The sequence below is a fragment of the Acetanaerobacterium sp. MSJ-12 genome (assembly GCF_018917875.1).
In the GTDB taxonomy this organism is placed as follows: Bacteria; Bacillota; Clostridia; order Oscillospirales; family Ruminococcaceae; genus Bittarella; species Bittarella massiliensis.
In genome coordinates this window covers 56,630-113,897 of sequence record NZ_JAHLPK010000003.1, presented here as the reverse complement: position 1 = coordinate 113,897, position 57,268 = coordinate 56,630, and the positions used below count along the sequence as shown (strand labels likewise).

The 57,268-nt window shown below is 63.8% G+C and carries 51 protein-coding genes and 4 tRNA genes (2 of these 55 cut by a window edge); 23 read left to right on the top strand and 32 right to left on the bottom strand.

The genetic code is table 11. The annotated features are described in order from the left end of the window. The 3 genes from KQI11_RS04235 to KQI11_RS04225 all read right to left on the bottom strand — a co-directional run. Positions 1–310, bottom strand: the start of a protein-coding gene (locus tag KQI11_RS04235; protein WP_286172537.1) for an FtsK/SpoIIIE family DNA translocase. Its footprint begins 2,156 nt before the window's first position; the window shows 310 of its 2,466 coding nt (coding positions 1–310); it begins with the start codon at positions 308–310; its stop codon lies beyond the left edge, outside the window. A gap of 189 nt (positions 311–499) precedes the next feature. Next, a complete protein-coding gene (locus KQI11_RS04230) occupies positions 500–697 on the bottom strand; it encodes a YlzJ-like family protein (RefSeq protein ID WP_073260959.1) in 198 nt (65 codons plus the stop codon). Further along, a complete protein-coding gene (locus KQI11_RS04225) occupies positions 694–1,425 on the bottom strand; it encodes an ATP-dependent Clp protease proteolytic subunit (RefSeq protein WP_216401331.1) in 732 nt (243 codons plus the stop codon). The genes KQI11_RS04230 and KQI11_RS04225 overlap by 4 nt, the downstream gene beginning before the upstream one ends. A 386-nt stretch (positions 1,426–1,811) precedes the next feature. Here KQI11_RS04225 and KQI11_RS04220 point away from each other — a divergent pair, with 386 nt between their 5' ends. The 3 genes from KQI11_RS04220 to KQI11_RS04210 are packed head-to-tail and all read left to right on the top strand — an operon-like array spanning position 1,812 to position 5,593. Beyond that, positions 1,812–3,761, top strand: a complete 1,950-nt coding sequence (locus KQI11_RS04220; protein ID WP_185915223.1) for an aconitate hydratase — start codon at positions 1,812–1,814, stop codon at positions 3,759–3,761. After that, complete coding sequence (locus tag KQI11_RS04215; RefSeq protein ID WP_502757127.1) at positions 3,761–4,921, top strand: isocitrate/isopropylmalate family dehydrogenase; 1,161 nt, start codon at positions 3,761–3,763, stop codon at positions 4,919–4,921. The genes KQI11_RS04220 and KQI11_RS04215 overlap by 1 nt, the downstream gene beginning before the upstream one ends. A gap of 15 nt (positions 4,922–4,936) precedes the next feature. Then, positions 4,937–5,593 carry a redox-sensing transcriptional repressor Rex gene (locus KQI11_RS04210; RefSeq protein WP_185915225.1) on the top strand — a complete coding sequence of 219 codons (657 nt, stop codon included), beginning with the start codon at positions 4,937–4,939 and terminating at the stop codon, positions 5,591–5,593. Between the two features lie 74 nt (positions 5,594–5,667). On the opposite strand, the gene deoD is transcribed toward KQI11_RS04210, so the two are convergent. Beyond that, on the bottom strand, positions 5,668–6,378 hold the full coding sequence (deoD, locus tag KQI11_RS04205; protein WP_216401192.1) for a purine-nucleoside phosphorylase: 711 nt from the start codon (positions 6,376–6,378) through the stop codon (positions 5,668–5,670). Between the two features lie 271 nt (positions 6,379–6,649). Between deoD and pap the strand changes: the two genes are divergently transcribed. Beyond that, positions 6,650–8,143 carry a polyphosphate:AMP phosphotransferase gene (pap, locus tag KQI11_RS04200; protein WP_216401191.1) on the top strand — a complete coding sequence of 498 codons (1,494 nt, stop codon included), beginning with the start codon at positions 6,650–6,652 and terminating at the stop codon, positions 8,141–8,143. 60 nt (positions 8,144–8,203) lie between these two features. On the opposite strand, the gene KQI11_RS04195 is transcribed toward pap, so the two are convergent. Continuing rightward, positions 8,204–8,752, bottom strand: coding sequence for a flavodoxin family protein (locus tag KQI11_RS04195; RefSeq protein ID WP_185915229.1), 549 nt, complete (start codon positions 8,750–8,752; stop codon positions 8,204–8,206). A gap of 157 nt (positions 8,753–8,909) precedes the next feature. Here KQI11_RS04195 and KQI11_RS04190 point away from each other — a divergent pair, with 157 nt between their 5' ends. Then, positions 8,910–10,358, top strand: a complete 1,449-nt coding sequence (locus KQI11_RS04190) for a M20 family metallopeptidase (protein WP_185915230.1) — start codon at positions 8,910–8,912, stop codon at positions 10,356–10,358. 77 nt (positions 10,359–10,435) lie between these two features. Here the strand turns inward: KQI11_RS04190 and KQI11_RS04185 are convergent, their stop codons facing one another. From KQI11_RS04185 to KQI11_RS04170, 4 genes are all read right to left on the bottom strand, one after another. Further along, complete coding sequence (locus KQI11_RS04185) at positions 10,436–11,101, bottom strand: ATP-binding cassette domain-containing protein (protein ID WP_216401190.1); 666 nt, start codon at positions 11,099–11,101, stop codon at positions 10,436–10,438. Next, a complete protein-coding gene (locus KQI11_RS04180; RefSeq protein ID WP_216401189.1) occupies positions 11,102–11,785 on the bottom strand; it encodes an ABC transporter permease in 684 nt (227 codons plus the stop codon). It lies immediately after the preceding gene. 85 nt (positions 11,786–11,870) lie between these two features. Then, on the bottom strand, positions 11,871–12,884 hold the full coding sequence (locus KQI11_RS04175; RefSeq protein ID WP_216401188.1) for an ABC transporter substrate-binding protein: 1,014 nt from the start codon (positions 12,882–12,884) through the stop codon (positions 11,871–11,873). Between the two features lie 111 nt (positions 12,885–12,995). After that, positions 12,996–13,634: a Crp/Fnr family transcriptional regulator gene (locus tag KQI11_RS04170; RefSeq protein WP_216401187.1), complete on the bottom strand. Its 639-nt coding sequence runs from the start codon at positions 13,632–13,634 to the stop codon at positions 12,996–12,998. Positions 13,635–13,826: 192 nt separating this feature from the next. Between KQI11_RS04170 and KQI11_RS04165 the strand changes: the two genes are divergently transcribed. From KQI11_RS04165 to KQI11_RS04145, 5 genes are all read left to right on the top strand, one after another. Next, a complete protein-coding gene (locus KQI11_RS04165; RefSeq protein ID WP_216401186.1) occupies positions 13,827–14,981 on the top strand; it encodes a CapA family protein in 1,155 nt (384 codons plus the stop codon). A 17-nt stretch (positions 14,982–14,998) separates the two neighbouring features. Then, positions 14,999–15,622 (top strand): trimeric intracellular cation channel family protein, encoded by a 624-nt coding sequence (locus tag KQI11_RS04160; protein WP_216401185.1) that lies wholly within the window; start codon positions 14,999–15,001, stop codon positions 15,620–15,622. A 6-nt stretch (positions 15,623–15,628) separates the two neighbouring features. Next, entirely contained in the window at positions 15,629–16,534 is a 906-nt protein-coding gene (locus tag KQI11_RS04155) for a DMT family transporter (protein ID WP_216401184.1), read from the top strand. Between the two features lie 427 nt (positions 16,535–16,961). Beyond that, positions 16,962–18,281, top strand: coding sequence for a magnesium transporter (gene mgtE, locus KQI11_RS04150; protein ID WP_243164316.1), 1,320 nt, complete (start codon positions 16,962–16,964; stop codon positions 18,279–18,281). A gap of 155 nt (positions 18,282–18,436) precedes the next feature. Next, a complete protein-coding gene (locus KQI11_RS04145) occupies positions 18,437–19,144 on the top strand; it encodes a putative ABC transporter permease (RefSeq protein WP_185915239.1) in 708 nt (235 codons plus the stop codon). Positions 19,145–19,214: 70 nt separating this feature from the next. Here the strand turns inward: KQI11_RS04145 and KQI11_RS04140 are convergent, their stop codons facing one another. From KQI11_RS04140 to KQI11_RS04085, 12 genes are all read right to left on the bottom strand, one after another. Then, entirely contained in the window at positions 19,215–19,538 is a 324-nt protein-coding gene (locus KQI11_RS04140; RefSeq protein WP_185915240.1) for a hypothetical protein, read from the bottom strand. A gap of 224 nt (positions 19,539–19,762) precedes the next feature. Next, positions 19,763–20,428 (bottom strand): DUF6320 domain-containing protein, encoded by a 666-nt coding sequence (locus KQI11_RS04135; protein ID WP_216401183.1) that lies wholly within the window; start codon positions 20,426–20,428, stop codon positions 19,763–19,765. After that, complete coding sequence (locus KQI11_RS04130; RefSeq protein ID WP_185915242.1) at positions 20,425–21,702, bottom strand: hypothetical protein; 1,278 nt, start codon at positions 21,700–21,702, stop codon at positions 20,425–20,427. Before KQI11_RS04130 ends, KQI11_RS04135 begins: the two co-directional genes overlap by 4 nt. Further along, complete coding sequence (locus KQI11_RS04125; protein WP_216401182.1) at positions 21,702–22,634, bottom strand: alpha/beta hydrolase; 933 nt, start codon at positions 22,632–22,634, stop codon at positions 21,702–21,704. Before KQI11_RS04125 ends, KQI11_RS04130 begins: the two co-directional genes overlap by 1 nt. A 353-nt stretch (positions 22,635–22,987) precedes the next feature. Continuing rightward, positions 22,988–23,998, bottom strand: a complete 1,011-nt coding sequence (locus tag KQI11_RS04120) for a prephenate dehydratase (protein ID WP_216401181.1) — start codon at positions 23,996–23,998, stop codon at positions 22,988–22,990. Continuing rightward, complete coding sequence (aroF, locus tag KQI11_RS04115) at positions 23,995–25,011, bottom strand: 3-deoxy-7-phosphoheptulonate synthase (protein ID WP_216401180.1); 1,017 nt, start codon at positions 25,009–25,011, stop codon at positions 23,995–23,997. Before aroF ends, KQI11_RS04120 begins: the two co-directional genes overlap by 4 nt. A gap of 333 nt (positions 25,012–25,344) precedes the next feature. Further along, positions 25,345–27,384 carry a YhgE/Pip domain-containing protein gene (locus tag KQI11_RS04110; protein WP_216401179.1) on the bottom strand — a complete coding sequence of 680 codons (2,040 nt, stop codon included), beginning with the start codon at positions 27,382–27,384 and terminating at the stop codon, positions 25,345–25,347. A gap of 16 nt (positions 27,385–27,400) precedes the next feature. After that, complete coding sequence (locus tag KQI11_RS04105; RefSeq protein ID WP_185915247.1) at positions 27,401–29,515, bottom strand: efflux RND transporter permease subunit; 2,115 nt, start codon at positions 29,513–29,515, stop codon at positions 27,401–27,403. A gap of 23 nt (positions 29,516–29,538) precedes the next feature. Further along, positions 29,539–30,147 (bottom strand): TetR/AcrR family transcriptional regulator, encoded by a 609-nt coding sequence (locus tag KQI11_RS04100; protein WP_185915248.1) that lies wholly within the window; start codon positions 30,145–30,147, stop codon positions 29,539–29,541. A gap of 614 nt (positions 30,148–30,761) precedes the next feature. After that, a tRNA-Val gene (locus tag KQI11_RS04095) sits at positions 30,762–30,838 on the bottom strand. Between the two features lie 47 nt (positions 30,839–30,885). Continuing rightward, positions 30,886–30,961: transfer RNA gene (locus tag KQI11_RS04090), tRNA-Ala, on the bottom strand. Between the two features lie 125 nt (positions 30,962–31,086). Continuing rightward, positions 31,087–31,524, bottom strand: coding sequence for an Lrp/AsnC family transcriptional regulator (locus KQI11_RS04085; RefSeq protein ID WP_185915249.1), 438 nt, complete (start codon positions 31,522–31,524; stop codon positions 31,087–31,089). Positions 31,525–31,865: 341 nt separating this feature from the next. On the opposite strand from KQI11_RS04085, the gene KQI11_RS04080 reads away from it, so the two are divergent. The 4 genes from KQI11_RS04080 to KQI11_RS04065 all read left to right on the top strand — a co-directional run bounded on the left by KQI11_RS04080 (position 31,866) and on the right by KQI11_RS04065 (position 36,439). Further along, complete coding sequence (locus KQI11_RS04080; RefSeq protein ID WP_216401178.1) at positions 31,866–33,254, top strand: aspartate ammonia-lyase; 1,389 nt, start codon at positions 31,866–31,868, stop codon at positions 33,252–33,254. A gap of 100 nt (positions 33,255–33,354) precedes the next feature. Further along, positions 33,355–34,521, top strand: coding sequence for an NAD(P)-dependent malic enzyme (locus KQI11_RS04075; protein ID WP_185915251.1), 1,167 nt, complete (start codon positions 33,355–33,357; stop codon positions 34,519–34,521). A 543-nt stretch (positions 34,522–35,064) separates the two neighbouring features. After that, entirely contained in the window at positions 35,065–35,478 is a 414-nt protein-coding gene (locus tag KQI11_RS04070; protein WP_216401177.1) for a hypothetical protein, read from the top strand. An 88-nt stretch (positions 35,479–35,566) separates the two neighbouring features. Beyond that, positions 35,567–36,439, top strand: coding sequence for an MBL fold metallo-hydrolase (locus KQI11_RS04065; protein WP_216401176.1), 873 nt, complete (start codon positions 35,567–35,569; stop codon positions 36,437–36,439). Between the two features lie 103 nt (positions 36,440–36,542). Here the strand turns inward: KQI11_RS04065 and KQI11_RS04060 are convergent. The 8 genes from KQI11_RS04060 to KQI11_RS04025 form a co-directional block, all read right to left on the bottom strand. Then, positions 36,543–36,618, bottom strand: a tRNA-Ala gene (locus tag KQI11_RS04060). Between the two features lie 282 nt (positions 36,619–36,900). Beyond that, positions 36,901–36,976: transfer RNA gene (locus tag KQI11_RS04055), tRNA-Ala, on the bottom strand. A gap of 85 nt (positions 36,977–37,061) precedes the next feature. Next, the gene (locus KQI11_RS04050) at positions 37,062–38,288 is read right to left on the bottom strand and encodes an MFS transporter (RefSeq protein WP_216401175.1); all 1,227 of its coding nucleotides are present in this window, start codon (positions 38,286–38,288) and stop codon (positions 37,062–37,064) included. A gap of 137 nt (positions 38,289–38,425) precedes the next feature. Next, entirely contained in the window at positions 38,426–39,841 is a 1,416-nt protein-coding gene (locus KQI11_RS04045; RefSeq protein ID WP_353653909.1) for an aminopeptidase, read from the bottom strand. Further along, the gene (gene coaE, locus KQI11_RS04040) at positions 39,823–40,422 is read right to left on the bottom strand and encodes a dephospho-CoA kinase (protein WP_216401174.1); all 600 of its coding nucleotides are present in this window, start codon (positions 40,420–40,422) and stop codon (positions 39,823–39,825) included. The genes KQI11_RS04045 and coaE overlap by 19 nt, the downstream gene beginning before the upstream one ends. Continuing rightward, positions 40,415–41,458 (bottom strand): L-threonylcarbamoyladenylate synthase, encoded by a 1,044-nt coding sequence (locus tag KQI11_RS04035; RefSeq protein WP_353653908.1) that lies wholly within the window; start codon positions 41,456–41,458, stop codon positions 40,415–40,417. The genes coaE and KQI11_RS04035 overlap by 8 nt, the downstream gene beginning before the upstream one ends. Positions 41,459–41,460: 2 nt before the next feature. Beyond that, positions 41,461–42,531 (bottom strand): peptide chain release factor 1, encoded by a 1,071-nt coding sequence (gene prfA / locus KQI11_RS04030; RefSeq protein WP_216401328.1) that lies wholly within the window; start codon positions 42,529–42,531, stop codon positions 41,461–41,463. 80 nt (positions 42,532–42,611) lie between these two features. Further along, positions 42,612–42,821, bottom strand: coding sequence for a DUF951 domain-containing protein (locus tag KQI11_RS04025; protein WP_216401173.1), 210 nt, complete (start codon positions 42,819–42,821; stop codon positions 42,612–42,614). Between the two features lie 230 nt (positions 42,822–43,051). On the opposite strand from KQI11_RS04025, the gene KQI11_RS04020 reads away from it, so the two are divergent. Further along, complete coding sequence (locus KQI11_RS04020; RefSeq protein WP_286172528.1) at positions 43,052–43,996, top strand: S1 RNA-binding domain-containing protein; 945 nt, start codon at positions 43,052–43,054, stop codon at positions 43,994–43,996. A gap of 56 nt (positions 43,997–44,052) precedes the next feature. Here KQI11_RS04020 and KQI11_RS04015 read toward each other — a convergent pair whose 3' ends face one another. Further along, positions 44,053–45,042 carry a Gfo/Idh/MocA family protein gene (locus KQI11_RS04015; protein WP_216401172.1) on the bottom strand — a complete coding sequence of 330 codons (990 nt, stop codon included), beginning with the start codon at positions 45,040–45,042 and terminating at the stop codon, positions 44,053–44,055. Positions 45,043–45,480: 438 nt separating this feature from the next. Here KQI11_RS04015 and KQI11_RS04010 point away from each other — a divergent pair, with 438 nt between their 5' ends. Beyond that, positions 45,481–46,038, top strand: coding sequence for a DUF4364 family protein (locus tag KQI11_RS04010; protein WP_021659745.1), 558 nt, complete (start codon positions 45,481–45,483; stop codon positions 46,036–46,038). Between the two features lie 70 nt (positions 46,039–46,108). Here KQI11_RS04010 and KQI11_RS04005 read toward each other — a convergent pair whose 3' ends face one another. Then, on the bottom strand, positions 46,109–46,549 hold the full coding sequence (locus KQI11_RS04005; protein ID WP_185915256.1) for a metal-dependent transcriptional regulator: 441 nt from the start codon (positions 46,547–46,549) through the stop codon (positions 46,109–46,111). 143 nt (positions 46,550–46,692) lie between these two features. Here KQI11_RS04005 and KQI11_RS04000 point away from each other — a divergent pair, with 143 nt between their 5' ends. From KQI11_RS04000 to KQI11_RS03970, 7 genes are all read left to right on the top strand, one after another. Then, positions 46,693–46,971 (top strand): FeoA family protein, encoded by a 279-nt coding sequence (locus tag KQI11_RS04000; RefSeq protein WP_185915257.1) that lies wholly within the window; start codon positions 46,693–46,695, stop codon positions 46,969–46,971. 110 nt (positions 46,972–47,081) lie between these two features. After that, positions 47,082–49,232 carry a ferrous iron transport protein B gene (gene feoB / locus KQI11_RS03995; RefSeq protein WP_216401171.1) on the top strand — a complete coding sequence of 717 codons (2,151 nt, stop codon included), beginning with the start codon at positions 47,082–47,084 and terminating at the stop codon, positions 49,230–49,232. 545 nt (positions 49,233–49,777) lie between these two features. Beyond that, positions 49,778–51,742 (top strand): alpha-amylase family glycosyl hydrolase, encoded by a 1,965-nt coding sequence (locus tag KQI11_RS03990; protein WP_216401170.1) that lies wholly within the window; start codon positions 49,778–49,780, stop codon positions 51,740–51,742. A 54-nt stretch (positions 51,743–51,796) separates the two neighbouring features. Then, a complete protein-coding gene (locus KQI11_RS03985) occupies positions 51,797–52,054 on the top strand; it encodes a hypothetical protein (RefSeq protein WP_216401169.1) in 258 nt (85 codons plus the stop codon). A gap of 388 nt (positions 52,055–52,442) precedes the next feature. Then, positions 52,443–53,414: an AAA family ATPase gene (locus tag KQI11_RS03980; RefSeq protein ID WP_185915261.1), complete on the top strand. Its 972-nt coding sequence runs from the start codon at positions 52,443–52,445 to the stop codon at positions 53,412–53,414. Between the two features lie 12 nt (positions 53,415–53,426). Further along, the gene (locus tag KQI11_RS03975) at positions 53,427–54,596 is read left to right on the top strand and encodes a DUF58 domain-containing protein (protein ID WP_185915262.1); all 1,170 of its coding nucleotides are present in this window, start codon (positions 53,427–53,429) and stop codon (positions 54,594–54,596) included. A 13-nt stretch (positions 54,597–54,609) separates the two neighbouring features. Then, on the top strand, positions 54,610–57,156 hold the full coding sequence (locus KQI11_RS03970) for a transglutaminase-like domain-containing protein (protein WP_216401168.1): 2,547 nt from the start codon (positions 54,610–54,612) through the stop codon (positions 57,154–57,156). Positions 57,157–57,235: 79 nt separating this feature from the next. Here the strand turns inward: KQI11_RS03970 and KQI11_RS03965 are convergent, their stop codons facing one another. Further along, positions 57,236–57,268, bottom strand: partial view of a GNAT family N-acetyltransferase gene (locus tag KQI11_RS03965; RefSeq protein ID WP_216401167.1) — the 3' portion only. 720 nt of this gene lie beyond the right edge of the window; the window shows 33 of its 753 coding nt (coding positions 721–753); the start codon falls outside the window, past its right edge; it ends in the stop codon at positions 57,236–57,238.

Sequence of the window (57,268 nt, the reverse complement as noted above, 5' to 3'; positions counted from 1 at the left end):
CGCAGAGAAAGGCCAGAAAGAGGGCCCCCAGCAGCATGGGTTTGACGATCGAGCGCTTTTTGAGCGCCGAGGAGCCGGATATGTAGACCACCAAAGGCCCCACCAGGTAGGCCGCCAGCCCAAAGAGGCCAAAGAGGAACTTGTGCAGGGCGTTCCAGACATTCAGCCCGCTCACCAGGGCCAAAAAGGTCAGCAGCAGCCCCACCGCAAAGGCGATGACCGCCGCCATCTGCTGGCGAAAGAGTTTGTTTTTCTGGGCGGCGCCCGACTTGGGGGCCGCCCGCTTTCCGGTTGTGCGCTTCGTTGCCATGAAAACTCCTCAAATCAAGCCCCTGCCCTGCGCTGGCGCAGAGGGGGCAAATCGTTTGCTATTCGGGCCCCGCACAAAAAAGCGGGGGCCTGTCCCACCCAGCCGGCCAAAAAGGGGGCCGGCAGCCCTTCAAAAAGCCGTTTTTATGTAGGCCGCTCCCGGCGGGCGGGGGCGGCAGAAAAGGCCGGATCAGCGGTCCGGCGCCAAGGGGGCGCCGGGCTGAAACCCAGGCTCTAAAAAGGCGTTGGGGTCGGTGGAGATCAGCCGCTCCACCCGGCCGCCCGACACCTGGCAGAGCTGGCCGCCCGACCGGCAGTACTCCGGCGGCGGGGCGGCGGCCAAAGTCTCCATTATCATACCACAAGGGACCGGGGTGTGTAAAATCATTTGTTCGCCTTCTTCCCTGTTTTTGCGGGGGCGCTCTCCTCTTTTTTCCCCTTTTTGCGGGTGGCCGACTCTTTTTTGCGCTCCTCCCCGCCCTCGGGCGCGTCTTTGCGGCGGGATTCGATCTCCCGGTAGAGGTAGTTCATGGCCTCTTTGAGGCCGCCCAGCTCGTCGATGAGCCCTTCCTGGGTGGCCCGCTCCCCGTCCAGGACCGTCCCCACGTCCATCACCAGTTCGCCGGTGGTCATCATCAACTCCTTGAACCGCTCCTTGCCGATGCGGGAGTTGCCGGCCACAAAATTCAGGATGCGGTCCTGCATCTGCTCGAAGTAGGAAAAGGTCTGGGGCACCCCCAGCACCAGCCCGTTCATCCGCACCGGGTGGATGGTCATGGTGGCGCTGGGGGCGATGAAGGAGCGCCCGGCGGCCACCGCCAGGGGCACCCCGATGGAGTGGCCGCCGCCGAGCACCAGGGAGGCGGTGGGCTTTTCCATCCCGGCAATCAATTCGGCGATGGCGAGGCCCGCCTCCACATCGCCCCCCACGGTGTTGAGGATGACGATGAGCCCATCGATGTCGTCGCGCTCCTCAATGGCCACCAGCTGGGGGATGACGTGCTCGTATTTGGTGGTCTTGTTCTGGGGCGGCAGGATGAAGTGCCCCTCGATCTGGCCGATGATGGTCAGGCAGTGGATGGTGTAGCTGCCCTTTTGCACCGTCACCGAACCCATGTTCAGGATCTGCGCCTGTTCCTGTTGTGCCTGGGCCGCGTCCTGCGTCTCCTGCGCCTCCTCCGCCGGCTCCTCCCCGCTCACCAAAGATTGCTGTTTTTTGTTTTTCTCGCTCAAAAATGCCTCCGCCTTTCTGACTTTATGCAAATTTTTCACCCGCCAGCTGGGCGGTCCTATCCGTAAAGTCGGTATTCTCACTTGTTTTTATCTATTTTCTCCCGCTTTGCTGGGGATATGTGTTTTTCGATATTTTTGCAGGATTTCATTTTCATAAATTCATTTTGTAATCGTTAACCAATTGACAATACAGGGGGTGAGGGATTATACTTGTACATGATTTCTTATTTATAGAGCACATAGGGGAACAGACAGAAAGGACGATGCTTGTGGGACAGAATCTCGCGGAAAAGATCATCTCCGCCCATCTGCTGTCAGGCGACATGGCGCCCGGCAGCGAGATCGGCCTGAAAATCGACCAGACCCTCACCCAAGACGCCACCGGGACCATGGCCTATTTGGAATTCGAGGCCATCGGCATCCCCCGGGTCAAGACCGAAAAATCGGTCGCCTACATCGACCACAACACCCTGCAGTCAGGCTTTGAAAACGCCGACGACCACAAATACACCCAGACCGTGGCCAAGAAGATCGGGGTGGACTTCTCCCGCCCCGGCAACGGCATCTGCCACCAGGTGCACCTGGAGCGCTACGGCGTTCCGGGCAAGACCCTCATCGGCTCGGACAGCCACACCCCCACCGGCGGCGGCATCGGCATGCTGGCCATCGGCGCCGGCGGGCTGGACGTGGCGGTGGCCATGGGCGGCGGGGCCTACTACATCCCCATGCCCCGGGTCATCAAGGTGGAACTCACCGGGGCCCTGCGGCCCTGCGTCTCCGCCAAGGACATCATCCTCGCCGTTTTGCGGGAGCTGTCGGTCAAGGGCGGCGTCGGCGCGGTGATCGAGTACGCCGGCGAGGGGGTCGCCACCCTCAGCGTGCCCGAGCGGGCCACCATCACCAACATGGGCGCCGAGCTGGGGGCCACCACCTCCATCTTCCCCTCCGACGAGATCACCCGCCAGTTTTTGGCCGCCCAGGGTCGCGAGGGGGATTTCACCCCCCTCGCCCCCGACGCCGACGCCCGTTACGACCGGGTGCTCACCATCGACCTGGGGGCGCTGGAGCCCCTGGCCGCCTGCCCCCACAGCCCCGACAACGTCAAGCCGGTCGGGGCGCTGGGCGGCATCCCGGTGGACCAGGTCTGCATCGGCTCCTGCACCAACTCCTCCCTCTACGACATGCTCAAGGTGGCCCGCATCCTCAAGGGGAAGACGGTGCACCCCAACGTCAGCCTCACCATCTCCCCGGGGTCCAAGCAGGTCTTCACCATGCTGGCGGAAAACGGCGCCCTGGCCGACATGATCGCCGCCGGCGCCCGGGTGCTGGAATGCGCCTGCGGCCCCTGCATCGGGATGGGCCAATCCCCCAAGTCGGGCGGGGTCTCCCTGCGCACCTTCAACCGCAACTTTGAGGGGCGCAGCGGCACCGCTGACGCCCAGGTCTACCTGGTCAGCCCCGAGACGGCCGCCTGGTCGGCCCTGCAGGGGGTCATCAGCGACCCCACCGAAATCGGCGACCTGGGGGGGATCGAGATGCCCGCCCGCTTTTTGGTCAATGACAACCTGTTGGTCGCCCCCGCCGCCCCCGAAGAGGCCGGCGCAGTGGAGGTGGTGCGCGGCCCCAACATCAAGCCCTACCCCAAGACCGAACCCCTCTGCGACCACCTGAAAAAAGAGGTGGTGCTGAAGGTGGGGGACAACATCACCACCGACCACATCATGCCCGCCGGGGCCAAGGTCCTCCCCTACCGCTCCAACGTCCCCAAAATCAGCGAGTTCTGCTTCACCGCCTGCGACCCCGACTTCCCCGCCCGCTGCAAGGAAAAGCAGGGCGGCATCATCGTCGGCGGCCAGAACTACGGTCAGGGCTCCTCCCGCGAGCACGCCGCCCTCGCCCCCCTCTACCTGGGCGTCAAGGCGGTCATCGCCCAGAGCTTTGCCCGCATCCACAAGGCAAACCTGGTCAACGCCGGCATCCTCCCCCTGGAGTTTGCCGACGCGGCGGACTACGAGGCCCTCTCCCTCGGCGACGAGCTGGAGATCGTCGGGCTGATCGACGCCCTGAAAGAGGGCGGCCGGCTCACCGTCAAAAACAACACCCGCGGCACCCAGTTTGCGGTGCGGGCGGAGCTGTCCGAGCGGCAGGTGGAGATGCTCCTCTGCGGCGGGCTGCTGGACTACACCAAAAAAATGAGCGAAAGGCAGGCAATGAGATGATGGAAGAAAAAATGGTCTCCGCAACCGAACAGTTTGCCAAGGTTTTACAGGGCCAGTTGGAGCGCATCCAGCGGGTGAAGGAGCAGGGCGACTTTGTCGATTACAGCGGTCTCGACCAGATCGTGATCGGCGTCTGCGGCGGCGACGGCATCGGCCCCCGCATCACCCACGAGGCCCAGCGGGTCATCTCCTACCTGCTGCAAGACCAGGTGAAGGCCGGCCGGGTGGTCTTTAAAGAGATCGACGGGCTGACCATCGAGAACCGGGTGGCCCAGAACAAGGCCATCCCCGACGACGTGCTGGCCGAACTCAAGGCCTGCCACGTCATCCTCAAGGGGCCCACCACCACCCCCCGCAAGGGCGACCCCTGGCCCAACATCGAAAGCGCCAACGTGGCCATGCGCAAAGAGCTCGACCTCTTTGCCAACGTCCGCCCGGTGAAGGTGCCCGAACAGGGCATCGACTGGACCTTCTTCCGCGAAAACACCGAGGGCGCCTACACCCTGGGCTCGCTGGGGGTCAATGTGGACGAGGACCTGGCGGTGGACTTCACCGTCACCACCACCCAGGGCACCGAGCGCATCGCCCGGCTGGCTTACGACTACGCCCGCAAAAACGGCAAGGGCCGGGTCTCTATCGTCACCAAGGCAAATGTCATCAAGACCACCGACGGCAAGTTTTTGGAGATCTGCCAGAAGGTGGCCCAGGAGTACCCTGAGATCGCCACCGACGACTGGTACATCGACATCATGACCGCCAAGCTGGTGGACGAAAAGCGCCGCCGCGACTTCCGTGTCTTCGTCCTCCCCAACCTCTACGGCGACATCATCACCGACGAGGCGGCCGAGTTCCAGGGTGGCGTCGGCACCGCCGGCAGCGCCAACCTGGGCAAGCGTTACGCCATGTTCGAGGCCATTCACGGCTCCGCCCCCCGGATGGTGAAGGAGGGGCGGGACATCTACGCCGACCCCTGTTCCATGCTGCGGGCCGCCGTCCTGCTGCTCTCCCACATCGGCTACCAGGCCGAGGCGGACAAGTTGGAGCGGGCGCTGGACATCTGCATGTTTGAAGAGAAGAAGATGCACTGCACCGGCCGCGATACCGGCTGCACCTGCGAAGAATTCGGCAACTACGTGATGGACACCATCCAGTCGCTGTAAAAACGGGGTGTTTTTGTGAAAAAGAACGGCGTTTCCCTGTCTGTCATCCGGCGGCTCCCCCGCTACTACCGCTTTTTGGGGGACCTGCTGCAAAACGGGGTGGGGCGCATCTCCTCCAAGGAGCTGTCCCAGAAGATGAACCTCACCGCCTCGCAGATCCGCCAGGACCTCAACTGTTTTGGGGGCTTCGGCCAGCAGGGCTACGGCTACAACATCGAACAGCTCCACCGGGAAATCGGGCGGATCATCGGCGTGGACACCATGCACGACACCATCCTCATCGGCGCGGGCAACCTGGGCAGCGCCATCGCCGCCCACATGAACTTTGAGAAGCGGGGCTTTCGCCTGGCGGGGATCTTCGACTCCGACCCCCAAAAGACCGGCGAGATCATCGCCGGCCTGCCGGTGCGCTCCACCGGCGAGCTGGAAACCTTCTGCCGGGAAAACCACCCCACCATCGCTATCCTCTGTATCCCCAAGACGGCGGCCCCCAAGGTGGCCCCCCAACTGGTGGATCTGGGCATCACCGGGTTTTGGAACTTCAGCCACTACGACCTGCGGGTCGACCACAGCGACGTGGTGGTGGAAAACGTCCATCTGGGGGACAGCCTGCTGACCCTCTGCTACCAGGTGACCCACAACAGGCCGGAGGAGGACGAGGGGGAAAAATAAGCCCCTTCCCTCCCCCGCCGGCAGGGCGCAAAAAAACAGGTGCGGATCCGTTCGCACCTGTTTTTTCTTTGCCGTCAGTCGATGGCGGTGTCCAGCGCCAGCAAGATCATGTCCTTGAGGTTTTTCTCCTTGTCCTCTGCCGAAACGCCCTTGGCCCCCGGCTTGAAGGAGGTCTCGACGATGGACATGACGGTGAGGGCCTTGGCCCCGTAGCGGGCGGCCACGGTGTAAAGGCCCGCCCCCTCCATCTCCGAGGCGATGACCCCGTAGTCGGCCCAGACCTTCTTGTACTCCTCCTTGTTGTCGATGTAGAGGTGGTCGTTGCAGATGGTGTTGCCCACGTAAACCGGCAGTCCCCTCTCCCGGGCGATGTGGTAGCACTTGTCCAGCAGCTCAAAGTCGGCGCAGGGGGCGTAGTGGCCGGGGAAGATGTGGTCGTTGAGGGCGGAGGTGGTGCTGGTCGCCTGGGAGAGGACCAGATCCAGGGCCTTCAGCTTCTCGGAATAGGCGCCGGCGGTCCCCAGGCGGATCATCTTTTTGCAGCCGTAGTCCCGGGCCAGCTCGGTCGCGTAGATGAGGATGGAGGGGATCCCCATGCCGGTCCCCATGACTGACACCCGCTGCCCCTTGTAGGTGCCGGTGTAGCCGTACATCCCCCGGATCTCGTTGAAGCAGACGGCGTCCTCCAAATAGGTCTCGGCAATGTGCTTGGCCCGCATCGGGTCCCCGGGGAGGAGGATGTTGGGGGCGATCTCCCCCGCCTTTGCGGCAATGTGCATGCTCATGTCAACAGACAACCCCTTTCGACTGCGCCTCACGGCGCTTTTTTCCATGATACCGTTCTTTTTTGCCGGTGGCAATCCGCCTTGCCGCGATTTGGCGTTCCCGTGCATTTTCGCCGGGAAATTTGTGTATATTCCCCTCTCCCTCTGCCGTCGCGGCAGAAAAGGGGCCACCCTCTCCTTTCCCCTTGTATCCAAGGGGCAAAAGTGCTAAAATATAGCAAATATACAAAAAAATATTATTCGCTTTTTCAAACGACCAGGAGGTGCCGTCATGCTGGAAAAGGTCAACCTAAAAAAGATCATGATGAAGGAGGAGTACAAGGCCATTGCGGGGCAGCTCAAGCCCCGCCTCTCCGCCCTGCAACAGCAGATGAAGGAGGCCAAGGTGCCGGTCATCATCCTCTTTGAGGGGTGGAGCGCCGCCGGCAAGGGCAGCAAGATTTCCGACGTCATCCTCAACCTGGACCCCCGGGGCTTCAAGGTCTACTCCACCGTCGACCCGGACGAGACCGAGGCCCGCCACCCCTTCCTCTGGCGGTTCTGGCAGAAAATCCCCATCGCCGGGGAGTTCTCCATCTTCGACCGCAGCTGGTACCAAGAGGTGTCCACTGCCCAGCTGGAAAACGCCCTCCCCAAAAAAGAGCTGACCCGCCGCATCGAGGAGATCAACCACTTCGAGCGCACCCTCACCGACAACGGCTACCTGATCATCAAGTTTTTCCTGCACATCAGCCAGAAGGAGCAGAAAAAGCGGCTCTCCGCCCTAGAGGAGAGCAAGGCCACCCGCTGGCGTGTCACCAAGACCGACTGGAAGAGGAACCGCCGCTACGACGACCTCTACCAAATCTACGACCAGATGTTGGAGCAGACCGACACCTCCTGCGCCCCCTGGCATGTGATCGCCAGCGAGGACCGCGACGTGGCCATGGCGGACATCTACCAGACCCTGGTCAAGGAGATCGGTCGGGCCATCGCCCAGCGGCCGGAGCGGGACGCACAGGCCGCCGCCTACCAGGGCGGCATCCCCGCCAGTCGCTTTCCATTGGTGGAGACCCCAAAACTCTGCGACATCGACCTCAACCGCACCCTGGAGCCCACCACCTATAAAGAAGAATTGAAGAAGTGCCAAGCCAAGCTGAAAAAGCTGCACGGGCTCCTCTACAAGGAGCAGATCCCGGTCATCGTCGCCTACGAGGGGTGGGACGCGGCCGGCAAGGGGGGCAACATCAAGCGGGTTGCCGCCGCCCTCGACCCCCGCGGGTACGAGGTGGTCCCCATCGCCGCCCCCTCCAAGGAGGAGCTGGGCCGCCACTTCCTCTGGCGGTTCTGGACCCGGCTGCCCAAGCGGGGGCACATCACCATCTTTGACCGCACCTGGTACGGGCGGGTGATGGTGGAGCGGGTCGAGGGCTTCTGCACCCCCGCCGACTGGGCCCGGGCCTACGACGAAATCAGCGAGTTTGAAAAGGAGCTCACCGACTGGGGCGCCGTCATCGTCAAGTTCTGGCTGCAAATCGACAAGGACGAGCAGCTGCGCCGGTTCGAGGACCGGCAGAACACCCCCGAAAAGCGCTGGAAGATCACCGACGAGGACTGGCGCAACCGGGAGAAGTGGGACCAGCACGAGGCGGCGGTCAACGACATGTTGCAGTTCACCTCCACCGATTTTGCCCCCTGGACGGTGGTGGAGTCAAACGACAAGAAGTTCGCCCGCATCAAGGCCCTGCAGACCCTCATCACCGCCATTGAAAACCGGCTGAAATAGCGCAAAAAAAGCGCGCCGTCCCCGGCAGAACAGCCGGTGCGGCGCGCTCTCTTTTTTCTCTTACCGCTCCCCCAGGGGGCGTCGGCCCATCTCCTCCGCCTGCGACAGGTAGGGGGTGCCCGCCAAATCCTCAGGGGTGTACATCCCCCGGGCGAGCAGCATGCCGCAGTCCTCCCAGTGCAGGTAGCCAAGCACCGCCTGGTAGTGCAGCACCAGCGCCTCCATCACCCCGGGCTCGTCGTCCCCGCTGGCGGCCAACAGCAGCGCCTTTTTGGGGCTCTGCCGCAAGGCGGCGTTGACGGCGTAAAACCGGTCGACGACCGCCTTCAGCTGGGCGCTCATCCCAAAGTAGTAGAGGGGGGTCACAAAGACGACCAGGTCGGCCTCCAGAAGGGCGGGCAGGATCTCCTCCATCCCGTCCCCGTGGACACAGCGACCCCCGTTTTTGCGGCAGTGGTCGCAGCCCAGACAGGGGGCGATCTTCATAAAAGCGGTGTCAAAGCGGGTCAGCTGGTGGCCCGCCTCGGCAGCGCCCCGGTCAAAGGCAGACGCCAGGGCGGCGGTGGTCCCCTTCCTGTGGGGACTGCCGGTCAAAAGCAAAATCTTCACAGACAATACACCTCCTGCCCTCTATCTTACTCCCGCCGGGGGGCCTTGGCAAGTTCGCCATATCTCCCCGGCCATTTTTGGCGGCCTCTCCTCCCCCCGGGGCCCGCCGTTGGTGCTATAATGGAGGTGATCGAAAGAGAGAAGGAGGAACACCACCATGGACAAATCCGCACTCTGTTCCCATATCGACGGGATGGCCCAGCGCCTGGCCGCCTGGAGCGACGCCGTCTGGGACTGCCCCGAAACCGCCTTTCAGGAGCGCCGGTCCGCCGAGGTCCTCTGCCGGGCGCTGGAGGAGGAGGGGTTCGCCGTCGAGCGAGGGGTCGCCGGCATCGAGACCGCCTTTCTCGGCCGCTGGGGCGAGGGAAAGCCGGTCATCGGCTTTCTGGGGGAATTCGACGCCCTCTCCGGCCTCAGCCAGCAGCCCGACACCTTTGCAAAGACCCCCCTGTGCGAGGGCGCGCCCGGGCACGGCTGCGGGCACAACCTGCTGGGGGTCGGCTCCCTGGCCGCCGCCTCGGCCGTCAAGGCCTACCTGGCCGAAAACCACCTCCCCGGCACCGTCGTCTACTACGGCTGCCCAGGGGAGGAGGGCGGCTCCGGCAAGGCCTTCATGGCCCGGGACGGGGTCTTTGACGAGTTGGACTGCGCCCTGACCTGGCACCCCGGCGACACCAACGCCGCCAACAGCGCAAGCTCCCTGGCAAATTACCAGATCTGCTACCGCTACTACGGGGTCAGCGCCCACGCCGCCGCCTGCCCCCACCTGGGCCGCAGCGCCCTGGACGCGGTGGAGCTGATGAACATCGGGGTGCAGTTTTTGCGCGAGCACATCATCCCCGAGGCCCGCATCCACTACGCCATCACCAACACCGGCGGCTACTCCCCCAACGTGGTGCAGCCCTACTCCGAGGTGCTCTACCTCATCCGCGCCCCCAAGACCGGGCAGGTGCAGGAGATCTACGAGCGGGTGGGCGACATCGCCAAGGGGGCGGCCCTGATGACCGGCACCCGGCTGGAGACCCAGTTCATCAAGGCCTGTTCCAACCTGGTCCCCAACACCCTGCTCACCGAAAAGCTGGACGACAACCTGCGGGAGATCCCCCTCCCCTCCTACACCGAGGAGGAGCGCGCCTATGCCGCCGCCGTGCAGAAGAGCTTTGAGAGCACGTCCGACACCCTGATGGCCATGGCCCAGGCGGCGGGCGCCAAGGGGATCGCCTTTGCCAAGGAGCACGGCGGCCGCCCCATCAACGACTTTGTGGTCCCCAACTTTCACGTCGAGGCGGCCATGCCCGGCTCCACCGACGTGGGGGACGTGAGCTGGGTCTGCCCCACCGCCCAGATTTCGGCAGTCACCATGGCCGCGGGCACGCCGGGCCACTCCTGGCAGCTGGTCGCCCAGGGCAAGAGCTCGATCGCCCACAAGGGGACCCTCTACGCCGGCAAGGTGCTGGCCGGAACGGCCGTCGACCTCATACACCACCCCGAGTGGATCGAGGCGGCCAAGGAGGAGCTGCGCGACCGGCTGGACGGCGGGCACTACATCCCCCCCATCCCCGCCGGGGTCAAGCCCTCTGTCATCGACCCCAGCGCCAAGCGCTAAAACCGAGATTCGCAACAAAAGAACCCGGGCCAGACGGCCCGGGCTCTTTTTTGTCTGGGGATGCCGGGGCGCAGGGCTCACTCGGCCAGCATCAGCCGGCGCAGCTCCTCGGCCGAGCGGCCCCGGCTCTGGGGGTCGATGCGCAGGGTTTGGCGCAGCCGCAGTGGGCTCCCCCCCACCAGGATAGCGGTGTCGCAGAGGGCGGCCGCCTCGCCAGGGTCGTGGGTGACCAGCAGGGTCAGTCGGCCGCCGCTGAGGGCCTGCAGGGTCTTTTCACACTGGCGCTTGCAGGCCATGTCCACCCCCTTGAAGGGTTCGTCCAGCAGGAGGATGTCACTTTCGGAGAGGAGGGCCCGCGCCAGGGCGACTCGGCGGGCCATCCCCCCGCTGAGGGAGCCGGGCAGGCTGTCCAGTTCCCCCGGCATGCAGAGGCGGCGAAGAAGGGCCTCCACCTCCTCCCGGCCCACCGGGCGGCGGGCGGCCAGGGCGACGTTTTGGTAGACGGTGTACCAGGGCAGCAGCCGGTTTTCCTGGAAGACGGCGCTGATGCGGTCAGAAAAGAGGGCAATCTCCCCCCCGTCGGGCTGCAAAAACCCCTGTATCAGGTTGAGAAGGGTGGTCTTGCCGCAGCCCGAGGGGCCGATGACGCCGTAGATGCCCTTGTTCTGCAAATCCAGCGAGAAGTCCCGCAGGACCTCCTTCTCCCCCAGCCGCAGGGAGACCTTTTGAAAGGATACCAACATCTATCTGCCCTCCCTCTTCCGCCAGTGCGAACCCAACCGCTCCACCAGCCAGGAGAACAGCCGCTCCATCCCCACGCTCAGGAGGATGACCACCGCCGTCCAGGCAAAGAGCTTGGGGGTCTCCAGGTAGATTTTGGTGTCGTAGAGCTGCCGGCCGATGGTGCCGCTGACCATCCCCAGCACCTCCGCCGCCACCCCCGCCTTCCAGGCCATCCCCAGGCCGGTCTTGCAGGCGGCCAGAAAATAGGGCATGGCGGAGGGCAGGTAGATGTGCCGCCAGAGGCCCACCTGGCCAAAGCCAAAGGTCCGCCCCATCTCCAGCAGCTTGCCGTCGGTCTCCACCAGCCCCTGGTAGACGTTGCCCGCCACCAGGGGGAGGACCATCAGAAAGGAGATGAAGAGGGAGAGGTGGCTGCTCTTGAGCCACACCAGCGCCAGGATGATGAAGGAGGCCACCGGCGTGGCCTTGACGATCCCCAGGGGGACGGCGAAAAAGGCCCGCAGAAAGGTGGATTTCAGCGAGAGGCAGGCCACCAGACAGCCGGCGGCCACCGCCGAGAAAAAGCCCCCCAGGATGCTCGCCAGCGAGCGCAGCACCGTCCGGTAAAAGTCGGGGTCCCCCGCCAGGGAGAGCAGTTCCCGCAGCGTCTCCCCGGGGGAGGCCACCAGCAGCGGCTTGTTCACGGCGCGGGCGGCCAAAAACCAGAGTAAGGCCCACGCCAGTACGGCGCTGACCTTGCTCGCGATGGCCCTTCTCTTTTGGTGTGGGCTAGTTGCCCGCTTTCTCGTAGTAGAGCGCGTCATCGGGAAGTTTTCCCCCTATGGATTTGGCGTCGGCTTTCAAGAGGATGTCGAAGAAACTCTTGACCGACTCCTTCATGGCGGCGCCGTCCAGGTAGACGATGTTGCAGTTGGGGATGGCCTTCTGGGCGATGTCGGCTTTCATGATGTCGTACTTTTCGGTCAGAGCGGCGGTCTCCGCCAGGTTGGTGGCGGTGTACTCGGTCGAGGCCTTGTACTCCTCCAGGAACTTCTCGACCGCCGCTGGGTTTTTCTCCAAAAATTCGGTGCGGACGATGATGCCGCCCATGGGCAGCTCCTTGTCGCCGGTGGTCTTCTTCCACTGCTCGGTGATGTCCAGGGCCACCCGCACGTCAGCGTTTTTCGAGGTGACGGTGGTGACAAAGGGCTCGGGCAGCAGGGCGATGTCGGCCTCGCCGGAGGCGATGAGGGCGGCCAGCTCGGAGTGGTCGGCCTTGTACTCGACCTTCACGTCCTCACCGACGGTCATCCCCGCCTGCTCCAGCAGGTAGTTGAGGACGTACTCGGTGGTGGAGCCCTGGCCGGAGGCGTAGATGGTCTTGCCCTTCAAGTCGGCCACGGAGTGGATGCTGTCGCCCTTTTCCAGCAGGTAGAGGACCCCCAGGGTGTTGACCGCCAGCAGCTTGACCCCGCCGTTTGTCTTCTGGTAGAGGGTGGCCGCCAGGTTGGTGGGGACGGCGGCGATGTCCACCTCGCCCGAGGAGATCTTGCCGACGATCTCGGTGGGGGCGCTGGCCAGACTGAAGGTGTACTTGTTCGCCGCCTCTCCGGCGTCGCTTTGCTCCATCAGCCGCACCATGCCAATGCCAGTGGGCCCCTTCAGCCCGGCCACGTTGATGTCCACCGACTGGTAGGTCTCCTTCGGCTCGCTGGTGCCGGCCTCTCCCTTTTCTTTGCCGCAGCCGGCGAACATGCTCAGGGTGAGCAGGGACGCCAGCGCGAGTGCCAACAGTTTCTTCATACTCGCACCTCTTCACACAAATATTTTTCTTTGCCCGGGGGCAAATGCTCTATTTTGCCGGTCGCCCCGCCCGGGGCGGGGGCCGGTAAAAATCACCGTTCGCCGCGGCGCTCACAGCACCTCTTCGGCGTGGAGGACGGTCACCGTCTTCCCCTCCTTGCGGATGAGGCCGCGGGCCTGCAGCGCCTCAAAGGCGCGGTAGAGGGAGGCGCGCCCCACCCCCAGCAGCCTTCCCAGCTCGCTGGAGTTGACCTTCTGCGGGCACCCCGCAGCCGCCTGCTGCTTAAAATAGGCATAGACCTTCCCCTCTACGCTCTGGCAGGAGTAGAGGGCGACTTTCTGGTTGAGAAAGACGATGCGGTCGGAGAGAAAAGCCAGGTAGTTTTGCAGCGTCTGGGGGCAGCGGGAGAAAAGGGCGGTCAGGTCCGCCCGGCTGAAGGTGTAGAGCAGGCTCTCTTTCTGGGCGCACACGGTGGAGACGTACTCCTCCGCCCCGCTCCAGAGCCCCGCCACCCCAAAGCAGCGGCCGGGCTCCAACACCGTCAGCAGGACGTGGTCGTTGCGGGCCTCCAGTCGGCCCTGCAGCACCACCCCCAGCATGGGGGTGAACTGCTGGGGCGAGAGGATGACCTCCCCCCGCTCACACCGCCTGATGGAGCCGCAGCCGGAGAGGGCGGCCATCGCCTCCCCCTCCGGCACGCCGGCAAAGAGAAAGCAGCCCGGCAAGACCGCGCGGATGCTCTCCTCCATTGGCTCCCCTCCTGCTCTCTACAAATTGTCTCATTTGAAACAGTTTTGATTGTACCCTTCTGGGTGAAAAAAGTCAAGCCGCAAATGGCGGGCATTGTTGAATTTTGGCGCAAAAAGACCTATACTGGGGAGGAAATATCGGAGGGCGGCCGCGCGGGCAAAAACCGCCCTCCCCTTTTTGGGAGGAGCACTATGAAACACGGCAGGATTTGGGCGGCGGTCTTGGCCTGCGCCCTTTTGTTCACCGGCTGCGCCGGGGGCGGCGGCACCAGCGCCAACGCCCCCTCCACCCCGATGGAGGAGGCCTTTGCCGGCCGGGACATGACCCTCTCGGTGCGGCTGATGGCGGTGGGGGACAACCTGATCCACGACGTCATCTACCAGCAGGCAGCCGCCCGGGGCAGCGGCGGCTACCACGACTTCGGGCCGGTCTACCGGCAGATCGCCCCCATCGTGGCCAAGGCGGACATCGCCGTCATCAACCAGGAGGTGCCGGTGGCCAGCGACCTCTACCCCCTCTCCAGCTACCCGGCCTTCAACTCCCCCAAAGAGCTGGCCGGGCAGGTGGAGGGGCTGGGCTTCAACGTGGTCAGCTACGCCAACAACCACATGTACGACAAGGGCAGCGCCGGGCTGGCCGAGTCGAAAAGGGTCTTTGACGCCCTGCCCTCGGTGACGGTGGCGGGCATCTACGAGCGGGGGTCCTACGACGACATCCCCATCCGAGAGGAAAACGGCATCCGCTTCGCCTTTTTGAGCTATATGGAGATGACCAACGTGGGCTCCAGCGGCGACACCTGCGGCATCTACCTCAAGGACGAGGAGACCATCCGCCGCCAGATGGAGCTGGCCCGCCAGCAGGCGGACTTCATCGTGGTCAACGTCCACTGGGGGGCCGAGGGGTCGGACACCCCCAACGCCTACCAGAAAGAGGAGGCCCAGAAGCTGGCCGACTGGGGGGCCGACCTGATCCTGGGCCACCACCCCCACGTCCTGCAGCCCATCGCCGAGCTGACGGCCGCCGACGGGCGGCAGGTGCCGGTGATCTACTCCCTGGGCAACTTCGTCTCAGCACAAAAGGGCAACTACAACATGGCCGGCGGCTTTTTGGACTGCACCGTGGTCCTGGACATGAAGACCGGCGAGACCCGGGTGGAGGGGCTCTCCTTCATCCCCACGGTGACCCAGTTCGGCAGCCGCTTTTCCAACCTGCACATCGTCCCCTTTGCCGACTGGAGCGAGAGTCAGGCCGCCGCCCACGGGCTGGCCGGGAACGGCTTTAGCTACCAATTCGTCAAGCGACAGCTGGAAAACACCTTCGGCAATTACTTGAAGACGGGCGCTTAAGCGCCGGGGAGGCTGCCATGGGGATCATCGACTACCTGGACTACATCGGCGTTGTGGCCTTTGCCGTCTCCGGCGCCGTCACCGCCATCAAAAAGCGGATGGACTACTTCGGCATCCTGGTGCTGGCCATGGTCACGGCCATCGGCGGCGGGGTCATCCGGGACATCATCATCAAAGACGGGCTGCCCACCTTCTTTCTGCGCTACGAGTACACCCTGCTCATCTGCGCCACCACCGCCCTGGTCATCCTCACCAAAGGGCAGTTGAAGTGGGCCTTTGCCCTGGACATCTTCGATGCCTTGGGGCTGGCCACCTTCACCGTCGAGGCCGGGCTGACCGCCCTGAACATGGGGCTCAACTTCATCACCTTCAGCTTTGTCTCCCTCATCACCGCCGTGGGGGGCGGGGTGGTCCGCGACGTCTTTTCCCGGGAAATCCCCCGCATCCTCCGCCAGGACGTCTACGCGGTGGCCTCCATCGCCGGCAGCACCTTCTTCTGGTTTTTGCGGCAGTGGATCCCCCTGGAGGTGGCCGCCTACATAAGCATCGGCTTCATCTTTGTGCTGCGGTTGATTTCCATCCGCTTTCAGATGCGCATCCCCACCGTGCAGCGGGAGCGCAGAACACCGGTATCGAGGTGATTTTCTATGATCGGTTGGCTGCGGCGGACAGAGGCCACCGGCGAGCTGGTTTTGCTGGCCGTTCTCTGGGGGTACGGCTATGTGGCCGGCGCCCAGGCGCTGGAGGGCGGCCTCACCCCCTTTTTGGTGGTGTTCGCCCGCTTCCTCATCGCCTCGGTGGCCATGGCGCTTCTGGCCTGGCGGCAGCTGCTGCAGATCACCGCCCTCCAACTGCGGCTGGGGGTGATCTCGGGGCTGCTCCTCTTTGTCGGCTTTGTGCTGCAGACCTTTGGCATGGCCCACACCACCCCCTCCAACAACGCCTTTCTCACCAGCACCAATGTGGCGTTCGTCCCCTTTTTCGTCTGGCTGGCAGAGCGGCATCCCCCCAAAAAGCAGGCGCTGCTGGGGGCGGCTGCCTGCATGGTGGGGGTCTGGGTCCTCACCGGGGGCGGCGCCCTCCACCTGGGGGCGGGGGACATCTTCTCCCTGGCGGGCGCGGTGGTCTTTGCCGTGCAGATCGCCTACATCGGCCACATCTCCACCCGCATCGAAGTAAAGGTCTTTAACTTTATACAGATGCTCACCGTCACCCTGGTGTCGGGGCTCTCCTTCCTCCTCTTCGAGGCGGGCTCCCTCCCCCCCATCCAGCCCAAGCTGGCGCTGGTGGGGGTCCTCTACCTGGGGGTGTTCAGCACCTGCGTCTGCTACCTGTTGCAGCTGCACGCCCAGCAGCGGGCAAGCGCCTCCAAGGCGGCCCTCATCATGTCCACCGAGGCGCTCTTCGGCACCATTTTTTCGGTGCTGCGGGGGTATGACCGGTTCAGCTGGAACTTGGTGGGGGGCGGGCTGATCATCCTCCTCTCGGTGCTGGTGGTGGAGCTGGATTTCAGGGCCCTCTTCCGGCGAAAAGACAGGGTAAAAAAGGGGTAAAGCCGCCCGCTTTTCCTTGACTTTTGGGCCGATCCGTTTTACAATGAAAACGCAAACGAAGCGAATTGGGAGGTGAAAACAAGATGGACGCTGGCGGTAGTCGAAGTTGCACAGTTAAGCGATGCGGCGCGCGTTTTTCTGCCCTCAAGCGGTATCTGTTTTCACCCCTGCAAAACAGATAGCCTTTCTTTTGCTGTGGAAAATTGCCCTCTCTTAAAAGTGCATACCGAAACGAAAGCCATGGACATACTCAATCCAGTGGCTTTTTTTGCTGCCCTGGCGGCAAAAAGCCCCGGCGCAAAAGCCGGACTGGCGCCGCCGCAAACCGCCTTTGGCGCGGCGCCGTCTCCCCCGTTTTTCCCACTCGATCGAAAAGGAGGGTATGCAAGTGAAAGACTTTTACAAGACCTTAGAAGACCTGGGCCGCATGGTGGAGGAGAGACAGTTCTCCCAGGCCCGCACCCTGCTGCTGGACGAAAACCCGGTGGACATCGCCGAGCTGTTTGAGGAGATGCCCGAGAACACCCTGGTGCTCCTCTTCCGGCTGATGCCCAAAGAGACCGCTTCAGAGGTGTTCTCCCACCTGGATTCCGATGTGCAGCAGCGCATCGTCGAGGGCGTCACCGACAAAGAGCTCGCCACCATCCTGGACGAGTTGTTTTTTGATGACACCGTCGACTTCATCGAGGAGATGCCCGCCAACCTCGTCAAGCGGGTCCTCAAAAACACCGACCCCGCCACCCGCCGCCTCATCAATCAGGTCCTCAAATACCCCGAGGACTCGGCCGGCAGCCTGATGACCCTGGAGTTTATGGAGCTGAAAAAGGACGAGACGGTGGCCCAGGCCATCGTGGACATCCGCCGCAACAGCCTGGAAAAAGAGACCATCGAGACCTGCTTTGTCACCAGCGCCACCCGGGTGCTCGAGGGGACCGTCACCCTGCAAAACATCCTCACCTCCCGCGACGACACCGCCATCCAGGAGATCGTGGACAAGGACATCTTCTCGGTGAGCACCACCGAGGACCAGTCGGTGGTGGCCGACCTCTTCAAAAAGTACGAACTGCTCTCCATGCCGGTGGTGGACTCGGAAAACCGCCTGGTGGGGGTCATCACCATCGACGACGTGCTGGACGTCATCGAGGAGGAGAACTCCGAGGACATCTACATCATGGGCGCCGTCACCCCGTCGGAGGACAGCTATCTCAAATCCAGCGTCTTTGAGCTGGCCAAACACCGCATCCTCTGGCTGCTGGTGCTGATGATCTCCGCCTCCATCACCGGCTTCATCATCCGCCGCTTTGACGAGGTCCTCTCCTCCATGGTGCTGCTGGCCGCCTACATCCCCATGCTGATGGACACTGGCGGCAACGCCGGCTCCCAGTCGGCCACCATGATCATCCGCGGCCTCGCCCTGGGTGAGATCAAGACCCGGGACGCCTTCAAGATCATCCGCAAGGAGTTCGCCATCAGCCTGCTGGTGGGTTCGGTGCTGGCGGTGGTCAACCTGGGCAAACTGCTGTTTTTGGACCGGGTCTCCCTGATGGTGGCCGTCACCATCTGCATCAGCCTCTTCTGCACGGTCATCGTCGCCAAGATCTGCGGCGGCCTGCTGCCCATCCTGGCCGAAAAGTGCAAGGTCGACCCCGCCATCATGGCAAGCCCCCTCATCACCACCATTGTGGACGCCGTCTCCCTGACCATCTACTTTGTGCTGGCCACCGCCATCCTCCACATCGGCGGGTAGAGCGCCAAAAAAAGACAACTTCACCCAAAAAAAGGCCATCTCCTTCAAGAGATGGTCTTTTTTCTGTCAAACTTCTTACATTTTCTCCGAAGATTGGACTTTTGCGACTCTTTTCGCTATACTTTTTAATATACTAAAGAGAGAGGGTGGAGAAGTTGCAGAGCATTTCTGCGGCGGCAAAGGCCGCCAGTCGCGCCGAGCGGCGTTCGGGCAGATCGCCTATCAACGACCGCCCCGGCGTCTATACCCTGTTTTGGATCTTCGTTGTGGCCAGCGTCCTCGGCTACATTCTGGAGATGCTGTTTTGGTATTTTCACAACGGCTACTTCGAGAGCCGCAAGGGGCTTGTCTACGGCCCCTTCTCCCAGGTGTACGGCTTTGGGGCGGTCCTCCTCACCCTGCTGCTCTACCGGCTGCGGGACAAAAATCCGCTGGTCATCTTCGGCGTCAGCGCCTTTGCCGGCGCGGCCTTTGAATACCTGTGCAGCCTGCTGCAAGAGCTGGCCCTGGGCACCGTCTCCTGGCAGTACAGCCACGCCAAGTACAACATCGGCGGCCGCACCACTTTAAAGTATGCCTTCTTCTGGGGGGTGCTGGGTCTGGTCTTCATCCGCTTTTGCTACCCCCTCCTCTGCGGCGCCATTGAGCGGTTCCCCCGGAGATACGGCAACTGGGTCGCCGGGGCGCTGGCCGTCTTCCTCTGCTTTGACATCCTCCTCTCGGTGGCAGCCATCAAGCGCGGGACCGACCGCTCCGAGGGGCTCCCGCCCCAGACCAGTTTCGGCCAGTTTTTGGACCGCCGCTTTGACGATGCGCGGATGCGGGAGATCTACCCCAACATGAAGGTCGTGCCGAACAAATAGCATCCGCCCCTCCTCCACTGCTTGACAACAGGTAAAAACCTCCCCCCGAAGTGTTCGGGGGGAGGTTTTTTTACTTGCTCTTCTCTTCAAATTCGTGGATGACCCGGTAAAAGGTATTGGCGCTCATATTGCAGAGCTTTTGCGCGTGCTGCGCCGTGATCTCCTTGCTCTTGTAGCGCCGGTAGATGTTGGGGAAGTCTCTCGGGAGAGGCAATCTCGGTCTGCCGAGGGTCGTTCCCTTCTGGCGAGCGCGCTCAATGCCCTTTGCCTGAAGCTCAAGACGGCGCTGCTTTTCTCTCTTGGCCGCTTCGTCCAACAGGGCCATGATTTTGTCGGTCTTTTCTTCATCCTCCACAATTTCCAAAATTGCCTGGCGGTCAATTTCTGGGAACATGGGAGATCCCCCCCTTCAATTGGTTTTTCTGTATTTTGTGCAGCTTTCATTGCAAGTATTGGAGATACCTTGCGCTTTTTCCTATTTAATCATAGCATTTGGCCGTAAAAAAGTACAGCATTATTCTGGAAAAAGGCTGTCATTACAAGTGCAGTTCTTTTCGTTTTATGTGCTTTTTAGCCAGCTGTCCCTCCCCTGCCCGATCGGGGGGGGCAAAAGGCGAACTACAGGTGCATCCGCCGCCGCCACTCCCGCTTCATGTTTTCCCCCTGGAAAATCAGGATCGCCGCCAGGGAGACCAGGCTGCACCCCACGCAGATGAGGGACGGGTAGAGCACCTGCACCCAACCCAGCAGGATGGAGATGACCGGCAGGATGCCGAAGAGGACGCTGATGAGTAGGTAGAAGAGAAAATCCCCCACCACCAGCCGAAAGACCTTGGCGGTGACGGCGAGGGCCGCCATGGCCGCCACGCAGATGCTGGGGACCACGTAGTCCACCGACCAGCCGTGCCAGCCGGTAAAGAGATCCCACAGCAGGCAAAAGAGGATGGTGACCGCCACCTGCCAGAGGATGTTTTTGGGGATGTTGTTGCGCTTTCGCACGGCGATGAAGAGGAACACCCACAGACAGCCGATCCCCCCCAGCACAAAGAGGGACCAGACCCCGCTCTGTGGCAGCAGGAGGTTGATCACCGCCGAGACGATGCCCAGCACCGCCGAGGCGAAGATCAGCAGTTTGAAGAAGAACTGAAAGCGGTTGTAGACGGTGGGGATGACCGGGAACACCTCTTCATAGGGCTCCCCCTCGTCCCGCAGGACGCTCTGGCAGAGGGGGCAGCGGGAGCGCTGCCCGGTGACGGAGACCTTGCACTGTTCGCAGTATTTCACGGGCGCACCTCCTCTTCTGGGCGGTTGGTGGTGATTTCGACGGGGATCCCCATCCCCGTGAGGAAGCGGAAAAAGTCCTTTTGCACATCGGTGTTGCGAAAGGCGGAGGAGAAGCTGAGGGTCAGGTCCTCCCCGAAAGAGCAGAGGCACAGCTGCAGGATATTGGTGCTCACAAAGACGTCGAAGAGGCGGATATACCGCTCACACCCCGCGGGCATGCTCACCTTGCCGATGTTGGAAATCGAAATGGTGTGGTCGTGCTCGGCGATGGCGCCGGCGATGCGCAGGATGATGTTTTTCAGCCCCAGGGGGACCACCCGCACCAGGGCGTTGTGCTCGATGGCCGAGTAGCCGTTCATCCGCTTGGCCAGGTTTTCGCGGGTCAGCAGCTGCTCAAACTGGCGCCGGACCGAGGCCATCACGCTCTCCAGATCCCCCGGGTCCCGGCCGAAGTGGTAGCCCACATTGATGGTGCAGAAGAAGTTGCGCGCCGTCTCCGAGGGGAAGTAGTTGCGCAGGTTGACCGGCACCGCCGCCACCACCGGGTGGCGCTTGCGCCGCAGCACGGCGTTTTTGTCCACCGCGCAGAGAAAGAGAGCGGTGAGGAGGACGGTCATGGTCACCCCCCGCTCCCGGGCGGCGGCCAACACCGCCTTCACCGGCAGCACCCCCTCGATGATCTGCATCCGCCCCTCGGGCAGGCGCACCCCCCGCAGCTTGTAGACCGGCTCGCTGCGCACCTTGTTTTTGGAGGAGGTGGTGTAGTACTTCTGAAAGCTGTCCTCCGCCAACTCGGAAAAAGAGGCCCCGTGCAGCGGGGTGGGCGGGGCGTCAAACCCCTCGGGGTGGCGCAGATAGAGGTAACGGCAGACCAGGGCGCGCAGGAATTGCAGGGCACCGGTCCCGTCGGTGAGGGCGTGATAGACCTCCAGATTGATCCGCCGACCGTAGTAGCTCACCTCAAAGAGGAGGCCGGGGTTGTTGGCGTCGTAGAGGTTGCTGCAGGGCAGCTCGCTCTCCAGCTGCACCAGGGGGCGCTGGCTGCTCTCTTTGAGGTAGTGCCAGAAAAAGCCCTGCCGCAGGGTGGAGCGAAAGATGGGGAAATCCTCAATGGTCTCGTCCAGCGCCCGCTGCAAGAGCGCCGGGTCCACCCCTTCGCGCAGCTCACAGGCAAAGCGAAAGACCTTGGTGTCCCGCTTGCTGCTGATAGAGGGAAATATCTTGGCCGCATTGTCCAGCGGCTCCCACGCGGCGTCGCGCTGTCTTGCCGTCATCAGGCCGGACCTTCTTTCAAAAAGCGATCGATGAGGCGGTGGCACTCGGCCACCTGCTCAAAGCTGGCGGGAAGGGAGAAAAAGCCGTGCAGCCCGTCGGTGGCGCGGTGCGCCTCCACCCGCACCCCCGCCTTGGCCAGGCGGCGGCCGTACTCCTCCCCCTCGTCGCGCAGGGGGTCGTACTGGGCGGTGATGAGCAGGGTCTCGGGCTGGCCGCTCAGATCCTCTGCCAGCAGGGGGGCGAAGTAGGGGTTTTGCAGGTCCTCCTCGCTGCCCTGGTAGAGCTCCATGTACTCCTGCACCCGCTTGGAGGTGAGCAGGTAGTCGCTGCCGTTCTCCCGGACGGAGGGAAAGGGCGAATTCTCGGTGTGGTCGTTGTAGGTGGCCGGGTAGATGAGGATCTGCCGGGTGGGCATGAACTCCCCCCTGTCCTTTGCCATCAGGGAGACGGCCGCCGCCAGGTTGCCCCCGGCGCTGTCGCCGATGAGGGCGATGTCCTCCGCCCTCTCGGCAAAGACCCACTCGGGGTGCAAAAACACCTCTCTGGCCGCGGCGTAGCAGTCCTCCAGCGCAGCGGGGAACCGGTGCTCGGGGGCCAGCCGGTAGTCCACCGACATCACCAGGCGGTGGGTCTTGCGCGCCAAGTCGGTGCAGACCCGGTCGTAGCTGTCGATGTTGCCGGTGACCCAGCCGCCGCCGTGGAAAAAGAGGAGCGCCCCCTCGCTTCCGGGCAGTTCCGGGGTGTAGATGCGGGCGGGGATCTGGTGGTCCCCCACCTGGATCAGGTGGTCAAAGGTGGTGTAGAGGGGTTTTAGCAGGTGCAGGTTGGTCACATCCACCAGCCGCCGCTGCAGCTTGTAGTGCTTTTTGATGCTGATATCGGGGTAGGACAGGGCCTTGAGGGCCGCCCGCACCACGGGGTTGATGGCCATACAAATTCCCTCCTCTTTCTCTCGTGATCGCCCCCTCCACAGGGGCCTGTGCAAGGGCGGCCTGGCATCGGGGGGCAAGGCGCGGCGGCCCTCTCCCCTGTCTCCCCCTGTCACGGCGGCCGGCCGACAGCCGCGCAGGGCGGCAGACGGCGCCTTCATCCGTCGGGGTGCCGCCCCCTTTTCTCGCGCGGTCAAAGGGGGGAACGGCCCCGCCGCAACAGGAGCTCTGCCGCTATTATACCACGCCGGCCGGCAGATTCCCATGCCCCCGCCCAAACTTCCCCCTTTTGACAAAAAAGCCGCCCCAGCCACAGAGAGCTGGAACGGCCCCGCAAAACAGCGGAAAAGCCGATCTATCGGTCGGGATAGTTGCCCAAAAAGGCGAGCCGCTCGACCTGCCCCTCCAGGGAGGAGAGGAGGGCCAGGGTCTTTTCCCCGCGGACGCTGCCCTCAAAGTCCAGGTAGAAGACAAATTCAAAGCGCCGGCCGGGGATGGGGCGGGACTCGATCTTGCAGAGGTTGAGCCCCGCGGCCGCAAACCGGGCGAGGAAGGAGAAGAGCGACCCCTTCCGGTGGGGGAGAACGGCCAGGATGCTGACCCGGTCCGCCTGGGGCAGGATCACCGGCTCCTTGGCCACGGCGATGAAGCGGGTGCGGTTGCCGCTGGCATCCTCGATCCCCTGCTCCAAAACCTGCAGGTCGTAGAGCTGGGCGCAGAGGGCGGAGGCGATGGCCGCCTTGGCGCAGTCCCCTTCCCCCTTCACGTACTTTGCGGCCGCCGCCGTGTTGGAAAAGGGGGTGCTCTCCCAGCTGGGGTGGGCCGCCAGGTAGTGCCGGCACTGGCCCAGGGCCTGGGGGTGGGAGTAGACCTGCCGCACCCCGTCGAGCGCCGCGCCCCGGGGGGCCAGCAGACAGTGCTCGATGGGGAGGGAGGTGGCGTCGACGATGAAAAACCGGTGTTCCCCCAAAAGAGTATAGACGTCCAGCACCGAGCCGGCGGTGGAGTTCTCGATGGGCAGGACCCCCACGTCCACCCGGCCCTCTTCCACCGCCTCAAAGACATCGGCAAATTCGGGGTAGAAGGAGACCTGGCCGCCGGGGTAGAGGGTCCGGCAGGCCTGGTGGGTAAAGGCCCCCTCCACCCCGGGGCAGGCCACCCGGGGCGCGCTCCCCCACTGGGGGGCCTGGGGGGCGGCGGCAATCAGCCGCGCCAGCTCTCCCTCACCGGCCCCTCCCGGCCCGCAGCAGCCCAGCAGGGCGGTGTAGAGCTCTGCCGCCATCTCCCGGGCGGCGGCTGCGGAGCCGCCGGTCTCTTCGGCCACCGCCCGGGCCAGGGCCTCGAGGGCCCCCTCGGCCGGCCTCACAGGGTCTTGCCGCAGAAGTCCACCGTGCGGCCGATCTCCCCCATCACCCCGTCAAACTGGTCGGGGGTGAGGGACTGCGCCCCGTCCGAGAGGGCGTGGCTGGGGTCGTTGTGCACCTCGATGATCAGGCCGTCGGCCCCGGCCACAATGGCGGCCTTGGAGAGGGGCTCCACCAGCCAGGTGATGCCGGTGGCGTGGCTGGGGTCCACCACCACCGGCAGGTGGGAGACCCGCTTGAGGATGGGGACCGCCGAGATGTCGAGGGTGTTTCTGGTATAGCTCTCAAAGGTGCGGATGCCCCGCTCGCAGAGGATGACGTTGTGGTTGCCCCCGGCCATGATGTACTCGGCGCTCATCAGCAGTTCCTCAATGGTGTTGGCCAGCCCCCGCTTGAGGAGGATGGGCTTGTCGCAGTGGCCCAGCTCCTTGAGCAGCTCGAAGTTCTGCATGTTGCGGGCCCCCACCTGGATCACGTCCACATCGGCAAAGAGGTCCAGGTGCGCCAGACTCATGATCTCGGTGACGATGGGCAGCCCGGTGACCTGTCGGGCGCGGCGCAGCAGGTCCAGCCCCTCGGCCTTGAGCCCCTGGAAGGAGTAGGGCGAGGTGCGGGGCTTGAAGGCGCCCCCCCGCAGGGCGGTGGCCCCGGCGGCCTTGACCCGCCTTGCCACCTCGATGATCTGCTCTTCGCTCTCCACCGAGCAGGGGCCGGCGATCACCGAGAACTGGGCGCCGCCAATGGTCCTGTCCCCGGCCACTGTGACCACCGTGTCGTCGGGGTGGAACTTGCGGTTGGCGTTTTTGTAGGGCTCCTGCACCCGCTTGACCGTCTCCACCACGTCTTTGGAGCTGACCAAATCGATGTCGATGGCGGAGGTGTCCCCCACCAGCCCCAAAATGGTGGTCTGCGCGCCGTACACCGCGCTCACCTGCACCTCTGCCTGCTGCTGGATCCAGTTGGTGAACTCCTCGATCTGGGTCTTGGTGACCCCCTGTTTCAAGATGACGACCATATCTCTTCCTCCCTATTTCTGCAAACAAAAACGCCCCTGGCAGGTTGCCAGAGGCGTTCACTGTTTAAAATTGCCCGAAAAGCCGGGACCTCTAAACGGTTCGCATCGCCTGACACACTGCCCGATCCACGCCAAAAAAGCCCGAGCTAAAAAAGAAGCCCAAGCTGCTAAAGCGGAAAAAGCGGTGTTCCCAATGCGCCATTTTGCCGTCCATCCTTTCGGTCTGTAGGTTTATGATACCCGCATCCCCCCGCTTTGTCAACCAAAACCTTCCGTTTTTTTGGGTGCAAAAAAGGGCAGGCCCCATTTCGGCCCGCCCTTTTTCTGCGATAACTATTTGACAAAGATGCCCTTGATGCGCTCCCAAAGGCCCTTTTTCTGGGTGTTCTCGGTGGCGAGGACCACCGGTTTTGCCTCCTCCTTCTCCTTGATCTCGCTGGTCTTGAGAAGGAATTTGGTGTTCACCTCGCTGCCCTCGGGGCTGCCGGAATAGCTGGTAAAGGCCTCCGACTGCTCGACGAGCAGGTCCTTGACCTCCAGCAGTTCGTCCAGGTCGCCGGTCAGGTCGCCCAGCTCGCTGCACATAGGATCGATGCCGGTGGTCTTGTAGGCCTCCATCCCCTCGTTGAGCTCCCCCGTCTTGTCCCGCAGGGTATCCGCCGCCTCGGCCAACTGGGAGGAGGCGGCGCGGGCGTCCTCGGCCCCCCGCTGCAACTTGGAGGCCCCCTCGTTCAAGTCGTCGGCGCCCTGTTGCAGCCGGCCAACTCCGTCTTTGGCATCTTTTGCGCCCGCGGCGACCCCCTCCTGAAGGGCGGCCGCGCCGTCGCTGACGTCCTTGGCCCCGTCCCGCAGCTTCTTGCCGTACTCGGCCAGGGCCTTCTGGGTGGCGGCCAGCTCGGTCTTGGCGTCGCCAAACTCCTTGCCGACGGTGGCGAACACCCCGTCCACCGTCTTGCCCAGGGACTGGGCGGCGGTGCTGATGGACTGCAGGGTCTTGCCGTGGCTCTCCAGGTCGGTCTTCAACTGGCTAAACTGCTGCCACATCAGGGCCGCCGCCTCTTTTTCGGCCTGGGTGGCGGCAGGGTCGGCGTTCACCGCCGCCACGTAGTCGCCGATGGACTGGCCCAGGGCGGTCATGTCGCCCCCCAGGGTGACCTTCACCTCGGTGCCGGCCTGGGTCATCCCATCGATCAGGGCCTGCTTGTCGGTGGCCACCTGGGTCTTGACCCCGTCGAGCTGGGTGCCCACCCCGTCGAGTTTTTCGGCCAGTTCGCCCACCTTGCCCTCGACCTGGGTGGTGTAGCCGTTCACCCCGGTCAACAGCTCCTGGCTGCCGGCGGCCAATTGAGTGGAGCCCTCGTGCAGCTGGCCCATCCCCAGGCCCAGCTTGCCGCCCAGCTCCTGCACCCCGCTCACCAGCAGGCCGGTGCCGTCCTTCAGCTCCCCGGCGCCGCTGCCCAATTCGGCGATCCCCTGGTCGAACTGCCCCATCTTGTCGGCGAAGAGACCGGTGGCGTCGGCCAGTTGGGAGGTGCCGTCAAAGAGCTGGTCGGTGGCGCTTTTCAGCGAGTCCAGCGCCTCGCTCACCTCGCCGGCGGAACTGGCCTCTTTCAGTTTTTCCAGAGGCAGCTCCCCGGTGGCCCCCAGCATGATGGAGCCCAGCTCAAAGTCGGTGGCGTCGGCCTGGATGGTGAACTGCTCCTGCATGGAAAAGCCCACCGTGTCCTCCACCAGGGAGGCGCTGTGCCCCAAACTCTCCTTTAGGCCCGGGCTGGCCACAAAGGCGACGACCTGGTTTTGCCCCTCGGAGAGGACGCTCCCCCCCTCGCAGGTGACGTTCGAGAAGTGGTCGGTGGGCAGGTCGGCGACCCCGGCGACGATGAAGGGGGTGTAGATGGTCCGGCTCTCCCCGCCCACGGTGGCCTGGCGGGAGAGGTTGTTTTGCAGGGCGATGGTGATCTCCACCCGGCCGCTCTTCCCGGCCAGCTCCTGCGGGGAGATCTCCTCCCCGTCCAGCTTGTAGCTGATGGCGGCCGTGACCGGCGGGGTCTTGTCGCTGGTGCCGGTGTAGTAGGCGTCGTTCCCGTCCATATCCCAGGTGAGGACACCGCCGTCGAGCTGGGGGGCGGCCGCATTCTTAACGTTGCGGATGTTCTGCAGGGCGACCTCCTCCCGCACCGAGCGGATGCCCCCGTCGCTGTGGACCCAACTGCTCACCGTCTGGCTGGTGACGGTGCCGTCGGGGTTCAAAAAGACGTAGACCGTCTCGTCCTTGGTGGTGCCGTCGGCGGCAAAGGCGGGGACAGCGGGCAGCAGGAGCGCTGCCGAAAGGGCGATACAAGCGGATTTTTTCAGCACATGAGACGTTTTCATACCGTGATTCCTCCCACTACAATTCCTGGTATTCGGGCTCTTTTTTGCGCCCTTTCAGCAGCTTGGCGGCCTTTCTCCAGCCGATGGTCGTCTTGGCGATCAGCGGCTCGCAGAGGATGAGGAGGGCCGGCAGCACGAAGATGATGGAGAGCATGCTGATGATGGCGCCGCGGGCCATCAGCCCGCAGAGGCTCTTGATGAGGTCCATCTTGGAGATGATGGCGACGCCGATGTTGGCGGCAAAGAAGCTCAGGCCGCTGGTGATGATCGAGGGCGAACACTTCTGCACCGTGACGCGGATGGCGTCCATCTTCTCCCGCCCCGCCTGCAACTCCTCGCGAAAGCGGGTGGTGGTGAGGATGGCGTAGTCCACCGTGGCCCCCAGCTGGATGGTGCCGATGACGATCCCCGCCACAAAGGGGAGGGTGGTCCCGGTGAAGAAGGGGATGCCCATGTTGATGGAGATGGCAAACTCGATGGCCAGCACCAGCAGGAAGGGGATGCTCGCCGAGCGGAAGCAGACGGCGATGATGATGAAGATGGCCGCAATGGAGGCGATGTTGACATTTCTAAAGTCCACCGCCGCCACCTCGATGAGGTCTTTGGTCATGGCCCCCTCCCCCGCCACCACGGCGGTGGGGTCGTAGGCCTTGACGATTTCGTTGATTTGGTCGATCTGGCGGTTTTCCTCGTCGCTGGCGGCCTTGTAGACCGAGTTGACCATCATCAGCTTTTTGCCCCCGGCGTCGATCTGGTCGCGCAGCTCGTCGGGGACGATGTCGTCGGGGATCCGCCCGCCCACGTACTTGTCGTAGGAGATGACCAGGTCCACCCCGTCGAGCCCCTCGATGCGGTCGCTGATCTCCTTGAGGCGGTAGCTGTCCAGCTTGTCGTCCACCAGCACAAAGTGGGTGGTGGTCATGTTGAAATCGTTTTTGAGCTTGTTGGTGCCCACGATGGAGGGCAGATCCTGGGGCAGGGTCTCGTCCAGGGCGTAGTACTGGTCGGTGTTGGCCTGGGCGATGGCAAAGGGGACAAAGAGGGCCACAAAGGCCACCAAAATGCCCTTGTAGTGCTTGCAGATAAAGGAGGGCACCCGCTCCAACTCGTGGATGAGCACCGGGTGGGTGTGCCTGTCGATCGCCCTGTCGAAAAAGAGGATGAGGGCGGGCAGGATGGTGACGGTGCAGATGACCCCCAGCAGCACCCCCTTGGCCATGACGATGCCGATGTCCCGCCCCAGCGTCAGGCGCATGGTGCACAGCGCCAGAAAGCCGGCGATGGTGGTGATGGAGCTGCCCGCGATGGAGGTGAGGGTGGCGCTGATGGCCTTGACCATGGCCTCCTCCTTGTCGGGACAGCGCTGCTTCTCCTCCTCAAAGCGGTGGAGGAGGAAGATGGAGAAGTCCATGGTCACCCCCAGCTGCAGCACCGCCGCCAGGGCCTTGGTGATGTAGGAGATCTGCCCCAAAAAGATGTTGGTGCCGAAGTTGTAGAGGATGGGGAAGAGGATGCCCAGCAGGAAGATGAAGGGCACCACGGTGGATTCCAGCCCCAGCCAGAGGACCGCCATGCACAAAAGCACCGCCACCAGAACGTAGAGGGGGGTCTCCTGGTCGGCCAGGGCCTTGGTGTCCTGCACAATGGCGGCCATGCCGCCCAAAAAGCACTGCTCCCCGGTCACCGACTTGATCTGCTCAATGGCCTTCAGGGTCCCCTCCGCGGCCATGGGCTCGTCGAAGCTGATGATCATCATGGTGCCGCTGTCGCTGTAAAAGACGCTCCTCACATCCTCCGGCAGCATCTCCCGGGGCACCCCGTTGTCGAAGATGTCGTCGGCCCAGAGGACCTGGCGCACCCCCGGGACCGCAGCCACCTTCTCCTTGAGCTGCGACACCTGGTAGTCCTCCATCCCGTCCACCACCAGCATGGCGGTGGAGGCCATGTGAAAGTCGTCTTCCAGCATGTTCTGGCCGATCATCGAGTCCAGGTCGGCCGGAAGGTAGGTGAGTATGTCGTAGTTGACAAAGGTCTTGACAAAGCCGATGGCCGACGGAATGAGCAGGGCCACGGCCAGGATCAAAATGGCAATTCGCTTTTTGACGACAAAGCGAGCCGCTTTCTCCTTCATACTTTCATCCCCAATTGCAAAGTTTAGTTTCGGATCATCTTTCGGACCGTCTCAAAGAGCATGGGCTTGAGTTCGTCGATCGGCCCCAGCTGACCCAGGACAAGGGAGGAGTAGCAGACGGCCCCCACCAGTTCAACCACCATGAAGATGAGCTGAAAGGCGGCCTTGCGGTCGTACCCGCGGCCCTCCAACTGCTCCAGATAGTAGCTCAAGAGCTCGGCGAACTCCTGGTCGACGCCCTCGCTGCTCCCCTTCGCCACCTGGTCGCCCACCATGCTCCAGGAGAGGTTTTTGTTGATGACCTTCAGGTCGTTGGGCCGCTCTTTGAACAGCTCGATGACGTAGTCGATGAGGACGATCACCCGCTCCACCCAGTCGTCGAGCTGTTTGAACCGGCTCTCCTGCATGGCCTCTTTAAAGATCCGGCTGCTGCACTTGAAGATCACCTGGTTGAGCAGGGCCTCTTTGTCGGGGAAATAGAGGTAAAACGTCCCCTTGGCGACCCCCGCCCGGCGGGCGATCTGGTCGATGGAGGTCTCGCTGAACCCCTGCTCGCTGAACAGGTCGTAGGCCGCCTGCTCCAACCTCTCTTTTTTCTGCTTTTTCTTATCCTGGATCTTGTCTACCAGCACTTCTTTCGCCTCTCTTTCTGCCGCTGAATCAAAAATGACGATTGGTCACTTTTCTTACAGTTGCTATTGTATGCACGAAATGACCAAAAGTCAACCTCATAAACTGACGATTGGTCATTTTCGTGATTTTATCAAATATGCCATATTTTCTCGCGCCTGTTTTGTGCAGATTTCTCTGCCAAAATGCCGGTTTTCAGTCCAAAAATGCGACTGCAGGGCAGCGGAGCCCAGGGCGCTCCTCCCCTGAACGGGCGGAGGACCGCCCTGCCAAAATGCGCAAAAGCGCCGTATGGCGGCAATTTGGCAGTTGGAGGAGCCGCAGCCCGCTCGCAGCGAAAAGCGACGGTGGCTCTAGCCTATCATCGGAAAGCGCCGCCCCCTCTCGTCCACAGGAATGGCAGCTCCCGCCCATCAGGGAGTGCCGCTCCCCCGGCCCCACTGCACTACAGCGAAGCGATGGCCTCTCCCTGTCTTCAGAGAGCGCTGTTTCCCCCCTCTTCCCCCATCCGGCGCGACAAAAAAGCGTTTCACAAAAACACCCCCGCACCAAAGGCGCGAGGGCGAAACAAAAATGGGCAGAAAAAAACAGTCCGTCGAAACGGACTGTACAAAAATGGTGGAGACGGAGGGACTCGAACCCACGACCTTTCGGATGTGAACCGAACACTCTAACCAGCTGAGCTACGCCTCCATATTTTTTTGTAAAGGAATCAAGCGGCAAATTGCGGCTGATCCAGGTGGTGGAGACAGTGGGAATCGAACCCATGACCTATACGTTGCGAACGTATCGCTCTACCAACTGAGCTATGCCCCCAAATGGATTTGAAAGGCGGCAAAGCACGGGAAGCAACCCGGCAGCACCGCGACTGCAAGAGATATTATATCACAATGGGATAAAAATGCAACCCCTTTTTTTCCTTTTGCGCAAAAAATCCTCCCCTACAAGAGGGGCTCTACCTCCCGCGGCTCCACCACGGTGGAGAGGACGATCTGGGTCTGGGTCTTCCCATAGCGCTGCAGCGATTCGACAAAGGAATCCACCTGGCCGGTGGTGGCAAAACAGGCCTTGAGGAGCATGGAGTAGGTGCCCGCCACATGGTAGCACTCGGTCACGTTGGAACAGCCCTTGACGAATTGGGCAAAGGCGGGCTGGTGCTTGGGGAGGATGGCGATGTTGATGAGGGCGGTGATGGCGTAGCCCAACCGCTGGGGGTCCACCAGCGCCCGATAGCCGGTGATGACCCCCCGCTGCTCCATCCGCTCGATGCGGGCCGACACCGCCGGCGGGGAGAGGAAGACCGCCGCTGCGATCTTTTTGAGGGGGGTGCGGGCGTCTCTCTCCAAAATCTCCAAAATCTGTCTGTCAATGGTGTCCACCGATTGTGCCTCCCCCACTTGCCCCCTCCCGGCAGCTGCGGAAGGGGGCTTTTTCCCTTTTATTATACCGGCCTCCCCCGCCCTTTGGCAAGTGAAAAAAACGGCGGCTGACAACTCCTTCACAAAGGTGAAGAAAAGAAGGTCGAAGCCCCCTTTGCCTTTTCTTTTTTTCGCCGCGCCCCCCATTTTGATGGCTTTGTTTTCCATTGCCCGCAAACCCTTTACCCCCGCCCGACCCCGCCGTATACTGAAGGCGAAGTGAGGGGTCAACGCCCCGCAGCAGCAAGGTCGAAGCGGACCGCCAAACGCCGCCCGCCGCCCTTTATAAGGAGGAAGCCCTTATGAATACCCGCACCGAATCCGATTCCATCGGCACCCTGCAGGTGCCCGCCGACGCCTACTATGGCGTGCAGTCCCTGCGGGCCAGGCAGAATTTCCCCATCACCGGCCAGCGGATGCACACCCGCTTTATCCACAGCCTGGCGCAGATCAAAAAGGCTGCCGCCCTGACCAACTGCGCCGCCGGCAAGCTGGACCAGCGCCGCTGCGACGCCATCTGCAGCGCCTGTGACGACGTGTTGGCCGACCGGCTGATGGACAGCTTCATCGTCGACCCCATCCAGGGCGGCGCCGGCACCTCCGCCAACATGAACGCCAACGAGGTCATCGCCAACCGGGCCATCGAACTGCTGGGCGGGACCAAGGGCGACTACTCGGTGGTCCACCCCAACGACCACGTCAACATGGCCCAGTCCACCAACGACGTCTACCCCACTGCCGGCAAGATGACCGCCCTCGCCCTGCTGCCCGAGGTGCTGGGCGAGCTCGACCGGCTGGCCGCCACCCTGCGGGGCAAGGCCAGGGAGTACGACGACGTGGTGAAGATGGGCCGCACCCAGCTGCAGGACGCGGTGCCCATCCGCCTGGGCCAGTCCTTCGGGGCCTACGCCAGCGCGGTGGAGCGGGCGGCCGCCCGGCTGCGCCGGGCCGAGTCGGAGCTGGAGACCATCAACATGGCCGCCACCGCCATCGGCACCGCCGTCAACACCACCCGCTACTACCGCGAGCACATCGTCCCCACCCTGGCAGAGGTCAGCGGCCTGCGCCTGACCCAGGCGGAGGACCTGATCGACGGCACCCAGAACATCGATTGCTTCGTGGCCGTCTCGGGCGCCCTCAAGGCCTGCGCCGTCACCCTCTCGAAGATGGCAAACGACCTGCGGCTCCTCTCCAGCGGGCCCTGCACCGGGCTGGGGGAGATCTCCCTCCCCGCCAAGCAAAACGGCTCCTCCATCATGCCGGGAAAGGTCAACCCGGTCATCCCCGAGGTGGTGACCCAGGTGGCCTTCCTCATCGCCGGGGGGGACGGCACCATCACCATGGCCGCCGAGGCCGGCCAGCTGGAACTCAACGCCTTTGAGCCGGTGGTCTTCTTCACCCTCTTTTTGGAGCTGGATTCCCTGCGGGAAGCCGTGCGCACCTTCACCGACAACTGCGTCAGCGGCATCACCGCCAACCGCGAGCGCTGCCGCCAGCTGGTGGAGGAGAGCGTGGGCATCGTCACCGCCCTCTGCCCCGCCATCGGCTACCAGCGGGCCGCCAGCCTCGCCAAAGAGGCCCTCAAAGTCCACCAGCCGGTGCGCAAACTGGCGGAGGAAGAGCACCTGTTGGACGAAAAGTCCCTGGAGGAGCTGCTCGACCCCCTCTCCATGACCACCCCAGGGGACTGATGGGAAAAGAGGGTGCATCCCGCACGCGAGTGCGGTATACTTGAAGAAGAGAAAACAAGGCCGCCCCCTTTCGGGGCGCATACAGAGGAGGAGACAAGCGGTGAATTACTTTGAAGAGTCGCTGAAGGCCCACGAGAGATATAAGGGCAAACTGTCGGTGGTGTCCAAGATGAAGATCGAGAACAAGGACGATTTGAGCATCGCCTACACCCCCGGCGTCGCCCAGCCCTGTATCGAGATCCACAAGGACCCGGAAAACGTCTACCGCTACACCAGCAAGGGCAACTTCGTGGCCGTGGTCACCGACGGCTCGGCCGTTCTGGGGCTGGGCAACATCGGCGCGGCCGCCGCCATCCCGGTGATGGAGGGAAAGTGCGCCCTCTTCAAGGAGTTTGCCGACGTCGACGCCATCCCCATCTGCATCGACAGCCAGGACGACGACGTGATCGTGGAGACGGTCCGCCACATCGCCCCCACCCTGGGCGGCATCAATCTGGAGGACATTGCCGCCCCCCGCTGCTTTGCCATCGAAAAGCGGCTGCAGGAGGAGCTGGACATCCCCGTCTTCCACGACGACCAGCACGGCACCGCCATCGTCGTCTGCTCGGCCCTCATCAACGCCCTCAAGGTGGTGGGAAAAGAGCTGGGTGAAGTCAAGGTGGTGGTCAACGGCGCGGGCGCTGCCGGCACCGCCATCTCCCGGATGCTGATGGACATCGGCATCCGCCATCTGACCGTCTGCGACCGCTTCGGCATCCTCAACCGGCAGGAGCCGGAGAAACTCAACCCCAGCATGCTGGCGCTGGCCCAGCTGACCAATGAGGAGTGCTTGAGCGGCACCTTGGCCGACGCCCTGAAGGGGGCCGACGTCTTTGTGGGGGTCTCCGCCCCCGGCATCGTCAGCCGGGAGATGGTGGCCTCCATGGCCAAAGACGCCATCGTCTTCCCCATGGCCAACCCCAACCCCGAAATCACCCCCGACGAGGCCAAGGCCGGCGGGGCGCGAATTGTGGGCACCGGCCGCAGCGACTACCCCAACCAGATCAACAATGTGCTGGCCTTCCCCGGTCTCTTCCGGGGGGCGCTGGACGCCCGCGCCGCCCGCATCACCGAGGGGATGAAGGTGGCCGCCGCCTTCGCCATCGCCTCCCTGATCCCCGAGGATGAGCGGGGGGAGGAGAACATCATCCCCAGCCCCTTCTGCAAAGAAGTGGCCCCCGCCGTCGCCAAGGCCGTGCGGGAGGCATGGGAAAAAGAAAACCGCTGATTTTCCCTCTTTTTAAAAGAACCCCCTCCCTTTTATGCCCGGGCCGCCAGCCCGGGCATTTTTCTGTCCCGCCGGCAGGCCACCTTTCCTTTTGTCGGCACATAGGATACCGCGACCACATCTGTGAAAGCGAGGTTTTATCTTATGTGCAACCGCAATTGTTCATCTCCCTGTCCCAGCTGTCCGCCGCCCCGGCCGACTTGCTGCTGCCCTGGACCCACTGGGCCGCAGGGGCCGCGGGGTTGCCCTGGACCCGCCGGGCCCAGGGGCCCACAGGGCGCAACCGGTCCTATCGGGCCACAGGGGCCCATGGGGTGGCCCGGCGATACCGGACCCATGGGTCTGCCGGGCAAAACTGGCGCCACCGGTCCGCAGGGGCCGTGGGGTTGTCCCGGACCCACCGGCCCACAGGGGCCGAGAGGGTGCCCCGGGTCCACCGGCCCGCAGGGGCCGAGAGGATGCCCCGGACCCACCGGTCCACAGGGACCGAGAGGATGTCCCGGGCCCACCGGGCCGCAGGGAGAACCGGGTGCCACCGGCCCTGTGCCCGACCGCTCTTATGCCTTCTTCTACCAAAACGGCACCCTTCATGTCAGCGGCCTGTACGGTGGGCTGCCCATTGAGGGGGAAGGCCCCCGCACAGAGGATATTTTCCCCGATTACGGGATCTTCCACATCCTTCGCCCCGGCGTCTACTGGCTCAATTTCAACCTCAACCTCCCGCGCGCCTCTGCGCTGCGCACCCGCTTTACCCTGCAGCTCAACGGGACCGACCTGTCCGGCACCTTCCTGCGCATTGAAAAGGAGGCCGGCGAGCCGGGCTTCTACGCCATGCAGGCGCTCATCCGCCTGGAGAGCGCCTCCAGCTTCCGCCTCTCCTCCTCCAACACCTTCACCGTCTCCTCCGCCGATCCCGACGACACCCTCGCCACCCTGATCATCCACCAGGTGGAATGACCCCCTGCCGCCGGGCGCTCTTTCGTGCTATAATGGCAGCAGGCTTTTCCAATCGACCCAAACGGGTCAAACAGAAAGGATGTCTGCCATGCTGCGCCAGCTCACCCCTCACGTCTTTGTGATGAAACACAACCACGACACCGACCGCCCTGCCCTGGGTCTCATTGCCGGGAAAAACGCCTCTCTGGTGGTGGACGGCGGCAACTCCCCCGCCCACGCCCGCGCCTTTTTACAGGGCATTTCGGCCCTTGGCGTGGCGGCCCCGCGCTATCTGGCCCTCACCCACTGGCACTGGGACCACGTCTTCGGCGCGCCGGAGATGGGCCTCACCACCCTGGCCAACCGGCGCACCCAGCCCCACCTTCTGCAAATGGCTGGCTACACCTGGGACGATGATGCCCTGGCGCGCCGCGTCGCCCAGGGCGAGGAGATCGCCTTCTGCGCCGAGAACATCAAAAGGGAATTTGGCGCGCAGCGCGCCATCGCCGTGCAGGGGGCCGACATCCTGTTTGACCAGACCCTGACGGTGGAGCTGGGCGGCCTCACCTGCCAACTGATCCACCTGGGCGGGGAGCACAGCGAGGACAGCACCGTTGTCTACTGCCCCCAGGAGGGGGTCCTCTTTCTCGGGGACGGCCTCTGCCAGGAGATGTTTCACGGGGAGTGGAGCTACGACCTGGCCGACTACCGCGCCCGGATCGACAAAATCAAGGACCTGCCCTGCCGCTTTTACGTCAACTCCCACTGGGACGTGCAGGGCGCCGACGAATTCACCGCCTATTACCGGCGGCTCATCGCCCTCGGCGAGCTGGCGGGCGAAAGCACCGACCCAGCCGACGCCCTCGGCCGCTATCGCCGCGCCCACGGGGGCGACCCGGACGAGGAGACGGAGGGGGACCTCCTCTCCTTTGTCCACGGCAACCGCAAGCGGCAGGCGGCCAAAAAAGGCAGTCAGCAATAAAGAGAAGGGGCGCACCAAATGGTGCGCCCCTTCTCTTTCCCTCTGTCCTTTGCCCCGCAAAAGCAAAATGGCCCGGCAACCGATGTTGCCAAGCCATTTTTTCTGGTGGAGCATAGGAGGATCGAACTCCTGACCTCCACACTGCCAGTGTGGCGCGCTCCCAGCTGCGCTAATGCCCCAGATGTCTACTGCTTTTTTCGACTTTTATAGTATACCAAACCGAGTGGTTTCTGTCAACCGTTTTTTTGCCTTTTCTGCAGAATTCGCTTCTCCTCCCCCCCTCTGCGCCCGGCCGGCGGGAAGCGGGGGAAAGAGAGGGGCAGACTGCAGATCCGTGTCCTCTTTGTCGGCGCACAGAGAGGGCAGCACGGCGCTCTCCTCCCCATTTCAAACGGGTTAAAAGGCGGGTTGTCCAAAAAGCAAAAGCCGCACAACAAAAGCTTTGTTGTGCGGCTTCTCTCTGGTGGAGCATAGGAGGATCGAACTCCTGACCTCCACACTGCCAGTGTGGCGCGCTCCCAGCTGCGCTAATGCCCCAGACGCTCTGCCGGTTTGACCCGGCAGTAGCTATTATAGCAAATGGGAATTGTCTGTGTCAACACCTTTTTACAAGAAATTTCACTCAATTTTTCCCGGCGGATGAAGGGGTCGCCTCCTTCTTCAAAAGCCCCTTTTTCTGGTAGGCGCGGAAGCTGAAAATGCTGGTCACCGCCGCCAGCCCAAAGGAGAGGGCCCCAAACCAAAAGGGCAGCTTGGCGCCGACGGTGTAGATCAGCCCCGCAAAGAGGGAGCCGCCGATCATCCCCACCGCCTTGACGGCGTTGAAGATGCCCGAGAGCTCGCCGCTGGTCTTGCCGGTGGTGGTGTCGCTGGTGACCAGGGTCTGCTGCATGGGGATGTACATCACGTTAAAGAGGTAGAAGATGACGTTGGCGGCGATGAAGGGGGCGGTCCCCGGCACCAGGCAGACGGCCACCAGGGTCGCCGTGCAGAGGCCAAAGACCGGGACGATGCTGCGGCGCATGTCGGTCTTTCTCGCCAGCCAGACATTGACCGTCAGGTTGATGAGCAGGCCGATGATGCCGATGGCCGCCTTGATGATGCCGTTGTAGGAGGGGGGGAAGCCCAGCTCCGCCTTGATGTAGTAGTTGAAGGCGTTGTCGTAGTCAATGGTGGCAAAGTTGGCGAAGAAGACCGCCGCCAAAAAGAGGCCCAGCGGGGCGGACATCCCCTTCCCCATGGAGATGAATGCCTTCAGGGGGTTGAGGCTCTGCTTGGGGGCGTTCGGCGCCGTCTCGGGCAGCTCTTCGGCCACCAGCAGGGGCATCAAAATGGCGACCAGGGTGATGCCGCCCACCTGCAGGGCAAAGTCCCAAAAGACCGAGCGCTCGCCGATCACCCCGCCCAGCAGGTAGCCGATGGCGGTAAAGACCGAGGTGAGGGCCGCCAGATAGCTCATCCGGGAGGCCAGCTTTTCGGGCTCGCTGTTGTTGGTCAGGTAGGCCATGATGGCCACCATGAAGCCGCCGGCAAATGCGCCGCCGAAAAACCGGGCCAGCAGGGTCATGGCCGGGGTGGTGGCGAGGCCGAAGAAGAGCTGGCCCAGCCCGTAGCCAAAGGCGGTGATGCCGAACATCTTCAGGTGGCCGATCTTGTCGCCCACCACCCCCCAGATGGGGCAGAAGAGAAAGTTGGAAAAACTCATGGCGGCAAAGGCCACCCCGAACATGTAGTCGGGGAACCCCAGATCCTTAAACAGGGTGGGGGTGATGGGGTGGATGAAGTTGGAGAGGGTCACCTGCACAGCATACAGGGCAAATAGCAGGGCGATGCTCTTTTTCTTTTTCAAGGGTCAAATCCTCCTCTTGTTGTCGCGGCACAGGCGGGCGGCAGAGCCGCCGCTGGGAGCCCGCTCGCCCATGCCCTCAAAAAGCGGGGGCAGCACCCCCGCTTTTTGGCGCCTCCCCCTCAGGGAGACAAAATCACTTACTTGTAAAACGCCCGGAAGGCCCGGTAGGCCATGTAGACGTCCAGTTTGGACACCACCTCGAAGGGCGCGTGCATCGAGAGCACCGGCACCCCCACGTCGATGACGTCCACGTTGAGGTTGGCGATGTAAAGGGCCACCGTCCCGCCGCCGCCGGCGTCGACCTTGCCCAATTCGCCAGTCTGCCAGAGCACATTCTCCTGCTCCAGCAGCCGCCGCACATAGCCCACATACTCGGCCGATGCGTCGGAGGTGCCGCCCTTGCCGCGGGAACCGGTGAATTTGGTGACCACCACGCCTCGGTTGAGGTAGGCGGTGTTCATCGGCTCGGTCACGTCGGGGAAGGTGGGGTCGTAGGCCGCGTTCACGTCGGCCGAGAGGCAGCGGGAATGGGAGAGGACGTCCCGCCCGTTGGCGCCAAAGCAGGCCGCCAGATCGGCCACAAAGTATTTCAGGTAGGAGGAGTTCAGGCCGGTGTTGCCGTCGCTGCCGGTCTCCTCCTTGTCCGCCAGGATGGTGACGGTGGTGTACTCGGGGGACTGGGCGGCCATCTCGGCCATGAGGGCGGTGTAGGCGCAGACCCGGTCGTCGTGGCCGTAGGCGCCGATCATGCTGCGGTCAAAGCCCACGTCCTGCGCCTTGAAGGCGGGCACCATCTCCAGCTCGGCCGAGAGGAAGTCCCGCTCGGTGATGCCGTACTTCTGGGCCAGGATCTGCATGATGTTCAGCTTGACCTTCTCGGACACCTTGTCGTCCAAGAAGGGGCGGCTGCCGATGAGGATGTTCAGCTCCTCCCCCTTGACGCCGTCGCCCAGCGTCCGCTTCATCTGCTCGGCGGCCAGGTGGGGCAGCAGGTCGGTGACGCAGAACACCGGGTCGTCGGCCGACTCGCCCACGCAGACCGGCACCACTTCCCCGCTCTGCTTGACGATGACGCCGTGCAGGGCCAGGGGGATGGCGGTCCACTGGTACTTCTTGATGCCGCCGTAGTAGTGGGTCTTGAAGAGGGCCAGGTCCTTCTCCTCGTAGAGGGGGCGCTGCTTCAGGTCCAGCCGGGGGGAGTCGACGTGGGCGGCGGCGATGTGCACCCCCGCGCTCACCGGCTGGCGGCCGATGGTGCAGGCGATGATGGCCTTGCCCCGGTTGTTGAGAAACACCTTATCCCCCGGCTGGTAGGCCGTCTGGGACACAAAGGGGCGGTAGCCGTTTTGCTGCAGCATGGCGGTGACCTGGGCGGCCACCTCCCGCTCGGTCTTGCCGCAGTCGAGAAACTGCTTGTAGTTTTCGCAGAACAGGTCGGCCTGGTAGATTTCCTCCGCGCCCACCTTTTCCACGCCGTTTCTGTCGTCCATCAAAAGCTGTTTGGCCAGCTCTTGGCCCTGGGACAGCTCGTTCATCACAATCGCTCCTTCCATCTGCGCAGCGCCTCCCCTGCCGCCTCCTTGGCCGCCTGGGGGCCCGCGCTGTTGTCGATCACCCAATCTGCACGGGCGGCGTAAAAGCGGTCCTCCCGCTGGCTCGCCACCCGATCCCTGGCCTGGTTTTCCGATATATTGTCCCTCGCGACGATCCGCTTTATCCGCTCGGCGGCGCTGCAGGTGACGGCCACCAAAAAGCCGCAGAGGTCGGCGGCCCCCGTCTCGATGAGGGTCGCCCCGTCCACGATCAGGGGCATCTCCCCCTCTGGCCAGCCGTCGATGGTCTCCTTTAGGGCCCGCAGGATGCGGGGGTTGACGATCTCGTTGAGGGCGGCCAGCTTTTCCGGGTCGGAAAAGACCAGCGGCCCCAGCTTCCCGCGGTCGATGACCCCGTCCCTGACACAGCCGGGAAAGGCGTCGCCGATCTCCCCTATGCAGGCGGGGTCCCCGTCCATCACCTCTTTGGCAAAGGCGTCGCAGTCGATGGCGGGGCACCCAGCCTCCCGCAGCCAGCCGGTGATCAGGGACTTGCCCGCCCCGGTCTGGCCGGTGACGCCGATGACCCGGACCCTATCCAAGGTCGATCACCTCGAAGGCGGCGGCCCGCAGCAGCCGGTTGTAGACGGCCAGGGCCACCCCCTCCTCTTTGGGGGAGCGGGCGTAGACCGTCTTGGCCCCCAGATCGTCAAAGTCCCGCAGCACCGCAAAGAGGTGTCTGGCCTGCTCCTCGTCCGACTCCCGGTGCCCATAGGGCACCGCCGGCACCGGGAGGGGCCCCTCCTCGCCATCAAAGCACATGGCGTAGACGCCCGGCCCGGCGTGGTCTTTCAGGTAGGCGCAGTAGGCGGGAAAGTCCCCCTTTAAAATCACCACGTTCGCCTTGGGGGAGTAGTGCTTGTACTTCATCCCCGGGGAGGCCGCCACCTCCCCCTCTCTCAACATGTGGAGGATGGCCGGGGACGCCTCGCAGCGGCCCAGCACCCCCCGCAACTGTTCCAGGGTCACGGCGCCGGGGCGCAGCAGCTCCGGCACCGGGCCGGCCAGGGAGATCACGGTGGACTCCACCCCCACCTGGCAGTCGGGCCCGCAGACGATGCCGTCGATCTTGCCCGTCAGGTCCCGCTGCACGTGGCGGGCGGTGGTGGGGCTGGGATAGCCCGACAGGTTGGCCGAGGGGGCGGCGATGGGCACCCCCGCCAGCTCGATGAGCCGGTGGGCGATGGGGTCGGAGGGCATCCGGACGGCCACCGTGTCGAGCCCCCCCGACACGGTGGTGGAGACCCGCTCGGCCTTGGGGAGGATGATGGTCAGCGGTCCCGGCCAGAAGGCGTCGGTCAGCGCCTGCGCCTCCGGCGGGAAAGCGGCGTAGAGCTCCTTTGCCATCTCCACCCGGTCCACGTGGACGATGAGGGGGTTGTCCTGGGGGCGGCCCTTGGCCAAAAAGACGTTTTTGATGGCCTCCTCACAGTCGATGCTGGCCCCCAGCCCGTAGACCGTCTCGGTGGGGATGGCCACCACCTTCCCCGCCCGCAGCATGGCGGCGGCCTCGGCCAGCTTGGCGTCGTCGCGGTCGATGTCTTCTATGACAAACAGCTTGGTGTCGATCTCACTCACCCCTAATCCTGTGCCTTGAGCTTCTCCGCCTGGTCGGCGGTGATCAGGGCGTCGATGATCTCGTCCAGCGCACCGTTGAGGATGGCCTCCAACTTGTACAGGGTCAGCCCGATGCGGTGGTCGGTGACCCGCCCCTGCGGGTAGTTGTAGGTGCGGATGCGCTCGGAGCGGTCGCCGGTGCCCACCTGGCTGCGGCGCTCGGCGGCGATCTCCTCCTGCTGGCGGCGCATCTCCCCCTCGAGGATGCGGGAGCGCAGCACCTTCATGGCCTTGTCCTTGTTCTTGTACTGGCTGCGCTCGTCCTGGCACTCCACCACAATGCCGGTGGGCAGGTGGGTGATGCGGATGGCCGACTCGGTCTTGTTGACGTGCTGGCCGCCCGCGCCGCCGGAGCGGTAGGTGTCGATCTGCAGGTCGGCGGGGTTGATGTCCACGTCCACCTCTTCGGCCTCGGGCAGCACCGCCACCGTCACCGTCGAGGTGTGGATGCGGCCGGCGGCCTCGGTCTCGGGCACCCGCTGCACCCGGTGCACCCCGCTCTCAAACTTCAGGCGGCTGTACGCCCCGTCGCCGTTGATGGCGAAGCTGATCTCCTTAAAGCCGCCCAGCTCGGTCTCGCTGGCGTACATGATCTCGCTCTTCCAGCCCTTCTGCTCGGCGTACATGCTGTACATCCGGTAGAGGGTGTTGGCAAAGAGGGCCGCCTCGTCGCCGCCGGCGCCGCCGCGGATCTCAATAATGACGTTCTTGTCGTCGTTGGGGTCCTGGGGCAGCAGCAGGATGCGCAGCTCCTCCGCGGTCTGCTCCAGCTTTTTGCCGCTCTCGTCCAGCTGTTCGAGGACTATCTCTTTAAAGTCCTTGTCCAGCCCGCCCTCGTCGAGCATGGCCTTGGCCTCGTCCCGCTCCTGCCGGGCGGCCATGTGCTCGCGGTACTTCTCCACAATGGGGGTCAGCTGTTTGTGCTCCTTCATCAAGTCCCGATAGCGGTTCTGGTCGGTGACCACCGCCGGGTCCATCAGCAGCTCGTTGAGCTGCTCAAAGCGCTCTTCCGCCGAGCGCAGCCGGTCAAACATATCTGCCATATCTCTTCTTCTCCAACTCTCTGTTTTGTATTTTTACCTGTGTGGGAACATAGCATGTTAGGGTGCAGTCGCTACGATCCCCCCTGCGGCCCCTCTTCCCGCGGCAGGGGGAAGAGCTTCTTGATGTTCTTTTCGCACTTGGAGCGGGGCAGCTCCACCACCCGGCCGCAGCCGGTGCACTGGATCTTGAAGTCCATCCCCGCGCGCAGCACAACGAACTCAAAGGAGCCGCAGGGGTGCTTTTTCTTCATCTGCAATTTGTCTCCGACCCGAATGTCCATCTCTCGCCACACGCCCCTTTCCCAAATCAATAACAGCCGAAAAGCCCTTTTGCCGCCGTGGGACAAAAAGGCCGAATTGCCTTCCCTATTATAAAGGGTTTTCCCCGTTTTGGCAATCTTTATCACCGCTTCCAGCAAATTGGGCGGGCGGCTTTCCCGCGGCTCCCGGCGCATATTTCCCGCCCGGGCGCTCATATACTGATACAGTAAGAAAAAAGGAGGGTTTCACGTTGAATTGTTATGCACCGGAAGGCATGCCCTCGGGCAGGCAGCCTGCCCACTTTGACTGCACTGCCAACATTTCCGAAGCCATCGAGTCGGGGGCCGTGCTGGAAGGCATTGCCCAAAAATGCGACAACAGCTACAATCTCTACATAGATCTGGGGGCCGCCATGGGGGTGCTGCCCTTTCGCGAGAGCGCCGTCGGCGCCGATTTGGGGAAGGTGCGGGAAATCTCGGTCATCTCCAAGGTCAACAAGCCGGTCTGCTTCTGCATCACTGGGCTGCGCGAGGGGGCCGACGGCAGACCGGTGGCCGACCTCTCCCGCCGGCTGGTGCAGGAGGCCTGTCAGCGCGACTACCTGGACCGCCTCGCCCCGGGAGACATCATCGACGCGGCCATCACCCATTTCGAGCCCTTCGGCGTCTTTGTGGACATCGGCTGTGGCATCGTCTCCCTCCTCCCCATCGACTGCATCTCCGTCTCCCGCATCGCCCATCCCCGCGACCGCTTCACCCCCGGCCAGTGGCTGCGGGCGGTGGTCTCCGGGCGGGACGGCCTGGGCCGGATCACCCTCACCCACAAAGAGCTGCTGGGCACCTGGCTGGAAAACGCCGCCTCCTTCTCCCCGGGGGACACGGTGCCGGGGGTGGTGCGCTCGGTGGAGAGCTACGGCATCTTCATCGAACTGCTGCCCAATTTGGCGGGCCTGGCGGAGGTGCGGGAGGGCATCCACCCCGGGGACACCGTCTCGGTCTACATCAAGAGCATCCTGCCGGAGAAGATGAAGATCAAACTCATCATCATCGACGACTTCCCCGCCGGGTCCTGCCACCAGTCCCGCCCACCCCTGCACTACTACTGGGAGGGCGATCACATCGACGCCTTTTACTACTCCCCGCCCAGCTGTCCGCGGGAGATCGCCACCGTCTTCACCCCCCCATCCGGCTGCTAGCGCGCCGCCAAAAAAGGAGGGCCGCCAGGGAACACTCCCCGCGGCCCTCTCTCTTTTTACCCCTCCAGGGCAGCCAGCGCCTGCTCGCAGAGCCGGGCGGTCAGGATGTTGTCCCGGCCGCTGGTGAGGGGCTCCTCCCCCGCCTCGCAGCAGCGAAAGAAGTGCTCCACCTCCCCGGCAAACCCCCGCAGCCAGAGGTCCCGCTCGGTCCCCGAGGCCGGGCCCATGCCCGGCGTCCAGAGGCAGTCCCCCTCGCTCACATCCGCCCAGGGGCGGGGGGAGGCGGCGCTCCGGTGGAGGCGCAGTTCGCAGAGGTCCCTGGCCGCCACAAACCCCTCTTCACAGGTGACGCAGACCCACTCTGTCTCCCGGGTCCAGGCGCTCCGGTTTTCCAGGGAGAGGCTCCCCACCGCGCCGCTGGCAAAGCGGAGGGTCAGGGCGTAGGAACTCCCCTTTCCGCCCGAGCGGACGGCCGAGACCTCCTCCACCTCCCCCATCAGGTAGCGCAGCAAGTCCAGATAGTGGATGGCCACGGCAAAGAAGAAGTCGCGGTCGGTCCTGCAAAAGGCCGAGGCGTCCACCGCAAAGGCCGCCTGCACCGAGCAGGGGCCGCCCAGCTCCCCCCGCGAGAGGCAGTCTTTCAGCCGGCGGTAGACCGGGGCGTAGCGCTTCATAAAGGCCACCATCAGCTGCCGGTCCCCCCGCCTCTCCACCTCGATCTGGCGGGCCTCCTCCTCGCCAAAGCCCAGGGGCTTTTCCACCAGCACCGACTTGCCCGCCCGCAGGCAGTCACGGACGATGGCCGGCGCGCTCTCCCCCTGGGTGATGACCGCCACCCGCGAGCACTCCTCCCGGGCGAGCATCTCCCGGTAGTCGCCGTAGGCCCGCCCTCCCGGGAAGCCCCACCGCTCCAGGGCCTGGCGGGAGCGCTCGGCATTGCGGGTGGCCACCGCCGCCACCTCTCCCCCCGCCAGCAAAATGGACGGGTAGATGTTGGCCCGGGCATGCCGGCCCGCGCCGACGATGCAAATTGCTCTCTCGTTCACTGTAACTCCCCCTCTCTTTTCCTCCATTGTAGGGCATCGGCGCAGAGAAAACAATCGCCCGCTTTCTATTTTCGGGTTTTGTGGTATAATAACCACGAAGTAACTATTATAATGGGATTGTCAGGCAGCTGTACAAACACTATTTGCTCCCCTGCCTCACAGCCAAACCCCGCCGCGCGCTTTCCCCCTGCGGCAGAACAGCTACGAAGCGACGTCCTGCTGGGGATGGCCGGGCAAGATGCGCAGATGCCCTACTCCTACCCGCGCCCCGTGCTCCCCCTTTCCCGCACCCTCTCCCCCCGCGGCACTGCCATCAAAGCGGCCATCTCCCCACCCGGTCGGACGCGCAGTCCCCGCCCCCCCCCGCCCTGCGGCCAGACGGCCGCATCCAAACGCCATCAAGCCCTTCTACCCAAAACGGCAATCCGGAGGTCCCCCATGAACAAGAACAACGCATTCATCCACGGCATCATCCCCGGCGGGCTCACCACCACCAATGAGATTCGGGTGCTGGTCTGCTGGCTGGCCTCCCGCCAGCCGGAGGGGGTGCCCCAAAATCTCCTCATCGACAGCCTGACCCTCGAAGGGCTGGCCAACTACTTTGAAATCACCGCCGCCATCTCCGCCCTGCTGGAAAACGGCCAGGTCGTCCTCGAGGACGACTGCGTCAAGCTGGACGGGGAGGGCCGTCGCGCCGCCGCGCTGCTGGGGGACGAGATCCCCCCCGCCGTGCGGGAGAAAGCCGCCGCCGCCCTCGACCGGATGGTGGACCTGGCCAAGAACAAGAGCGAGACCGACGTGCAGATCATCAAGGTCAGCGACGGCTACGTCGTCCGCTGCAGCGTGCTGGACATCGGCACCGACCTCTTTTCCGTCTCCCTCTTTGCCCCCACCCGGGAACAGGCCGAGGGGATCCGAGACCACTTCCTGCAGGACCCAGGGCGGCTCTACCAGTACAACCTCTTCCTCCTCACCGGGGAGGACTACACCGAATAGGCGGGACTTTCCTTTCAAAAGGGCCCGGCGGTCAAAACCGCCGGGCCCTTTTTGGCGCGCAGAGGGGGCGTCACTCGGTGTAGCCCCACTCCCCCTCCATCCGCTCGACAAGGGATTTCAGGTTGGCCACCGTCTCTCGGGAGAGAAAGTGCTCCACCCGCTCCACCTGCTCCAACTGGTGCGAAGAGCGGTTGAGAAGGCAGAAAAAGCGGGCCAGCAGCTGGTGGCGCTGCAGGAGATAGCGCCCCTCCTCCTCCCCCTTGGGGGTGAGGGTGACCACCCCGTATCGCTCAAAGGCCACCAGCCCCGCCCCCCGCAGCCGCCCCACCATCTTGGAGGCGGAGGAGGGCTTGACGTTCAGCCGCTCGGCCAGGGCCCCCACCCGCGCAAACCCCTCCGCCGCGCAGAGCCGGGCAATCATTTCCAGGTAATCCTCCATAGAAGCGGAGAGCGCAGGGGGATTTTTGAGCGCATAGCCGCTGAGGGTGTAAAAATCGATGTCGCTGTCCATCGGCGCACCTCCCGGTCCCTGTCACCTTTTTTCCCGCCGGCCAATAAGATAGGGGCAGGAAAGAGAGTTTCCTCAAACCAACTTATACCTATTCGGCCGGCGGCCACAATTATGCCGCCCGCCTTGTCAAAGGAGAGAGCACCATGAACTCCGTTCAAGACATAGCCCGTCTGGGCGCCCTGAAAGAGGGGCAGACCGCCCGCGTCAAAGACATCCTGCAGGAGGGCACCATGCGCCGGCGCTTACAGGACATCGGCATCATCGAGGGCACCCGCATCAAGTGCCTGCAAAAGAGCTTCTGGGGCGACCCGGTGGCCTACCTCATCCGGGGCGCGGTCATCGCCCTGCGGGAGGAGGACAGCGACCAGATTCTGGTGGAGACCGTCGGCCTTCACCGCGGCACAGAGGGGCTCAAGAGCTAGCCTCCCTCCCCGGCCCCGATCGGGGCGCCGGGGTACATAGATGCGGCGGCCAGAAGCCCTTTTTGCCCGCCGCCTTTTCCTGCAAACCGCAAAAGAGGAGCTGATATTTCATGGGATTAACCGCGCACTCCACCGGCATGGGGGCCGTGGACCAGGGGCTGCAGATCGCCCGCCGCGCCCCCGGCGACCGGGTGATCGCCCTGGCAGGCAACCCCAACGTGGGCAAGAGCACCGTCTTCAACGAACTGACCGGCCTCAACCAGCACACCGGCAACTGGCCGGGCAAGACGGTGGCCACCGCCCAGGGCACCCATACATATGAGGGGACCGACTACATCCTGGTCGACCTGCCAGGCACCTACTCCCTGCTGGCCCACTCGGCCGAGGAGGAGGTGGCCCGCGACTTCATCTGCTTTGGCGGGGCCGACGGGGTGGCCGTGGTCTGCGACGCCACCTGCCTGGAGCGAAATCTCAACCTGGTCTTGCAGACCATCGAGATCACCCCCAACGTGGTGGTCTGCGTCAACTTGATGGACGAGGCCAAGAAAAAGCAGATCGACATCGACCTGGAGCAGCTCTCGCGCAATCTGGGGGTCCCGGTGGTGGGGGCCGCCGCCCGCAGCGGCAAAGGGCTGCGGGAGCTGATGGAGGCCCTCTCGTCGGTCACCCACGAGGGGCGCCCCACCCCGCCCGACCCCATCCGCTACACCGCCCCCATCGAGGCGGCCATCGCCTCCCTGCAGCCCCTGCTGGAAGGGAGGCTGGCGGGCAAACTCTCCTCCCGCTGGGTGGCCCTCAAACTGCTGGACCAGGACGACAGCCTCACCGCCTCCCTGCGCACCCACCTGGGCTTTGACCCCCTGGCCGACCCCGCCGTCGCCGCGGCGCTGGACGGAGCCCGGACCCGGCTGGCCGCCGAGGGGATCACCCCGGAAGGGTTGCGGGACCGGGTGGCCGCCGCCATCGTCCTCGCCGCCGAGGGCGCCTGCGCCGACAGCGTCACCCTGCGCCGGGCCGAGAGCCGGGACCGGGACCGCAGGATCGACGCGGTCCTCACCAACAAGTGGACCGGTATCCCCATCATGCTGGCCCTGTTGGCGGCGGTGTTCTGGCTCACCATCACCGGGGCCAACTACCCCTCCCAGTGGCTCTCGGACGCCCTGTTCTGGGTGCAGGACCGGCTGACCGACCTCTTTGTCTACCTGCACGCCCCCGACTGGCTGCACGGCGCGCTGGTGCTGGGGGTCTACCGGGTGCTGGCCTGGGTGGTCTCGGTGATGCTGCCGCCCATGGCCATCTTCTTCCCCCTCTTCACCCTGCTGGAGGACTTCGGCTACCTCCCCCGGGTGGCCTTCAACCTGGACCACCAGTTCAAAAAGGCCTGCGCCTGCGGCAAACAGGCCCTGACCATGTGCATGGGCTTTGGCTGCAACGCCGCCGGGATCGTGGGCTGCCGCATCATCGACTCCCCGCGGGAGCGGCTCATCGCCATCATCACCAACAACTTCGTCCCCTGCAACGGCCGCTTCCCCACCCTGATCTCCATCATCACCATGTTCTTTGTGGGGGCCGCCGGGGGCGCCCTCTCCACCGGGTTGTCGGCGGTGGTCTTGCTGGGGGTCATCGTCCTGGGGGTGGTCATGACCTTCTGGATCTCCCGGCTCCTCTCCCACACCATCCTCAAGGGGGTGCCCTCCTCCTTCACCCTGGAACTGCCCCCCTACCGCCGCCCCCAGATCGGCAAGGTGCTGGTGCGCTCGGTCCTCGACCGCACCCTCTTCGTGCTGGGCCGGGCCGTGGCGGTGGCCGCCCCGGCGGGCCTTCTCATCTGGCTGATGGCCAACATCCAGGTGGGGGATGCCAGCGTCCTCCTCCACTGCGCCCACTTCCTGGACCCCTTCGCCCACCTGTTGGGGATGGACGGGGTCATCCTCATGGCCTTCATCCTGGGCTTCCCGGCCAACGAGATCGTGGTGCCCATCATCATCATGGCCTACATGGCCACCGGCAGCCTCACCGACATGTCAAACCTCTTCGCCCTCAAAGACCTGCTGGTGCAAAACGGGTGGACCTGGCTCACCGCCGTCTGCACCATGCTCTTTTGCCTGATGCACTGGCCCTGCTCCACCACCTGTCTCACCATCGGCAAGGAGACCAAAAGCCTCAAGTGGACGGCCATCTCCTTCGCCGTCCCCACCCTGGTGGGGATGCTCGTCTGCTTCACCGTGGCCACCGCTGCCCGGCTGCTGGGGTTGGCCTGACCGACACGCCAAAAAAGCGCCCCGGGCACCAAATCTGCCTGGGGCGCTCCCCCTTTTTGCTATCTCCCCGCCTTCCAGCGGCTGCGCGCCAGCAGGGCAAGGGCAAGGACAACCGCCCCCACGCCGGCGGCCGCCAGAACGGGGGCGCCGCTGGGAGTAGTCCACGGTCAGCTCCCCCGCAAAGCGGACCTGGGCGCTGTGCTGGCGGCGGCTCTCCCATCTCACAGCACCCCTTTTTTCACACAGTCTACCCGGCAATTCTCAACTTTTTATCAATTTCGCGGGCAGCCCCCGCTATCTTTGTAAAGGGGAGGGGGACAGGCCCTCCTCCCCCCACGAGTATAGCACATCTCCCCCCTCTCGCCAAAGGGAGCATTTGTACCAATTGACAGACAATGGATTCAAATATCGTGAAATATGTGCAAACTGTACTGATTTCGTTGACCTTTGTCTGTGTTTGCTATACAGTAGAGAAAAAGGGGAGAACTCTCTCTCCCCGCGGTGAGAGGGGGCGCCCTCCCCTCTCTTGACAAGGAGTGACCGCTGTGAAAAACAGATTGAAATTGCTCGAGATCGACCCCCTTCTCGCCCCGTTTGAGGGGGATATCCGCCTGCGGGACGAGCGGTACCGCGGCGTCAAAAAACAGCTGCTGGGCGGCGGGGACAGCCTCTCCGACTTCGCCAACGGCAGCCTCTACTACGGCTTTCACCCCACCGAAGACGGCTGGGTCTACCGGGAGTGGGCCCCCCACGCCGAGGAAGTGCACCTCTTTGGCGACTTTAACGGCTGGGATCGGGAAGCCCACCCCTGCCGCAAACTGGAAAACGGCAACTGGGAGCTGCGGGTCAAGGGCCCCATCCCCCACCAGTCGGAGGTCAAGGTGCAGATCACGGCCGACGGCACCTTCTTTGACCGCATCCCCCTCTACGTGCGCCGGGCGGTGCAGGACCCCCTCACCTTCGGCTTCAACGGGCAGATCTGGTGGCCCGACGAGCCCTTTGTCTGGACCGACGGCGACTTTGTGCGCCGGCGGGACACCCCGCCCCTCATCTACGAGTGCCACGTGGGGATGGCCGGGGAGGAGCCCAAAGTCTCCTCCTTCCGGGAGTTCACCGAGACCGTCCTCCCCCGGGTCAAGCGGCTGGGCTACAACACGGTGCAGCTGATGGCGGTGATGGAGCACCCCTACTACGCCTCCTTCGGCTACCAGATCTCCAACTTCTTTGCCGTCTCCTCCCGGCTGGGCACGCCGGAGGACCTGAAGGCGCTCATCAACACCGCCCACGGGATGGGGATCGCCGTCTTTTTGGACCTGGTGCACTCCCACGCGGCCAAAAACACCGCCGAGGGGATCGCCGCCTTCGACGGCACCGAGTACCAGTTTTTCCACGCCGGGCCCCAGGGGGACCACCCCGCCTGGAACACCAAGCTCTTTGACTACGGCAAGCCCCAGGTGCTCCACTTCCTCCTCTCCAATTTAAAATACTGGCTCACCGAGTACCACTTCGACGGCTTCCGCTTCGACGGGGTCACCTCCATGCTCTACCACGACCACGGCCTGGGGGAGAGCTTTGACTCCTATCAAAAATACTTCAGCATGAACACCGACGTGGAGGCGGTCACCTACCTGCAGCTGGCAAACGACCTCATCCGCGAGGTCTCGCCGAACGCCGTCACCGTCGCCGAGGACATGAGCGGGATGCCGGGGATGTGCGTCCCCATCGCCGACGGGGGCATCGGTTTTGACTACCGCCTCTCCATGGGGGTGCCCGACTTCTGGATCAAGACCCTCAAGTCCCAGAGAGACGAGGACTGGGACCTGGGCAAGATGTGGTTTGAACTCACCACCCGCCGCCCGCAGGAGAAAAACATCGGCTACTGCGAGAGCCACGACCAGGCCATGGTGGGGGACAAGACCCTCATCTTCTGGCTGGCGGACGCGGAGATGTATTGGCACATGGACCTGAACTCCCACAGCGACGTCATCGAGCGGGCCATCGCCCTGCACAAGATGATCCGGCTGGTGACCTTCTCCCTGGCGGGGGAGGGCTACCTCAACTTCATGGGCAACGAGTTTGGGCACCCCGAGTGGATCGACATGCCCCGGGAGGGCAACGGCAACAGCTACCAGTACGCCCGCCGCCAGTGGAGCCTGGCCGACAGCCCCTTCCTGCGCTACCAGCACCTGCAGGCCTTTGACATGGCCATGATCGACCTGCAAAACAGCGGCAACCTGCTGGGGGCCCCCTCCAACCTGCAAAAACTCAGCCACAACCGCAAACTGCTGGTCTACCGCCGGGGCGACTACCTCTTCGCCCTCAACTTTCACCCCGTGAACGACTGCAAGACCAAGCTCCCCCCGCCCGAGAAGGGCCGGGTCTGGCAGCCGGTGCTCCACACCGCCGAAACGCGCTTTGGCGGCTGGATGGAGAGCGGCGACATCCCCCCCGCCGGGCCGGAGCCCCTCTTCCTCCCCCGCCGCAGCGGGGTGGTCTACAAACTGTCGTGACTGCGATCCGGCCGGCACAGCAGCCGGCCGGCCGTGAGAAAGGAGCGCGATTTCATGAAAAAATCGGTCAAACAGCCCGCCGGGCTGGTCAAGTCCTCCAAGTCCATCGCCCGCTCGCTGGCCTTTGTGGGCTCGGTCGTCTCGGTGGGGGCGGTGGCGGTCTCCGCGGTGGGCGGCCTCTTTGCCTACAAACTCTACCGCACCCTCTCCGCCGCGCAGAAAGCCCTCCCCAAAATGGAGCGGGCGGCGGAGCTCTACATCGCCCAGAGCGCCCGGGAGGGGGAAGACGCCTCCCCCCGGCGCAACCCGTAACTGCAAAACGCCCCTTCCGCCCCGCCGGGTCGCCCCCGGCGGGGCGTTTTTTTCCCCTCTCTCCTCCCCCGCCACTCGGAGTGCACTCGGACAGGGGACCGTTTCTTCCAATCTTTTCAAAACAGGCTGCATGAACTTTGAGGGTTTATTTTGTGCACCTTTTATAGCCGCCCCTCCTGCTCTCCCCTCTTCCCGCTCTCTCGGCCCGCCCGGGGAGCGGGTTTGTCCCCTTTTTGCCATCCCGGGGGAAAGGGGGACAAATTTCGACAACCGCTTTGTGAAAACAAAATAAAAGAATTGCCACCGCTCCCTCCACCGTGTAAAATATTGATAGATTGTGTGTTTTTCAAAGGCCACCCAAGAGATTAGAATGCGGAGGAATGGGAAGATGAATCGCGATTATGTCTACAAGTCCCAGGACATTGTCAACGAGGTAAAAAAAGCCGTGATCGGCAAAGACGACGTGGTCACCAAGGTCATGCTTGCAGTGCTGGCCCGTGGCCACGTTTTGTTGGAGGACATCCCCGGCGTGGGCAAGACCACCCTGGCGGTGGCCTTCTCCAAGGCCATGAACCTGAATTACAATCGGGTGCAGTTCACCCCCGACGTCATGCCCTCGGACGTGACCGGCTTCTCCATCTACGACAAGGAAAAGCAGGAGTTTGTCTACAAGCCCGGCGCGGCCATGTGCAACCTCTTTTTGGCCGACGAGATCAACCGCACCTCCTCCAAGACCCAGTCGGCCCTGCTGGAGGTGATGGAGGAGGGCAGCATCACCGTAGACGGGGTCACCCGCCAGACCCCCCGGCCCTTTGTGGTCATCGCCACCGAAAACCCCATCGGCTCGGTGGGCACCCAGCTGCTGCCCGAGTCGCAGCTCGACCGCTTTGCCGTCTGCCTCACCATGGGCTACCCCGACGCGGAGAGCGAGCTGAACATCCTGCGCGACCGCAAGGGCCACAACCCCCTCGACGACATCGAGCCCATCGCCGACGGCGAGGAGATCATGGCCATGCAAAACGAGGTGGACGAGGTGCACGTGCACGACGACATCTACCGCTACATCACCGAGATCGCCGCCGCCACCCGCAACCACCCCGACCTGCGGCTGGGCCTCAGCCCCCGCGGCACCCTGGCGGTGGCCAAGATGGCCCGCGCCAACGCCTACTACCTGGGGCGCGAGTACGTGGTGCCCGACGACGTGCGCGCCGTGCTCAAGGCCACGGCCGGGCACCGGGTGCTGCTCACCTCCAAGGCGGGGGTGGCCGGGCTGACCGGCGGCGACATCCTGGAGAAGATCCTCGGGGAGATCGAGCCCCCCTCCATCCAGCAGCCGACCCGCGCCCGGCGGGATCGCTAGGGGCTGGGCGCCATGTGGTTTCGCAAATGCGTCTACGGCCTGCTGGTGGTGGGAATGGCCCTCTTCTCGGTCTTTTACAAGGACTACCTCTCCTACCTGACCTTTGCCATCACCCTGCTGCTGCCGCTGCTGCTCTACATCCTGCTGCGGGTGGCGGTGCGCTACACCAAGATCTCCCTGGCCTGCGAGCACTACTCGGTGGTGGCGGGGGACTTGCAGATACTGCACATCAAGGCGCGGGTGCGCTCCTTTCTGCCGGTGTCCGAGTGCCGGGTGACCCTGGTCTGCCGGCACCAGTACTACGGGGGGGAAGACGTGCAGACGGTGGTCTTTCCCCTCTTCCCCCTCAACCGGCAGGACTTCACCTTCCCCATCCGGGCCCTCTACGACGGCAACGCCGTCATCGAGGTGCGCTCCATCGTCTACTTCGACGCCTTTAAACTCTGGAAGCGCCGGGCCAAAGAGCTGCCCGACCCGGTGCCCTTCACCGTGATGCCGGTGATCTATGAAATCGAGTCCAATATGGCCCAGCGCCACGCCCTGGGCGAGAGCGACACCTTCGACCAAAACCGCTTCGGCGACGACTACTCCGAGACCTTCGGCATCCGCGACTACCAGCCGGGCGACAAGCTGCAGCGCATCCACTGGAAGCTGACGGCCTCGCAGGGCCGGTTCATGGTGCGCCAGGGCAGCTACCCCCTGCAAAACGCCCCCCTGCTGCTGCTCGAACTCTGGGCCGACCCCAGCCGCCCCCGCTATAAAAAGGAGTTGAGCGCCGCCCTGGACGCCTGCGCCTCCCTCTCCTTCTACCTGCTGGACCAGGTGGGGGAACACCAGCTCTGCTGGTGCGACGAGAGCGGTCTGCACCGCTACCCCGTCCGGGCGGAGGAGGAGGTGCTCGACGCTCTGCAACAGGTCTTTGGCGCCAAGCCCTACGCCGACCGGCCGCACATGCTGCAGGACCACTACCTCGACCAGCTGGCGGGGACCGAGCCCTACGCCTTCTACGTCACCCCGAACCTGACGGAGGAGGTGGCCAAGGACGACCGGCTGCGCAGCTTTGGCGACAGCTTCACCATCTTCTATACCAACCCCGACGGGGGGGAACAGGCCCAGGGGCCGGGGCTGGTGCCCATCGACCCCGACCAGGTGGGCGCGAGCCTGCAAAATCTAATGCTGTAAGGAGGGCCCTGTCTTGTCAAAAAAATTCGCTTCTCGCGCGCCCTCCCGGCGCAAGGACGTCGAGCCCGGGCAGAACAGCGGCCTCTTCTTTCAGGAGGGCGCCTCCCTCGCCTTCCGCTGGGAGGTCCCGGGCTTCAGCTATTTTGCCACCATCGTGCTGGCCTTTCTCTGCCTGCTGGGCTTTGCCAGCACCTTCTCGACCATCTACAAAATCGACCAGTCCCACTCCAACTTGATGTTGGGGGTGGCGGTCTTCCCCCTGCTCTTCGGGCTCATCTACTTCAACAAGCACACCACCCGCATCGGCCTCCCCATCGCCTTTGCCGGCTTTGCCGGGGTCTGTGTCTGGATGGGGGACCGCCTGATCCCCAGCGCCTACATGGCCTACAACGCCCTGGCGGCGCGGATCAACACCCGCATCCCCACCGAGCTGCCCTACGTCTCCTACTCCTTTGCCGAGACCGACAGCTCCGACCTCTGTTTCATGCTGGTCTTCTTCCTCCTCTCCGCCGGCATCTGCTGGTTCATCCTCCGCCGGCCCAGCCTGCCCATGGTGCTGCTCTTGAGCTTCCCCGTCATCGAGGTGGGGATGTTCGTGGGGCTGGTGCCCGCCTACTTCTCCTTTTTGCTGCTGGTGGCGGCCTATGCCGGCATCGGCGCCATGCAGGTGGTGCGCCAGCGCCGGGGGGAGGGGGAGTTTATCCGCCCCAAAAAGAAAAAGGACGTCCTCTTCTACAACGGCAGCCACCGCAAGTGGCTCTCGATGATCGTCTCGGTCATCCTGATCGCCGCCGTCTGCCTGAGCATGGGCGGGGCCACCGCCCTGCTCACCCCGGCCCTCTACGACTCGACGGCGGTGCAGAACTTCCGCGACGACATGGCCGAGGCGCTGGAGGACTTCCCCCTCAGCGGCAATTTCGGGGGCGCTTCCGGCGGGCTGACCGGCGGCAAGCTCTACGAGGTGGACGGCCTGCGCTACACCGGTCAGACGGCCCTGCGGGTCACCGGCCCCTATTTTGGCGACACCTTCTACCTGCGGGGCTTTGTGGGGGGCGAGTACATCGGCACCGCCTGGCTCCCCGCCGACATGGCCAGGGAGACCCAGCTCACCCAGGAGATGTACGACGCCTTTGAGGCCAGCGGCAGCCACCCCCAAAACCTGCAGGGGGAGACCGTCTCCCTGGCCCGCAAGGCCTTCAGCGGCCAGGTGAAGCGCAGCGTCCTCTCCCGCGTGAAAATCGAAAACCGGGGCGCCAATTCCGATTACACCTACACCCCCTACAACAGCCTTTTCAGCGAGGACAACGTCACCTTCTCGGGGGAGGCAAACGTCTCGGTCAAGAGCAAAAAGCGCAAGTACGAGTTCGACTACTTTGCCCTGCCCAGCATGTTGGAGGTGGGGAGCCTGCGCCACGACGCCGCCTCGGCCAGCGACGACCCCTTCGGTTACATCGAGCTCCTCTCTGTCTACGAGAACTATGTCCACCAGGTCTACACCGAGCTGCCCGACAAAGGGCTCTCCAGCATCCGCACCGCCTGCACCCCCGAAAAGTACCAGGAGCTGGGCGGGCTCGAGGGGTACTCCAAATACGTCCGCACCCTGCTGCAGTCGAACAAGATCTACGACATGAACCCGGGCAAGGTGCCCGAGGGCGAGGACTTCATCACCTACTTCTACGACCAGATGGACGGCGGCTTCTGCGTCCACTACGCCTCCGCGGCAGTGGCCATGTTCCGGGCCGCCGGCGTCCCCGCCCGGTATGTGGAGGGGTACCTGGTCAAGGGCGACACCTTCTCCAGCGGCAAGGACGCGGGGGACCAGCTGGTCTACGACATCAGCGGCGAGGCCATCTCCAACCCCGCCCGCCAGGTGGATGTGCTGGATTACAGCGCCCATGCCTGGGCCGAGGTCTATGTGGACGGCTACGGCTGGATCCCCATGGAGATGACCACCACCTTCCGCGACCCCTACGACGGGTACAGCTATCCCCTCCTCTCGGGCGACCGCTCCCCACTGGAGAGCGAGGGCGACCCCAAGGGGGAGGAGAATGTGGGCGGGGTGGACGGCCCCCAGACCATGCAGGAGAAGTTCCTGGGCTTCCGCTTCGGGGACACCTGGCTCGGCCGGCTCCCCCTCTACCTGATGATTCCCCTCTTTGTGGGGGCGCTGCTCGCCCTCTTCCTCGCCGCCCTCCTCCTGCGCGCCGGCATCGTCCGCGCCAGGCGCGCCAGCCGGTACCGCCGGGCCGACGACACCCAGAAGGTCTTACTCGACTACGGGCGGCTGGAGCGGGTGCTGCGCTACCTGGGCGAGGGCAACCGACAGCATCTGCCGGTGGACGAGTACGCCGCCTCCCTGCAGATCCGCCACCTGACGGTGCACGAGGGCGACTTCGCCAAGGCCCTGGAACTGGCGCAGAAAGCCCGCTTCTCCAAGGGCGGCTGCACCGCCGAGGAGCGCCGGTGGATGGAGGCGTTTGTGGCGCATTTCAGCAAACGGGTGTACAAAGACCTGTCGCTGCCTAAACAGTTCTCCTTCCGCCTGATCCACCTCAACTAGACCCCACCTGCCGATCACAACACAGGGAGGGGGCGCGGCTCATTTGAGCCGCGCCCCCTCCCTCTCTCTTTTGTGCCGGTCACCGCCTGCACATCCTCTGCAGCTGGGCGGT

What these genes read in the sequence shown, in the direction of transcription:
- KQI11_RS04230 (WP_073260959.1), bottom strand. Translation starts at nt 697, where the DNA reads ATGATTTTACACACCCCGGTCCCTTGTGGTATGATAATGGAGACTTTG.
- KQI11_RS04225 (WP_216401331.1), bottom strand. Translation starts at nt 1,425, where the DNA reads ATGGGTTCGGTGACGGTGCAAAAGGGCAGCTACACCATCCACTGCCTG.
- KQI11_RS04215 (WP_502757127.1), top strand. Translation starts at nt 3,761, where the DNA reads ATGGAAGAAAAAATGGTCTCCGCAACCGAACAGTTTGCCAAGGTTTTA.
- deoD (WP_216401192.1), bottom strand. Translation starts at nt 6,378, where the DNA reads ATGAGCATGCACATTGCCGCAAAGGCGGGGGAGATCGCCCCCAACATC.
- pap (WP_216401191.1), top strand. Translation starts at nt 6,650, where the DNA reads ATGCTGGAAAAGGTCAACCTAAAAAAGATCATGATGAAGGAGGAGTAC.
- KQI11_RS04190 (WP_185915230.1), top strand. Translation starts at nt 8,910, where the DNA reads ATGGACAAATCCGCACTCTGTTCCCATATCGACGGGATGGCCCAGCGC.
- KQI11_RS04185 (WP_216401190.1), bottom strand. Translation starts at nt 11,101, where the DNA reads ATGTTGGTATCCTTTCAAAAGGTCTCCCTGCGGCTGGGGGAGAAGGAG.
- KQI11_RS04175 (WP_216401188.1), bottom strand. Translation starts at nt 12,884, where the DNA reads ATGAAGAAACTGTTGGCACTCGCGCTGGCGTCCCTGCTCACCCTGAGC.
- KQI11_RS04170 (WP_216401187.1), bottom strand. Translation starts at nt 13,634, where the DNA reads ATGGAGGAGAGCATCCGCGCGGTCTTGCCGGGCTGCTTTCTCTTTGCC.
- KQI11_RS04165 (WP_216401186.1), top strand. Translation starts at nt 13,827, where the DNA reads ATGAAACACGGCAGGATTTGGGCGGCGGTCTTGGCCTGCGCCCTTTTG.
- KQI11_RS04160 (WP_216401185.1), top strand. Translation starts at nt 14,999, where the DNA reads ATGGGGATCATCGACTACCTGGACTACATCGGCGTTGTGGCCTTTGCC.
- KQI11_RS04155 (WP_216401184.1), top strand. Translation starts at nt 15,629, where the DNA reads ATGATCGGTTGGCTGCGGCGGACAGAGGCCACCGGCGAGCTGGTTTTG.
- mgtE (WP_243164316.1), top strand. Translation starts at nt 16,962, where the DNA reads ATGGTGGAGGAGAGACAGTTCTCCCAGGCCCGCACCCTGCTGCTGGAC.
- KQI11_RS04140 (WP_185915240.1), bottom strand. Translation starts at nt 19,538, where the DNA reads ATGTTCCCAGAAATTGACCGCCAGGCAATTTTGGAAATTGTGGAGGAT.
- KQI11_RS04130 (WP_185915242.1), bottom strand. Translation starts at nt 21,702, where the DNA reads ATGACGGCAAGACAGCGCGACGCCGCGTGGGAGCCGCTGGACAATGCG.
- KQI11_RS04125 (WP_216401182.1), bottom strand. Translation starts at nt 22,634, where the DNA reads ATGGCCATCAACCCCGTGGTGCGGGCGGCCCTCAAGGCCCTGTCCTAC.
- aroF (WP_216401180.1), bottom strand. Translation starts at nt 25,011, where the DNA reads ATGGTCGTCATCTTGAAACAGGGGGTCACCAAGACCCAGATCGAGGAG.
- KQI11_RS04110 (WP_216401179.1), bottom strand. Translation starts at nt 27,384, where the DNA reads ATGAAAACGTCTCATGTGCTGAAAAAATCCGCTTGTATCGCCCTTTCG.
- KQI11_RS04105 (WP_185915247.1), bottom strand. Translation starts at nt 29,515, where the DNA reads ATGAAGGAGAAAGCGGCTCGCTTTGTCGTCAAAAAGCGAATTGCCATT.
- KQI11_RS04080 (WP_216401178.1), top strand. Translation starts at nt 31,866, where the DNA reads ATGAATACCCGCACCGAATCCGATTCCATCGGCACCCTGCAGGTGCCC.
- KQI11_RS04065 (WP_216401176.1), top strand. Translation starts at nt 35,567, where the DNA reads ATGCTGCGCCAGCTCACCCCTCACGTCTTTGTGATGAAACACAACCAC.
- KQI11_RS04045 (WP_353653909.1), bottom strand. Translation starts at nt 39,841, where the DNA reads ATGGAAGGAGCGATTGTGATGAACGAGCTGTCCCAGGGCCAAGAGCTG.
- prfA (WP_216401328.1), bottom strand. Translation starts at nt 42,531, where the DNA reads ATGTTTGACCGGCTGCGCTCGGCGGAAGAGCGCTTTGAGCAGCTCAAC.
- KQI11_RS04025 (WP_216401173.1), bottom strand. Translation starts at nt 42,821, where the DNA reads ATGGACATTCGGGTCGGAGACAAATTGCAGATGAAGAAAAAGCACCCC.
- KQI11_RS04010 (WP_021659745.1), top strand. Translation starts at nt 45,481, where the DNA reads ATGAACAAGAACAACGCATTCATCCACGGCATCATCCCCGGCGGGCTC.
- KQI11_RS04005 (WP_185915256.1), bottom strand. Translation starts at nt 46,549, where the DNA reads ATGGACAGCGACATCGATTTTTACACCCTCAGCGGCTATGCGCTCAAA.
- KQI11_RS04000 (WP_185915257.1), top strand. Translation starts at nt 46,693, where the DNA reads ATGAACTCCGTTCAAGACATAGCCCGTCTGGGCGCCCTGAAAGAGGGG.
- feoB (WP_216401171.1), top strand. Translation starts at nt 47,082, where the DNA reads ATGGGATTAACCGCGCACTCCACCGGCATGGGGGCCGTGGACCAGGGG.
- KQI11_RS03985 (WP_216401169.1), top strand. Translation starts at nt 51,797, where the DNA reads ATGAAAAAATCGGTCAAACAGCCCGCCGGGCTGGTCAAGTCCTCCAAG.
- KQI11_RS03980 (WP_185915261.1), top strand. Translation starts at nt 52,443, where the DNA reads ATGAATCGCGATTATGTCTACAAGTCCCAGGACATTGTCAACGAGGTA.
- KQI11_RS03975 (WP_185915262.1), top strand. Translation starts at nt 53,427, where the DNA reads ATGTGGTTTCGCAAATGCGTCTACGGCCTGCTGGTGGTGGGAATGGCC.